The sequence below is a fragment of the Alphaproteobacteria bacterium genome (assembly GCA_004295055.1).
GTDB lineage: Bacteria > Pseudomonadota > Alphaproteobacteria > SHNJ01 > SHNJ01 > SHNJ01.
The window spans coordinates 1-57,671 of record SHNJ01000031.1 but is presented as its reverse complement, the minus strand read 5'-3'; the positions used below and the strand labels follow the sequence as shown (position 1 = coordinate 57,671).

General features: G+C 49.0%; 60 protein-coding genes and 1 tRNA gene. 17 read left to right on the top strand and 44 right to left on the bottom strand.

Annotated elements, in window-relative coordinates; translation table 11 throughout:
* Positions 1-74: 74 nt before the first annotated feature.
* The 25 genes from EYC62_07860 to EYC62_07740 all read right to left on the bottom strand — a co-directional run bounded on the left by EYC62_07860 (position 75) and on the right by EYC62_07740 (position 14,516).
* Positions 75-632 (bottom strand): 50S ribosomal protein L15, encoded by a 558-nt coding sequence (locus EYC62_07860; protein TAH32643.1) that lies wholly within the window; start codon positions 630-632, stop codon positions 75-77.
* Positions 633-667: 35 nt separating this feature from the next.
* Complete coding sequence (locus EYC62_07855; GenBank protein ID TAH32642.1) at positions 668-853, bottom strand: 50S ribosomal protein L30; 186 nt, start codon at positions 851-853, stop codon at positions 668-670.
* Positions 854-870: 17 nt separating this feature from the next.
* On the bottom strand, positions 871-1,524 hold the full coding sequence (locus tag EYC62_07850) for a 30S ribosomal protein S5 (GenBank protein ID TAH32641.1): 654 nt from the start codon (positions 1,522-1,524) through the stop codon (positions 871-873).
* Positions 1,525-1,540: 16 nt separating this feature from the next.
* Positions 1,541-1,903, bottom strand: coding sequence for a 50S ribosomal protein L18 (locus EYC62_07845; protein TAH32640.1), 363 nt, complete (start codon positions 1,901-1,903; stop codon positions 1,541-1,543).
* A 9-nt stretch (positions 1,904-1,912) separates the two neighbouring features.
* The gene (gene rplF, locus EYC62_07840) at positions 1,913-2,446 is read right to left on the bottom strand and encodes a 50S ribosomal protein L6 (protein ID TAH32639.1); all 534 of its coding nucleotides are present in this window, start codon (positions 2,444-2,446) and stop codon (positions 1,913-1,915) included.
* Positions 2,447-2,465: 19 nt separating this feature from the next.
* Positions 2,466-2,861, bottom strand: a complete 396-nt coding sequence (locus EYC62_07835) for a 30S ribosomal protein S8 (GenBank protein ID TAH32638.1) — start codon at positions 2,859-2,861, stop codon at positions 2,466-2,468.
* Between the two features lie 48 nt (positions 2,862-2,909).
* Positions 2,910-3,215: a 30S ribosomal protein S14 gene (locus EYC62_07830; GenBank protein TAH32637.1), complete on the bottom strand. Its 306-nt coding sequence runs from the start codon at positions 3,213-3,215 to the stop codon at positions 2,910-2,912.
* Positions 3,216-3,384: 169 nt separating this feature from the next.
* Complete coding sequence (locus EYC62_07825; protein ID TAH32636.1) at positions 3,385-3,948, bottom strand: 50S ribosomal protein L5; 564 nt, start codon at positions 3,946-3,948, stop codon at positions 3,385-3,387.
* Between the two features lie 6 nt (positions 3,949-3,954).
* Positions 3,955-4,299 carry a 50S ribosomal protein L24 gene (locus tag EYC62_07820; protein TAH32635.1) on the bottom strand — a complete coding sequence of 115 codons (345 nt, stop codon included), beginning with the start codon at positions 4,297-4,299 and terminating at the stop codon, positions 3,955-3,957.
* Between the two features lie 14 nt (positions 4,300-4,313).
* Positions 4,314-4,682, bottom strand: a complete 369-nt coding sequence (locus EYC62_07815) for a 50S ribosomal protein L14 (protein TAH32634.1) — start codon at positions 4,680-4,682, stop codon at positions 4,314-4,316.
* Between the two features lie 39 nt (positions 4,683-4,721).
* Positions 4,722-4,955: a 30S ribosomal protein S17 gene (gene rpsQ, locus EYC62_07810; protein ID TAH32633.1), complete on the bottom strand. Its 234-nt coding sequence runs from the start codon at positions 4,953-4,955 to the stop codon at positions 4,722-4,724.
* 10 nt (positions 4,956-4,965) lie between these two features.
* Positions 4,966-5,235: a 50S ribosomal protein L29 gene (locus tag EYC62_07805; protein ID TAH32632.1), complete on the bottom strand. Its 270-nt coding sequence runs from the start codon at positions 5,233-5,235 to the stop codon at positions 4,966-4,968.
* A gap of 17 nt (positions 5,236-5,252) precedes the next feature.
* On the bottom strand, positions 5,253-5,681 hold the full coding sequence (locus tag EYC62_07800; GenBank protein ID TAH32631.1) for a 50S ribosomal protein L16: 429 nt from the start codon (positions 5,679-5,681) through the stop codon (positions 5,253-5,255).
* A 25-nt stretch (positions 5,682-5,706) separates the two neighbouring features.
* Positions 5,707-6,390 (bottom strand): 30S ribosomal protein S3, encoded by a 684-nt coding sequence (locus EYC62_07795; GenBank protein TAH32630.1) that lies wholly within the window; start codon positions 6,388-6,390, stop codon positions 5,707-5,709.
* The gene (locus EYC62_07790; GenBank protein ID TAH32629.1) at positions 6,390-6,806 is read right to left on the bottom strand and encodes a 50S ribosomal protein L22; all 417 of its coding nucleotides are present in this window, start codon (positions 6,804-6,806) and stop codon (positions 6,390-6,392) included. The genes EYC62_07795 and EYC62_07790 overlap by 1 nt, the downstream gene beginning before the upstream one ends.
* An 11-nt stretch (positions 6,807-6,817) precedes the next feature.
* A complete protein-coding gene (locus EYC62_07785; protein TAH32628.1) occupies positions 6,818-7,105 on the bottom strand; it encodes a 30S ribosomal protein S19 in 288 nt (95 codons plus the stop codon).
* A gap of 22 nt (positions 7,106-7,127) precedes the next feature.
* The gene (locus EYC62_07780) at positions 7,128-7,958 is read right to left on the bottom strand and encodes a 50S ribosomal protein L2 (protein ID TAH32627.1); all 831 of its coding nucleotides are present in this window, start codon (positions 7,956-7,958) and stop codon (positions 7,128-7,130) included.
* A gap of 18 nt (positions 7,959-7,976) precedes the next feature.
* Complete coding sequence (locus tag EYC62_07775; GenBank protein ID TAH32626.1) at positions 7,977-8,318, bottom strand: 50S ribosomal protein L23; 342 nt, start codon at positions 8,316-8,318, stop codon at positions 7,977-7,979.
* Between the two features lie 2 nt (positions 8,319-8,320).
* Positions 8,321-9,013 (bottom strand): 50S ribosomal protein L4, encoded by a 693-nt coding sequence (locus EYC62_07770; protein TAH32625.1) that lies wholly within the window; start codon positions 9,011-9,013, stop codon positions 8,321-8,323.
* 16 nt (positions 9,014-9,029) lie between these two features.
* Positions 9,030-9,713 carry a 50S ribosomal protein L3 gene (locus EYC62_07765; GenBank protein ID TAH32624.1) on the bottom strand — a complete coding sequence of 228 codons (684 nt, stop codon included), beginning with the start codon at positions 9,711-9,713 and terminating at the stop codon, positions 9,030-9,032.
* A 137-nt stretch (positions 9,714-9,850) separates the two neighbouring features.
* Positions 9,851-10,171 carry a 30S ribosomal protein S10 gene (locus tag EYC62_07760; GenBank protein ID TAH32623.1) on the bottom strand — a complete coding sequence of 107 codons (321 nt, stop codon included), beginning with the start codon at positions 10,169-10,171 and terminating at the stop codon, positions 9,851-9,853.
* A 67-nt stretch (positions 10,172-10,238) separates the two neighbouring features.
* Complete coding sequence (gene tuf / locus EYC62_07755) at positions 10,239-11,450, bottom strand: elongation factor Tu (GenBank protein ID TAH32622.1); 1,212 nt, start codon at positions 11,448-11,450, stop codon at positions 10,239-10,241.
* A 53-nt stretch (positions 11,451-11,503) separates the two neighbouring features.
* Positions 11,504-13,588, bottom strand: coding sequence for an elongation factor G (fusA, locus tag EYC62_07750; protein TAH32621.1), 2,085 nt, complete (start codon positions 13,586-13,588; stop codon positions 11,504-11,506).
* 61 nt (positions 13,589-13,649) lie between these two features.
* The gene (locus tag EYC62_07745; GenBank protein ID TAH32620.1) at positions 13,650-14,126 is read right to left on the bottom strand and encodes a 30S ribosomal protein S7; all 477 of its coding nucleotides are present in this window, start codon (positions 14,124-14,126) and stop codon (positions 13,650-13,652) included.
* 18 nt (positions 14,127-14,144) lie between these two features.
* The gene (locus EYC62_07740) at positions 14,145-14,516 is read right to left on the bottom strand and encodes a 30S ribosomal protein S12 (GenBank protein ID TAH32619.1); all 372 of its coding nucleotides are present in this window, start codon (positions 14,514-14,516) and stop codon (positions 14,145-14,147) included.
* 647 nt (positions 14,517-15,163) lie between these two features.
* Here EYC62_07740 and EYC62_07735 point away from each other — a divergent pair.
* From EYC62_07735 to EYC62_07705, 7 genes are all read left to right on the top strand, one after another.
* Entirely contained in the window at positions 15,164-16,186 is a 1,023-nt protein-coding gene (locus tag EYC62_07735; GenBank protein ID TAH32618.1) for a UDP-3-O-acyl-N-acetylglucosamine deacetylase, read from the top strand.
* Positions 16,187-16,251: 65 nt separating this feature from the next.
* A complete protein-coding gene (locus EYC62_07730) occupies positions 16,252-17,079 on the top strand; it encodes an outer membrane protein assembly factor BamD (GenBank protein TAH32617.1) in 828 nt (275 codons plus the stop codon).
* Between the two features lie 206 nt (positions 17,080-17,285).
* Positions 17,286-18,950, top strand: a complete 1,665-nt coding sequence (gene recN / locus EYC62_07725; protein ID TAH32616.1) for a DNA repair protein RecN — start codon at positions 17,286-17,288, stop codon at positions 18,948-18,950.
* A 104-nt stretch (positions 18,951-19,054) separates the two neighbouring features.
* Complete coding sequence (locus tag EYC62_07720; protein ID TAH32615.1) at positions 19,055-19,312, top strand: type II toxin-antitoxin system RelB/DinJ family antitoxin; 258 nt, start codon at positions 19,055-19,057, stop codon at positions 19,310-19,312.
* Positions 19,313-19,582, top strand: a complete 270-nt coding sequence (locus EYC62_07715; GenBank protein TAH32614.1) for a type II toxin-antitoxin system YafQ family toxin — start codon at positions 19,313-19,315, stop codon at positions 19,580-19,582.
* A gap of 4 nt (positions 19,583-19,586) precedes the next feature.
* Complete coding sequence (ligA, locus tag EYC62_07710) at positions 19,587-21,686, top strand: NAD-dependent DNA ligase LigA (GenBank protein TAH32613.1); 2,100 nt, start codon at positions 19,587-19,589, stop codon at positions 21,684-21,686.
* Between the two features lie 16 nt (positions 21,687-21,702).
* Positions 21,703-22,155 (top strand): hypothetical protein, encoded by a 453-nt coding sequence (locus EYC62_07705; GenBank protein TAH32612.1) that lies wholly within the window; start codon positions 21,703-21,705, stop codon positions 22,153-22,155.
* Here EYC62_07705 and EYC62_07700 read toward each other — a convergent pair.
* On the bottom strand, positions 22,150-23,904 hold the full coding sequence (locus EYC62_07700; GenBank protein ID TAH32611.1) for an aminopeptidase P family protein: 1,755 nt from the start codon (positions 23,902-23,904) through the stop codon (positions 22,150-22,152). The genes EYC62_07705 and EYC62_07700 overlap by 6 nt on opposite strands.
* A gap of 8 nt (positions 23,905-23,912) precedes the next feature.
* Positions 23,913-24,788, bottom strand: coding sequence for a 50S ribosomal protein L11 methyltransferase (locus EYC62_07695; GenBank protein TAH32610.1), 876 nt, complete (start codon positions 24,786-24,788; stop codon positions 23,913-23,915).
* 208 nt (positions 24,789-24,996) lie between these two features.
* Between EYC62_07695 and EYC62_07690 the strand changes: the two genes are divergently transcribed.
* Positions 24,997-25,758 (top strand): hypothetical protein, encoded by a 762-nt coding sequence (locus EYC62_07690; GenBank protein ID TAH32609.1) that lies wholly within the window; start codon positions 24,997-24,999, stop codon positions 25,756-25,758.
* 10 nt (positions 25,759-25,768) lie between these two features.
* Here the strand turns inward: EYC62_07690 and EYC62_07685 are convergent, their stop codons facing one another.
* Together EYC62_07685 and EYC62_07680 are read right to left on the bottom strand one after the other, a co-directional pair.
* Positions 25,769-26,338 (bottom strand): hypothetical protein, encoded by a 570-nt coding sequence (locus EYC62_07685; protein TAH32608.1) that lies wholly within the window; start codon positions 26,336-26,338, stop codon positions 25,769-25,771.
* A gap of 146 nt (positions 26,339-26,484) precedes the next feature.
* Positions 26,485-28,719: a DNA helicase II gene (locus EYC62_07680; protein TAH32607.1), complete on the bottom strand. Its 2,235-nt coding sequence runs from the start codon at positions 28,717-28,719 to the stop codon at positions 26,485-26,487.
* Between the two features lie 90 nt (positions 28,720-28,809).
* On the opposite strand from EYC62_07680, the gene EYC62_07675 reads away from it, so the two are divergent.
* Positions 28,810-29,136 carry a hypothetical protein gene (locus EYC62_07675; protein TAH32606.1) on the top strand — a complete coding sequence of 109 codons (327 nt, stop codon included), beginning with the start codon at positions 28,810-28,812 and terminating at the stop codon, positions 29,134-29,136.
* A gap of 20 nt (positions 29,137-29,156) precedes the next feature.
* Here EYC62_07675 and EYC62_07670 read toward each other — a convergent pair whose 3' ends face one another.
* From EYC62_07670 to EYC62_07650, 5 genes are all read right to left on the bottom strand, one after another.
* Positions 29,157-29,711: a hypothetical protein gene (locus tag EYC62_07670; protein TAH32605.1), complete on the bottom strand. Its 555-nt coding sequence runs from the start codon at positions 29,709-29,711 to the stop codon at positions 29,157-29,159.
* A gap of 287 nt (positions 29,712-29,998) precedes the next feature.
* Positions 29,999-32,527 (bottom strand): hypothetical protein, encoded by a 2,529-nt coding sequence (locus tag EYC62_07665; protein ID TAH32604.1) that lies wholly within the window; start codon positions 32,525-32,527, stop codon positions 29,999-30,001.
* Between the two features lie 77 nt (positions 32,528-32,604).
* Positions 32,605-34,986 carry a 5-methyltetrahydropteroyltriglutamate--homocysteine S-methyltransferase gene (metE, locus tag EYC62_07660; protein TAH32603.1) on the bottom strand — a complete coding sequence of 794 codons (2,382 nt, stop codon included), beginning with the start codon at positions 34,984-34,986 and terminating at the stop codon, positions 32,605-32,607.
* Between the two features lie 48 nt (positions 34,987-35,034).
* Positions 35,035-36,030 carry a methylenetetrahydrofolate reductase [NAD(P)H] gene (gene metF / locus EYC62_07655; GenBank protein ID TAH32602.1) on the bottom strand — a complete coding sequence of 332 codons (996 nt, stop codon included), beginning with the start codon at positions 36,028-36,030 and terminating at the stop codon, positions 35,035-35,037.
* Positions 36,027-37,013 (bottom strand): metalloregulator ArsR/SmtB family transcription factor, encoded by a 987-nt coding sequence (locus EYC62_07650; protein TAH32601.1) that lies wholly within the window; start codon positions 37,011-37,013, stop codon positions 36,027-36,029. The genes metF and EYC62_07650 overlap by 4 nt, the downstream gene beginning before the upstream one ends.
* A gap of 313 nt (positions 37,014-37,326) precedes the next feature.
* Here EYC62_07650 and EYC62_07645 point away from each other — a divergent pair, with 313 nt between their 5' ends.
* A complete protein-coding gene (locus EYC62_07645) occupies positions 37,327-38,205 on the top strand; it encodes a VacJ family lipoprotein (protein TAH32600.1) in 879 nt (292 codons plus the stop codon).
* A 2-nt stretch (positions 38,206-38,207) separates the two neighbouring features.
* Positions 38,208-38,840, top strand: coding sequence for an ABC transporter substrate-binding protein (locus tag EYC62_07640; protein TAH32599.1), 633 nt, complete (start codon positions 38,208-38,210; stop codon positions 38,838-38,840).
* A 71-nt stretch (positions 38,841-38,911) separates the two neighbouring features.
* Here EYC62_07640 and EYC62_07635 read toward each other — a convergent pair whose 3' ends face one another.
* The 4 genes from EYC62_07635 to ettA form a co-directional block, all read right to left on the bottom strand.
* A complete protein-coding gene (locus EYC62_07635; protein ID TAH32598.1) occupies positions 38,912-39,289 on the bottom strand; it encodes an endonuclease domain-containing protein in 378 nt (125 codons plus the stop codon).
* A gap of 115 nt (positions 39,290-39,404) precedes the next feature.
* Positions 39,405-40,136 (bottom strand): DUF541 domain-containing protein, encoded by a 732-nt coding sequence (locus EYC62_07630; protein TAH32597.1) that lies wholly within the window; start codon positions 40,134-40,136, stop codon positions 39,405-39,407.
* Between the two features lie 99 nt (positions 40,137-40,235).
* Positions 40,236-42,599, bottom strand: coding sequence for a hypothetical protein (locus EYC62_07625; GenBank protein TAH32596.1), 2,364 nt, complete (start codon positions 42,597-42,599; stop codon positions 40,236-40,238).
* Between the two features lie 162 nt (positions 42,600-42,761).
* Positions 42,762-44,447 carry an energy-dependent translational throttle protein EttA gene (gene ettA / locus EYC62_07620; protein ID TAH32595.1) on the bottom strand — a complete coding sequence of 562 codons (1,686 nt, stop codon included), beginning with the start codon at positions 44,445-44,447 and terminating at the stop codon, positions 42,762-42,764.
* Positions 44,448-44,714: 267 nt separating this feature from the next.
* Between ettA and EYC62_07615 the strand changes: the two genes are divergently transcribed.
* The 3 genes from EYC62_07615 to EYC62_07605 all read left to right on the top strand — a co-directional run bounded on the left by EYC62_07615 (position 44,715) and on the right by EYC62_07605 (position 48,035).
* Complete coding sequence (locus EYC62_07615) at positions 44,715-44,924, top strand: hypothetical protein (GenBank protein TAH32594.1); 210 nt, start codon at positions 44,715-44,717, stop codon at positions 44,922-44,924.
* 297 nt (positions 44,925-45,221) lie between these two features.
* Positions 45,222-47,192, top strand: a complete 1,971-nt coding sequence (locus EYC62_07610; GenBank protein ID TAH32593.1) for a hypothetical protein — start codon at positions 45,222-45,224, stop codon at positions 47,190-47,192.
* A gap of 306 nt (positions 47,193-47,498) precedes the next feature.
* Positions 47,499-48,035, top strand: coding sequence for a hypothetical protein (locus EYC62_07605; GenBank protein ID TAH32592.1), 537 nt, complete (start codon positions 47,499-47,501; stop codon positions 48,033-48,035).
* A 221-nt stretch (positions 48,036-48,256) separates the two neighbouring features.
* On the opposite strand, the gene EYC62_07600 is transcribed toward EYC62_07605, so the two are convergent.
* Positions 48,257-48,332: transfer RNA gene (locus EYC62_07600), tRNA-Met, on the bottom strand.
* 135 nt (positions 48,333-48,467) lie between these two features.
* Here EYC62_07600 and EYC62_07595 point away from each other — a divergent pair.
* Positions 48,468-48,899, top strand: coding sequence for a hypothetical protein (locus EYC62_07595; GenBank protein ID TAH32591.1), 432 nt, complete (start codon positions 48,468-48,470; stop codon positions 48,897-48,899).
* Positions 48,900-49,120: 221 nt separating this feature from the next.
* Here EYC62_07595 and EYC62_07590 read toward each other — a convergent pair whose 3' ends face one another.
* The 3 genes from EYC62_07590 to rpoD all read right to left on the bottom strand — a co-directional run bounded on the left by EYC62_07590 (position 49,121) and on the right by rpoD (position 52,447).
* Complete coding sequence (locus EYC62_07590) at positions 49,121-49,831, bottom strand: hypothetical protein (protein TAH32590.1); 711 nt, start codon at positions 49,829-49,831, stop codon at positions 49,121-49,123.
* A gap of 162 nt (positions 49,832-49,993) precedes the next feature.
* Positions 49,994-50,413, bottom strand: a complete 420-nt coding sequence (locus EYC62_07585; GenBank protein ID TAH32589.1) for a YjbQ family protein — start codon at positions 50,411-50,413, stop codon at positions 49,994-49,996.
* Positions 50,414-50,422: 9 nt separating this feature from the next.
* Complete coding sequence (rpoD, locus tag EYC62_07580; protein ID TAH32588.1) at positions 50,423-52,447, bottom strand: RNA polymerase sigma factor RpoD; 2,025 nt, start codon at positions 52,445-52,447, stop codon at positions 50,423-50,425.
* Between the two features lie 332 nt (positions 52,448-52,779).
* On the opposite strand from rpoD, the gene EYC62_07575 reads away from it, so the two are divergent.
* Positions 52,780-53,301: a hypothetical protein gene (locus EYC62_07575; protein TAH32587.1), complete on the top strand. Its 522-nt coding sequence runs from the start codon at positions 52,780-52,782 to the stop codon at positions 53,299-53,301.
* Here EYC62_07575 and EYC62_07570 read toward each other — a convergent pair whose 3' ends face one another.
* Together EYC62_07570 and EYC62_07565 are read right to left on the bottom strand one after the other, a co-directional pair.
* Positions 53,302-55,155: a DNA primase gene (locus EYC62_07570; GenBank protein ID TAH32586.1), complete on the bottom strand. Its 1,854-nt coding sequence runs from the start codon at positions 55,153-55,155 to the stop codon at positions 53,302-53,304. It lies immediately after the preceding gene.
* Positions 55,155-55,616: a GatB/YqeY domain-containing protein gene (locus tag EYC62_07565; protein ID TAH32585.1), complete on the bottom strand. Its 462-nt coding sequence runs from the start codon at positions 55,614-55,616 to the stop codon at positions 55,155-55,157. The genes EYC62_07570 and EYC62_07565 overlap by 1 nt, the downstream gene beginning before the upstream one ends.
* A gap of 296 nt (positions 55,617-55,912) precedes the next feature.
* Here EYC62_07565 and EYC62_07560 point away from each other — a divergent pair.
* Positions 55,913-57,671 (top strand): hypothetical protein (locus EYC62_07560; GenBank protein ID TAH32584.1); only part of this gene is annotated, 1,759 nt, incomplete at its 3' end.

Below are 57,671 nucleotides of genomic sequence, written 5' to 3'. Positions count from 1 at the left end.
ATCCAATATAAACTAAATCTCGCTTTGCTCGATTAAGTTTATCTACCCTTCCCCACAAGGGGGAAGGGATTAATTTACTTCTTCGCGTTTGCGCGGGCTTCAAAAGCCTTTGCAGCGGTTTCTTTTGCTTTGGCGCGGCGAGCGGCAAAGCTGTTGCTTGGCTCTTCGCGTTTAGCGCGCAATTCGGTTACTTTTCCGCCAGCTTTTTCAACGGCGGCTTTTGCGCCGGCGGTTGCGGAATATACTTCGATATTCACGCCCGATTTCAACGCACCTTGGCCCAGCAAACGAATTCCACAACCGGTTTTGTTGATTACGCCCGCTTGTTTCAGCGATTCTGCCGTCAACGAAGCCCCAGCGGAAATTCTTCCGGCTTCCAATGCTTGTTGCAACAAACGCAAGGAAACTTCGACCAAATTCATCGAGTTTGGATTGTTGAAACCGCGTTTTGGCAAACGGCGGTGAATCGGCATCTGACCGCCTTCAAAGCCTTTCAGGCGAACACCGGTACGCGCGGTCTGGCCTTTGCCACCGCGGCCGCAAGTTTTACCCCGGCCCGAACCGATACCACGGCCCAAACGGCGAGAGCGTTTGTGAGAGCCTTCATTATCGCGAATTTCATTCAGTCTCATAACATCACCTTTATATCCATTCCACACGGGAATAATTAAGCAGCCTCTACGACCACCAAATGTTTAACTTTGTTGATCATGCCGCGCACCGAAGGAGTATCTTCAAGAACGCGCGTGCGATGACGTTTGTTCAAGCCAAGACCAATCAAGGTTTTTTCTTGAATTGCCTGGCGGCCGATCGGGCTGCCGATTTGCGTTACTTTGATTTGTTTCTTAGCCATGACTTAAAACCTTCTCGTTATGCCGATGCTTCCGTGTTACGGGCGCCTGGCAAAATTTCATTCACTTTTTTGTTGCGACGCGCCGCAATGGTGCGTGGCGAATTGGTTTGGGTCAATGCCGCCAAAGTCGCGCGAACCATGTTGTGCGGATTCGACGATCCCAACGATTTACCGACAAAGTCGGCAACGCCCAAGGCTTCGAACATCGCGCGCATCGGACCGCCGGCGATAATACCGGTACCGGCCGGCGCCGTGCGCAAATGCACTTTGCCCGCGCCGAATTTGCCGAACACATCATGATGAATGGTGCGGCCATCGCGCAATGGAATGCGAATCATGTTGCGGCGAGCTTGGTCAACCGCTTTACGCATCGCGTCTTGAACCTCTTTTGCTTTACCTTTGCCGTAACCGATGCGGCCTTTGCCGTCACCAACAACCACCAGGGCTGCGATCGAAAAGCGTTTACCGCCTTTTACGGTTTTAGAAACACGGCCGATATATACTGGCTTTTGAATTTCACCAGTATCTTCTTCACGGTTATTTTCGCGTTCGCGATTTTCCGTACGGCGTCCACGACCGCGACCACGGCCACGACCGCGTCCACGACCTTCTTCGTCTTCGGCGCCTGGGGCCAGTTGTTCTTTGTTTTCGGTTACTTCATTTTGAGTCATGATTCCCTAGTCCCTATTAGAATTGCAAGCCGGCTTCGCGCGCGCCTTCGGCACAGGATTTCACCCGGCCATGATAACGATATAAACCGCGGTCAAACACCACTTCGGTGATGCCGGCCTTTACGGCGCGCTGACCCAGCAATAAACCAACTTGTTTGGCCGAATCGACGTTACCGCCGGTTTTCAATTTGCCTTTCAAATCTTTGTCCAGGCTCGAAGCCGAAACCAAAGTTTGACCTTTGGTATCATCGATCACTTGCAAATAAATATGATTGCCGGAACGATGAACCGACAAGCGTAAACGGCCAGCGGATTTTTTTGCCAGACTGAAACGGTTGCGGGATTTGCGGCGCAAGGCCAATTTTTTCGATGCTAACATAATGACACCCTACTTCTTCTTGCCTTCTTTGCGTTCTACTTCCTGACCTTCATAATGCACGCCTTTGGCTTTGTACGGCTCTGGCGGTTTGGTCAGATGCAACAACGCAGCATATTGGCCAACGGCTTGTTTATCGGCGCCGCTGATTTCAATATCGGTTTGTTTGTCCACTTTTACGTTTACGCCGGTTGGCGGAGTGGAAATATCTTCATGGCTGTGGCCGACTTTCATCGACAAGGTTTTGCCTTTCATTTCGGCACGATAACCGACGCCTTGCAATTGCATTTTTTGCTTGAAGCCTTCGGTGACGCCTTTGACCATGCTGTTGGCGCGGGAACGGGTTGTGCCCCAATCCATGCGCGCTTGCTTGGTTTTATTGACTGGCGTGAAGGTTAAAACGTTACCTTCTTTTTTCACCGTAATTAATGGCGAAAAATTCATCGATAATTCGCCGCCCTTGCCTTTGATTTTCAAGGTGCGTTCATTTACCACGGCTTCGACGCCTGCTGGCAAAGTGATTGGTTTTTGACCGACGCGTGACATAATACTTACCCCTTATTCCCTAGAATACGCAGCACAATACTTCGCCGCCAACATTGGCCGCGCGCGCTTCGATATCCGACATCACGCCTTTTGGCGTCGATAGAATCGAAATACCCAAGCCATTGTAAACTGGTTTCAATGTCTTAATACCGCTGTAAATACGGCGGCCCGGCCGCGATACGCGGCGGATTTCTTTGATAACCGGTTGGCCGTCGGCATATTTCAACTCGATCTTGAGTTGTTTTTTGCCTTCCGCTTCCTCCAGTTTGAAGCCACGGATGTAACCTTCGCGTTGCATCACTTCGCAAACGTTTTTGCGTAAGTTGGATGCCGGGCACAGAATAGCCGATTGCTTGGCTTTCTGGCCGTTGCGAATCCGTGTTAGCATATCACTTAAAGGATCAATTAAAGCCATTGTCTTATCCTCGATTAATAAACCTAAACCCTAAACCTTTTTCCCAAATTACCAGCTGGATTTTGTCAAGCCAGGAATCAAACCATCTGCGCCGAACTGGCGGATCGCCAAACGCGACAAACCGAAGCGGCGGTATACCGCGCGCGAACGGCCAGAAAACCAGCAACGATTGCGCACGCGGATTTTCGATCCGTTACGCGGCAATGCCGACAGTTTCAATTGCGCTTCAAAACGTTCTTCGAACGGCAGGGATTTGTCCATCACGATCGCCTTTAATTTGGCGCGTTTTGGGGCCTGCTGCTTCGACATTTTGCGGCGTTTTTTGTTTCTGTAAATCGAACTGGTTTTTGCCATTTGTTAGTTCCTTATCTTTTTATCGTCTTTCTTTTAATGGGGTTTGGGGTTTGGGATTTGGGTTTTGGGGTTTGGGCGAATTTCATTGTCGATCCAAACCGTTTTCCCTAATCCTTCAATCCCATATAAATTACTACTTTCCTAAACCCATTACCCAATACCCAAAACCCTAATTAAAAAACGGCATGTTAAAAGCCTTCAGCAAAGCTTTGGCTTCTTTGTCCGTTTTCGCGGTGGTGCAAATTACGATATCCATACCTTGCACATGTTCCACTTTGTCGTAATTGATTTCCGGGAACACGAATTGCTCTTTCAGACCCAGCGAGTAATTGCCGCGTCCATCGAAGCTGCGTCCCGATACACCGCGGAAGTCGCGCACGCGCGGCAAAGCGATGTTGATCAAACGATCCAAAAATTCCCACATTTTTTCTTTGCGCAAAGTGACTTTGCAACCGATCGCCAGGTTTTGGCGCAATTTAAAGGTCGCAATCGATTTTTTCGATTTGGTCAAAATCGCTTTTTGGCCGGTGATCAATCCCAATTCTTCCGCGGCTTTCAACACGCGTTTTTGATCTTGGGTGCCTTCGCCGATGCCCATGTTAACCACGATTTTGGTCAATTTCGGCACTTGCATGATATTTTCATACCCAAATTCTTCCATCAATTTCTTGATGACCGCGCTTTGGTATTCCGATTTCAGCCTTGGGGCCGTTGCTGCGTTAGTCTTTGCCATGATTCACTATCCTGCCTTTGAAACGGTATCGATGGTTTCACCCGATTTTCTTGCGATACGGATTTTGCTGCCATCTTTTACTTGATAACCAACACGGGTTGCCTTGCCGGTTTTCGGATCAGCCAAAGCAACGTTGGAAATATGGATCGACAATTCTTTGTCGACGATGCCGCCAGCGCCAGCGGCGCTTGGGCGTTGGTGTTTTTTCACCACGTTCACGCCACGGACAACCAGACGGTTTTCTTCGCGCAAAACGCGCAATACTTCGCCTTTTTTGCCTTTGTCCTTGCCGGTCAAGACGATTACGTTATCGCCTTTTTTAATTTTTAATTTTTTTGCAATCGTTGTCATAGTTCCCCCAACCTCTATAGCACTTCCGGTGCCAACGAGATGATTTTCATGAAATTCTTAGAACGCAGTTCGCGAGTCACCGGTCCAAAGATACGGGTGCCGATCGGTTCGCCTTGGGCGGTGATCAACACGGCAGCGTTGGTGTCAAAACGAATCACCGAACCGTCAGCGCGTTTGATTGGCGCAGCGGTGCGAACGATTACGGCTTTGTGCACGTCGCCTTTGTTTACTTTGCCTTTTGGAATAGCATCGCGGATAGCAACCACGATTACATCGCCGACTTGGGCATAGCGGCGTTTGGAGCCACCCAATACTTTGATGCAGCGGACTTTGCGCGCACCCGAATTATCGGCGACTTCTAAATTGCTCATTTGTTGAATCATGACACTACCTCTATTTCACTATTCCTGCTGTTCGATCGCTTATGCAGCGGTCAATACTTCCCAGCGTTTGGTCGCCGACAATGGGCGGCATTCTTGAATGCGCACTTTGTCGCCAACGTTAAATTGGTTTTTCTCGTCATGCGCCGCATAATTTTTGGTCAGCGTGACGATTTTTTTGTATTTCGGGTGCGGTACGCGGCGGGTTACTTTCACCTTTACGGTTTTGCTGCCCGATTTGCTTACCACTTCACCTGTCAATATGCGTTTTGGCATAATTTACTCCTTAGCTCGCTTTTTTCTTGGCTGTCTTAGCCGCTGGTTTCTTTGCTTTGCCAGCTTTCGCGGCAGTCGCATAATTCAATCCCAAGGCGCGTTCACGCAAAGCGGTTTTGGCACGGGCCAATTCCTTGCGCACCAAACGCGGACGAGCCAAATTTTCCAGCTGGCCGCCGGTTTTTTGAAAACGCAAATTGAACGCTTCTTTCGACAGATCGGTAACGATCTGGTTCAATTCGTCATCCGACTTTGTTCTTACATCCGCAATTTTGCTCATAACTTCACCCAATTCCTCTAGCCGTGAATATCGGCTTCGCCGATCCGCACAACCATTTTCGTTTTGACCGACAATTTCGCCGACGCCAATTCAAATGCGCGTTTGGCAACTGCCGCTGGAACACCGTCCAATTCAATCAAGATGCGGCCCGGTTTAATACGGCACATCCAATATTCCGGGCTGCCTTTACCCGAACCCATACGCACCTCGGCTGGTTTGCGCGATACCGGAACGTCTGGGAAAATGCGCAACCACATTTTGCCTTGACGCTTGGTTTCACGCGCGCAAGCACGACGAGCGGCTTCGATTTCGCGGGCGTTCAAACGGCCCGGTTCAACCGATTTCAAACCATAAGCACCGTGTGCCAAGGTAAAGCCACCTTTAGCCATGCCTTTGACACGGCCTTTCATGGCTTTTCTGAATTTTGTTTTCTTCGGTGATAACATTGTCGTCTTCCTTTAATCCAAATGCCTAGGCGCTAGCCGGACGGTTTTCAGCATTCCGTTTTTCGGATGCCAGCGGATCGTTTTCCATGATCTCGCCTTTGAAAATCCAAACTTTTACGCCGCAAATTCCCATGGTGGTTTCTGCCTCGGCCCGTGCGAAATCGATATCCGCGCGCAATGTGTGCAAAGGCACACGGCCTTCACGATACCATTCCATACGCGCAATCTCTGCGCCGCCCAAACGGCCGGAGCAATTGATACGAATACCCAGCGCGCCCAAACGCATTGCGTTTTGTACGGCGCGTTTCATCGCACGGCGGAAAGCGATACGGCGTTCCAACTGTTGCGCGATCGATTCTGCCACCAATTTCGCATCGATTTCCGGTTTACGAATTTCAACCAGGTTGATGTTCACTTCGTCTTTGGTGATTTTTTTCAATTCTTTCTGCAGTGCCTCGATACCGGCGCCTTTTTTGCCGATAATCACGCCAGGACGGCCGCTGTAAATCGTAATGCGGACACGCTTGGTCAAACGTTCAATCACGACGCGGCTGATCGCGGCGGCATCGCCCAATTTTTCGACCACATAAGCGCGCAATGCAAAATCTTCTTCCAGCAAACCAGCATAAGATTTTGCGGCATACCAACGGGAATCATGGGCCCGATTGATGCCTAAACGCATGACGATTGGATTAGTCTTCTGTCCCATTATGCACTCTCTTTATTGGTTTGGGTTTTCGAAGCTTTCGCTTGTTTTTCTTGCTCTGCAACAACCACGGTTAAATGCGCAAAAGGCTTGATAACCGGACTGGCGCGGCCGCGGCCACGCGCATGGAAACGGCGCATCGCGAATGAAACGCCGACATAGGCTTCTTTTACGACCAAGCGGTCGATATCCAATTGCTGATTGTTTTCAGCATTGGCCACCGCCGATTGCAGGCATTTTTTCACGTCCACCGCGATACGCTTTGGCGAGAAGTTCAATTGCTGCAAGGCTGCGCCTACTTTTTTGCCGCGAATGGTTTGCGCCACCAAATTCAATTTACGCGGACTGACGCGCAAATTCTTGGAGATCGCTTTCGATTCGGTTGGGGCCAGGGCCCGTGCTTTTGCTTTTTTCGACATATTACTACCTATTACTCAGACGCTTTCGAAGCGGATTTATCCGCCGGCGTATGGCCGCTGAAATGACGGGTCATGGCGAATTCGCCAAACTTATGACCGACCATGTTTTCGGTGACCAACACCGGAATGAATTTGTTGCCGTTATGCACGCCGAAAGTCAGGCCGACGAATTGCGGCAGGATAGTCGAAGCGCGCGACCATGTTTTGATCACTTCTTTGCGGCCGGATGTTTTCGCTTTTTCCGCTTTCTTAAGCAGATATCCAGCGACAAACGGACCTTTCCAAACTGAACGTGCCACGATGTTTACTCCCTTTTCCTAACTACTGCGTTTCAATCTTGCTGTTGCGACGACGAATAATGAAACGATCCGTCGACTTGTTATGCCGGGTTTTCTTGCCTTTGCAGGAAATGCCCCATGGCGTAACCCAATGTTTGCCACCGTTGGTACGACCGCCGTGCGGGTGATCGACCGGGTTCATCGCAATACCGCGAACATGCGGACGATTGCCGAGCCAACGTTGACGGCCTGCTTTCGCGATAACCAAGTTTTTCTCATCCGGGTTCGAAACCGCGCCAACGGTTGCCATACAATCTGCAGTTACCAAACGCATTTCGCCAGAAGCCATACGCAACTGCGCCATACCTTGGTCACGGCCGATTAATTGAACGAAAGTACCGGCGGAACGAGCCATTTGGCCGCCTTTGCCCGGTTTCAATTCAATGTTATGCATGATCGTACCGATCGGCATATTCTTCATCGGCATCGCGTTGCCCGGTTTCGGATCGACGCGTTCACCGGCGATGACTTTGTCGCCAACTTGCAGGCGTTGCGGAGCCAAGATGTAGGCTTTGTCGCCATCGACATAATTGATCAAAGCGATGAAAGCGGTGCGGTTTGGATCGTACTCGATACGCTCTACCGTTGCTTCCACGTTGAATTTGCTGCGTTTGAAATCGATGATACGATAGGCTTGCTTATGACCGCCGCCGCGATGACGCGATGTAATACGGCCATTGTTGTTACGGCCGCCGGTCGAATGTTTGCCCGCAGTCAAAGTTTTTACTGGTTTGCCTTTCCACAGACCATCACGATCCAAATTGATCAGGTGACGTTGTGTCGGGGTAACCGGATTATATGTTTTTAATGCCATTGTCGCCTCTAAATTCCTTTAGATCCCTGTGGTGATGTCGATCGTCTGACCTTCGGCCAATGTAACAATCGCTTTTTTCTTGTCCGAACGTTCGCCAATGCGGCCACGGAAAAATTTCTGTTTGCCTTTCAATACCGAAGTATTGACGCCGGTCACTTTCACTTTGAACAATGTTTCAACCGCGGATTTGATTTCCGGTTTGGTTGCGCACATTGGCACAAAGAACGAAACTTGGTTAAATTCGCTGCCACGGGTCGCTTTTTCGGTGATTACCGGACGACGCAACATGCCCAGAGCTTTTTCACGGCTGATGGTCGGAGCGGCGGATTTTTTTGCAGTATTTTCTTTTTTTATCGCCATGATTATTCTCCCTTAGCCGTTTTTGCAGCTGCTTTTGCCTTAGGAGCTTTCGCTGCTTTGGCTTTTTTTGCGCCGCCCAGACGGGTATGCAAATGATCCACTGCGTCTTTGGTCAAAATCAAAGTGTCGCGGCGAATAATGTCGTACACATTGATGCCAACTTGCGGCAATGCATCGAAATTTTTCACGTTTGCGGCTGCCTTGGCGAAATTGTCATTCAATTTCTCGCCACCAATGAACAACGCGCTTTTCACGCCCAATTTATCGAAAAATTTCGATACCGAAGCGGTTTTCGCGTCTTTCAATTGATCGGTGTCAACCACAACCAACTTGCCTTCGGCTGCTTTGGCCGACAAAGCCATTTTCAAGCCCAAGGCGCGGAATTTTTTCGGCAAGTCGAAACCGTGCGAACGAACAACCGGACCGAAGATGGTTGCACCACCACGGAACTGAGGAGAACGCAACGAACCCTGACGAGCACGGCCAGTGCCTTTTTGCGCCCATGGTTTCGCCTTGCGGCCGGAAACATCGCCGATTTCCTTGGTTTTGTGGGTACCGGCTTGGCGTTTGGCCAATTGCCAGTTGACCACGCGGGCCATAATGTCTTTGCGCAACGGAGTCAGCGCGAAAACAGTATCTTTCAAATCGATCTGTCCGGCGGACTTGTTGTCTAATGTAGTTACATTTAATTGCATGACTTCACCCTAATCCTTACGCCGCAGCCGTTTTCAATGCAGCCGGTTTCGGCGCATCTTTCGGAGCTGCTTTTTTAATCGCATCGCGGATCAATACATAGCTGCCTTCGGCGCCAGGTACGCAACCTTTGACCATGATGATATTTTCACCGGCATCGGTATTGATCACTTTTAAATTTTCCGCTGTTACGCGCACGTCGCCCATGTGACCGGCCATGCGTTTGTTTTTAAATACGCGGCCTGGATCTTGGCGTTGACCGGTCGAACCGTGCGAGCGGTGACGAATCGACACACCGTGGGTTGCTTTCAAACCGGCGAAGTTGTGACGCTTCATCGGGCCTTGGAAACCACGACCGATCGAAATGCCGCACACATCGACAAATTGACCAACCACAAAATGCTCGGCCGATAATTTATCGCCGACATTCAACATATTTGCCGGATCGATGCGGAATTCGACCAATTTCGCTTTTGGTTCGGTTTTCGCAGCGGCAAATTGACCACGCAGGCTTTTGCTGACGTTTTTCACTTTACGGGTACCGATGCCCAATTGCACCGCGGTGTAGCCGTTTTTTTCGACCGAACGTTGACCGACAACTTCGCAATTGTCGACATGCAATACCGTGACCGGCACGTGTTGTCCGTCTTCGGTATACCAACGGGTCATCCCCAATTTCTTCGCAATTAAACCAGTACGCATTTTATTTAAGGTGTCGGGTGTTGGGTATCAGGTGTCAGGTTAAGAAATTACTTCTTATCCGCCTCCTGCCTTATATCAACATCCTTGTCCTTCTCCCTTTTTAAACCTGGCACCAGATACCTGATACCTGAAACCTATTAAGCAGCAGCCAATAATTTGATTTGCACGTCCACGCCGGCGGCCAAATCGAGCTTCATCAAAGCATCGATGGTTTGCGGCGTCGGTTCGACGATGTCCAAAACACGCAAATGAGTGCGGATTTCGAATTGATCGCGTGATTTTTTGTCGACGTGCGGCGAACGGTTCACCGTGAAACGTTCGATTCTGGTTGGCATTGGGATTGGACCACGCACCCGCGCGCCAGTTCTGTTGGCGGTGGTGACGATTTCGCGCACCGAGGCTTCGAGCCCACGATGATCGAACGACTTAATGCGGATACGTATATTTTGGTTTTCCATTTTCCCTTGCCTCTATTTTTTTCGTTTTCCGGATGCCCGTTGATGGGCATCCGGATAACAACCCTTACTACTCGATGATTTTTACAACGACGCCGGCGCCGACGGTTTTGCCGCCTTCACGGATCGCGAAACGTAAACCTTCATCCATTGCGATCGGAGTGATCAAGTGCACTTCCATCGAAATGTTATCGCCAGGCATCACCATCTCGGTACCAGCTGGCAACACAACCTGACCGGTCACGTCGGTGGTACGGAAATAGAACTGCGGACGATAGTTCGCGAAGAACGGAGTATGACGGCCGCCTTCTTCTTTGTTCAAGATGTACGCTTCAGCTTTGAACTTGGAGTGCGGGGTAATCGAACCTGGAGCAGCCAAAACTTGACCGCGTTCGACTTCCTCGCGCTTGGTACCACGGAGCAATACGCCCACGTTGTCGCCAGCTTGACCTTTGTCCAGCAATTTGCGGAACATTTCAACGCCGGTAACGGTGGTTTTAATGGTTGGACGCAAACCGATGATTTCGATCTCGTCGCCCACTTTTACGATACCGCGTTCTACACGACCGGTAACAACAGTACCGCGGCCGGAGATCGAGAATACGTCTTCAACAGGCATCAAGAAGGCTTTGTCGATGTCGCGTTGTGGCATTGGAATCCATTCATCCAAAGCTTTCAACAAATTGGTGATACCTTCGTTGGCTTTTGCATCGCCTGGGTTTTCCAGAGCGGCTTTCGCCTGACCGCGAACGATCGGGGTTTTGTCGCCTTCGAATTGATATTTGTTCAACAAATCGCGGATTTCCATTTCCACGAGATCCAACAATTCCGGATCGTCAACCAAGTCAACTTTGTTCAAGAACACGACGATTTTAGGAACGCCAACCTGACGCGCCAACAATACGTGTTCGCGGGTTTGCGGCATTGGGCCGTCAACCGCAGAAACAACCAGAATCGCGCCGTCCATCTGTGCAGCGCCGGTGATCATGTTTTTAACATAGTCGGCGTGGCCTGGGCAGTCTACGTGAGCGTAGTGGCGTTTTTCGGATTCGTATTCAACGTGGCTGGTTGCGATCGTAATGATCTTGGTCGAATCGCGACGTCCGTCTTTTTCCGAAGCTTTTGCAACTTGGTCATACGAGATCGCGCCGCCTTTCATAAAGCCGACAGCGTTCGATACAGCTGTCAAAGCCGCGGTGGTGGTGGTTTTACCGTGGTCGATGTGACCAATGGTACCGACGTTCACGTGCGGTTTTGCTCTGTTAAATGTTTCTTTCGTCATGGTCTACTCCTTCAAAAAATTTTTAACTCTGGTTACCCTACTACCTTTAAACCTTATGCATACTTCGCTTTAACTTCATCGGAAATTGCGGTCGGCACCATTTCATAGTGGTCGAAATGCATGCTGTACTGCGCGCGGCCCTGAGACATGGAACGCAACGTGTTGACATAACCGAACATCGACGCCAATGGCACCATCGCATTCACAACGCGAGCGTTGCCGCGTTGATCCATGCCGGTGATTTGGCCACGGCGGCTGTTCAAGTCGCCGATCACGTCGCCCATGTAATCTTCCGGTGTCACCACTTCGACGCGCATCACTGGTTCGAGCAGTTTTGGCGACGCAGCGGCAATACCTTCGCGGAAGGCTGCACGAGCGGCAATTTCGAACGCCAAAGCGGACGAGTCGACATCGTGGTAAGCACCATCGGTCAAGGTCGCTTTGAAATCAATCATTGGGAAGCCGGCGATAACACCGTTATCACGTGCGGATTCCAAACCTTTTTCAACGCCAGGGATATATTCGCGTGGAACAGAACCGCCGACGATTTTGGATTCGAATACGAAGCCGGAGCCAGGTGGCAATGGTTCGAATTCGATGATAACGCGCGCGTATTGACCCGAACCACCCGATTGTTTTTTGTGGGTGTAATCTTCGACGTATTTTTTCGAAATCGTTTCGCGGTACGCAACTTGCGGCGCGCCAACGTTTGCTTCGACTTTAAATTCGCGTTTCATCCGGTCGACGATAATTTCCAAGTGCAATTCGCCCATACCTTTAATAATGGTCTGGCCGGATTCCTGATCCGAAGTAACGCGGAACGAAGGATCTTCTTGCGCAAGCCTCGACAAAGCGACGCCCATTTTCTCTTGGTCGGCTTTGGATTTCGGTTCGACGGCAACTTCGATAACCGGTTCTGGGAAAATCATGCGTTCCAAGATGATCGGTTTGTCCGGGTTGCAAAGCGTGTCGCCGGTGGTGGTCGATTTTAAACCAGCCAAAGCGATAATATCGCCGGCGCGCGCTTCTTTGATATCTTCACGGGTGTTCGCGTGCATCAACAACATACGGCCAACGCGTTCACGTTGATCTTTGGTCGAATTCAAAGCGTACGAGCCACCTTCGAGAACGCCAGTGTAAACGCGCACGAATGTCAGCGAGCCTACGAACGGATCGTTCATAATTTTAAACGCTAGACCAGAGAATGGCGCTTCGTCCAAACGCTTTAGCACCAATTCATCTTCGGAATCCGGCAAGCTGCCTTTAACTTCGCCATTATTGATTTCAAGTGGCGATGGCAAGTAATCAACAATCGCATCCAACAGCTGTTGTACGCCTTTGTTTTTGAATGCCGCGCCGCAAATAACCGGAACGAAAGTAAAGGTGGTCGTGCCCTTGCGCAGACATTTTTTGATGGTTTCTTCGGATGGTTCTTCGCCATTCAAATATTTTTCCAAAGCAACATCGTCCATATCGATGATGCCTTCGATCATTTTCGCGCGCCATTCTTTGGCTTTCGCTTGCATGTCGGCCGGAATATCGGCGGTGTCGTATTTCGCACCCAGCGCGGTTTCTTTATCCCAGAACACATATTTCATTTTGATCAAATCGATCATGCCGTTGAAATCGTTTTCGATACCGACCGGCAATTGGGTAACGATTGGTTTTGCACCCAATTTGGTGGTGATTTCTTCGACGCAGCGATAGAAATCCGCGCCGATACGGTCCATTTTATTGACAAAGCAAATACGCGGAACATTATATTTGTCCGCTTGGCGCCATACGGTTTCGGATTGCGGTTCAACACCGGCAACCGAGTCGAATACGGTTACAGCGCCGTCCAGAACGCGCATGGAACGTTCGACTTCGATGGTGAAGTCAACGTGGCCAGGCGTATCGATGATGTTGATGCGATGGTCGCGCCAGAAGCAAGTGGTCGCCGCGGACGTAATCGTAATGCCGCGTTCTTGTTCCTGTTCCATCCAGTCCATCGTCGCGGTACCTTCGTGTACTTCGCCGATTTTATAGGATTTACCGGTATAATAGAGAATACGTTCCGTCGTCGTGGTTTTACCCGCGTCGATGTGCGCGCAAATTCCGATGTTTCTATATTTATCGTATGGTGTCGTTCTTGCCATTTTCTTCTCTAATTACCTTTTATATTTTCTCTAACTACCTAACTCAGCCTAAATATTCGTATTACGCGCCCCATTTCAAATGAGCGAAGGCACGGTTGGCTTCGGCCATTTTGTGGGTTTCTTCGCGTTTTTTCACGGCAGCGCCACGATTTTGCGCGGCATCCATGATTTCGTTTGCCAAACGGCTGTCCATGGTTTTATCGCCACGGCCACGAGCGGCAACGATAATCCAACGTTGACCCAAATCGATCGAACGATCAAAACGAACTTCGGTTGGAACCTGATAAGTTGCACCACCGACCCGACGGGATTTCAATTCCATGGTCGGACGGATGTTGTCGATCGCTTCGGCGAAAACTTCTTGCGGATTGCGTTTGGTTTTCGCGGCAACGATATCCAAGGCGCCATAAAAAATGGTTTCAGCTTGGGATTTTTTGCCTTGATACATCAAGCGATTGATAAAACGGGCATATTGCAGATTGCCGAATTTCGGATCCGGGGTAACTTCTCTGCGCTCTGCTTTTCTGCGACGGGACATATTCTTCTGCTCCTGATCTTACTTCGGACGTTTCGCGCCGTATTTCGAGCGCTGTTGTTTACGGTCTTTGACACCTTGAGTATCCAAGGAACCACGAACGATGTGATAACGCACGCCTGGCAAGTCTTTTACACGACCGCCGCGGATCAACACCACCGAGTGTTCTTGCAAATTGTGACCTTCGCCCGGAATGTACGCAGTGACTTCGTGACCGTTGGTCAAGCGAATACGCGCGACTTTACGCAAAGCGGAGTTCGGCTTTTTCGGTGTGGTGGTGTAAACGCGCGTGCAAACACCGCGTTTTTCCGGGCATGCTTCCAGCGCCGGAACGGTGTTGCGATAGCTTGGCACTTTGCGGCCTTTGCGTATCAGTTGGTTAATCGTTGGCATGTATCAAACCGCCTCTTGTTGTTTAAACAAAATTAAAAACCCTGCCCCATTACTGGAAGCTGCCAGAGACCAAATTTTTGAAGGAATCGCGGTAAGATAAATGGAACAGACAACGCGAGCACACGCAAAGCAACTTTGCGATTTAAAATCCTGCCCTAATGTCTGCATCGCTACCTTGGCGCTTCCTAAAGACCCGAGAGTCTTTGGACTCACCCTTTGCCGATGCAACAAACAATAATAATAACAAGGCCAAGTGCTACTTGTGGAAAACTGAGTAGTTCCCGGCGGGGTTATCTTTTTGTTTGAGAAATGCGTTTAATGCTTTGTTTTCAGTTAAAACGTAGCACTACCGCCATTTCCCGGTAAAGGTTGATGCGGGTTATACAGGTATCATGCACTACCCGTCAACCCCTATTTTAACGAATTCGTATAATTTTATTAGGTACTGGGAATTGTTTCGCCAGCACTATAAAAATTGGTTCATTTCTGTTATGTACACAATAGCCCTGTGGTTTTAGTGGTTGGTCTAAAACAAGAAACAATACTGTAACATACGGCAATAAACAGTGATTTGTTAATAATGGTTAATAGCCTTACATTATGGGCATCAAAGAATTTTCATTTTTCATAGGTAAAACAGGCCCATAATGCTGGATCAAATTAAAAATCAATCGGATCGCGCGACTACCTTAGTCGCATCGGGCCAAGTTGTCACCAAAGTCGGCCAGGCGCACAGCCTGTATCAACACAGCATTTCTATGCCAGTTACATGCAAAGGCGTTGGATTGCACAGCGGCAAGGCGACCTCGATGCGCTTGCTGCCGGCCCCTGTTGGCCATGGCATTGTGTTTGTACGCACCGACATCAATGGTACGGCCGAAAACCGCCGCATTCCCGCCACCTGGAACAACGTGAATTTCGCAACCTTATGTTCGCAAATCGCGAATCCAGCCGGACACAGCGTTTCGACTATTGAACATTTGATGGCTGCTCTCGCCGCGATGAACATTGATAATATTTTGATTGAAATCGACGGGCCAGAAGTTCCGATCATGGATGGCAGCAGCGCCCCATTCGTATTTTTGCTGGAATGCGCCGGCATTGCCGAGCAAGCTGCGCCGCGCCAATATATCGAAGTATTGAAGCCGATCACGGTTTCCGAAAGCAACGGTCACGGCCCTAAACACGCGATTCTGTCGCCAGCGCCGCAATTCAGCATGGATTGCATTATTGAATTCACCGATAAAACCATTGGCCGTCAGGAATATCAATTCACCTTGACGCAGGGCGGCTTCAAAAATGAAATTTCCCGCGCCAGAACATTCGGTTTTTACCACGAAGTCGAACAAATGCGCGCCGCCGGTTTCGGCCTTGGCGGTTCGCTGGAAAATTCCGTGGTCGTCGGCCCGGAAGGCGTCATGAATGAAGGCGGCCTTCGTTTCAAAAACGAATTTGTACGCCACAAAGTTTTGGATTTGATCGGCGACTTATATTTGGCCGGCAATCCATTATTGGCGCATGTCGAAGTTTACCGCAGCGGCCATGCGATGAATAACCAATTGCTGCGCGCCCTGTTCGCCGATACATCCGCCTGGCGCCTTTCCACGCCAGCCTTGACGCAGAATGCGGCCAACGATCCGATGGCTGAACCGGCGAAATTACGGGCTTAATCCGCCTTTTCCCCACCTTTAATTTGCTATAGTCAGGGCCATAAACCCCGACTATATTCTTATGCATGAAAAAATTATTCCTTTTATTCCTGCTCCTCGGATTTCTGACCGCTTGCAGCAGCAGTAGCGATAAAGCAAAAGAAGAAGCCGAATTCAAAGATACGCCTGTCGAAGAATTGTACAACAAGGCGCAAGATTTATTGGTCGCCGAAAAATACAAGGCCGCCGCCGACGCGTTTGACGAAGTCGAACGTCAACATCCTTATTCCCAGTGGGCGGCGAAGGCGCAATTAATGTCCGCCTATTCCTATTATCAGGCCGAACGGTATCAAGAAGCGGCCCTTGCCCTGGACCGGTTTATTCAATTGCATCCGGGCGACGAGAAAATCGGCTACGCCTATTATTTAAAAGCGATGGTTTCATACGATCAAATCAACGACATCGAACGCGACCAATCGATTACTCAAGAAGCGTTGGAAAGTTTGCGTGAAGTTATCCGCCGTTTTCCAAACACCGATTATGCCAAGGACGCAAAATTGAAAATCGATTTGACGCTGGATCATTTAGCGGCCAAAGAAATGCAAATCGGCCGGTTTTATCAAAAACGCCAGCTTTATACCGCTGCGATCAACCGGTTCCGCAACGTGGTGGATCAATATCAAACTACCGCGCACGTTCCCGAAGCTTTGCATCGCTTAGTCGAGTGTTACTATACTTTGGGCATTCGCGATCAAGCCGAAGCCAACGCCGCGGTGCTGGGCCACAATTATCCGGGCAGCGAATGGTATCAATATAGCTATAGCCTGCTGAAAAACGGCAAGATTGAACTGCCCAAGCCGACAGGCGATGAAAAATCATTTATTGGAAAAACGATCGGATCGATTTTTAATTAGGACTCTTTTATTGTTGTCATTCCCGCGATAATTTACTCTTTCCTTCCTCCCCCTTTGGGGGAGGGCAGGGAGGGGGTAAAGCGCGGTCTGTCATTGAAAAGCGAATCATGGAGCCTTACCCTCCCCCTACCCCCTCCCTAAGGGAGGGGAATTTTAGGTTTTCTCAAAGGGTAGAATTCCTGATAAAAACCCGGTAATAAGAAGTCATGCTTACCAACCTCTCCATCCGCGACGTGGTCGTGATCAAGGAACTGGATGTCGAATTTAAATCCGGCTTGACCGCATTGACCGGCGAAACCGGTTCGGGAAAATCGATTTTACTGGATGCGCTGGGCCTGGCGCTGGGCATGCGCGCGGACGCGTCACTGGTACGCCAAGGCGCGGACAAAGCCAGCGTAACCGCGCAATTCGAATTGCCAAAAAAATCCCCCATTCATACGATCTTACAAGACCAAGGATTGGAAAGCGGCACGGAATTGATTCTGCGCCGGATTTTAAATGCAGATGGAAAATCGCGCGCCTTTGCCAACGATCAACCGATCAGCGTGCAATTATTGAAACAAATCGGCGCGGAGTTGATCGAAATTCATGGCCAGTTTGATCAACATGGGTTGCTGGACCGCGCCACGCACCGTGCCACGTTGGATGATTTCGCAGGCCTCAACAAAGATCTGGATAAATTGAAAAATTTATACGGCGCCTGGAAACAGGCGGAAAAATCCTGGGCGCAAGCGGTCGCGGATCAACAAACCAAGCAAACCCAGGAACAATTTCTGCGCCACGCCATCAATGAACTGCGCGGATTCGAAGCCAAAAACGGCGAGGAAGAAGATCTGGCTGCGCGCCGCACCTTATTACAACACCGTGAAAAAATTATCGGCGCGATCGGCACGGCATTGGACGCCATCGAAGGCGAAAAAGGCGCAGACCGCCAGGTTTTAACCGCGCAAAAATCGCTGGGCCGCATCGCCGACAAGGCGCCCGATATTATGGAACCTATTTTGCAATCATTGGAACGCGCCAGTGTGGAATTGCAAGATGCGGGTGCCGCGCTTCGCAATGCCGTAGGCGACGATGGCGATGCACAGGCGCAATTAGAAACTTTGGAAGACCGTTTATTCGGCCTTCGCGAGTTATCGCGCAAATATAATGTGCCGTGCGATCAATTGCCGGAATTGCTGGCGCAAATGGAAAACGAAATCAATTTCATCGACAATGCCGATCAACATATCGCGGCGCTGTTCGATGCCGCGCAATCGGCAAAAAAATCCTATCACAAACTGGCGCTGGAAATTTCCGCCGCACGCAAAAAATCCGCGCAGAAACTGGATAAATCGGTCGCCGCGGAATTAGAACCGTTAAAATTGGGCCGGGCCACGTTCATTACAGAGCAATCCATCCTGCCCGACGATCAATGGGCCGATCATGGCATCGATACAATCGAATTTGCGGTCATCACCAATCCCGGCATGCCAGCAGGACCATTACATAAAATCGCATCGGGCGGCGAGTTATCGCGTTTTATGCTGGCAATCAAAGTCGTTCTATCCGAATCCGGCGCGGCCGCCAGCATGATTTTCGATGAAATCGATACGGGCGTTTCTGGCGGCGTTGCCGACGCGGTTGGATCGCGCTTGGAACGTCTCGCGCAAAAGGCGCAAATTTTATTGGTCACCCATTCGCCGCAAGTCGCATCCAAAGCGCAGCACCATTACCGCATTTCCAAAAGCACATCCAAAAATTCGACCAGCACCGAATTGAAAATCCTGTCGGCCGCCGAACGGCGCGAGGAGTTGGCCAAAATGCTGTCGGGTGCCTCGATCACCGACGAAGCCCGCGCGGCGGCCGGAAAATTGCTTGGTGCGGCGTAATAGTATATCTATTTGATATTGTTAAATATTATTATTGGCACGACTATTGACTACGTATTATATTTGATATACAATGTATATACATACAATATACAGGTGTAATCATGGCAAAAACTGAAATCATTAATACTCGCGTCGATCCAAAAATCAAGCGCGACGTCGCCAATATTCTAAAACCGCTGGGCATGACTACGACTGATGCAATTACTATGTTTCTGCATCAAGTTGTGATCCATGAAGGCCTGCCATTCGATGTGCGCCAGCCCAATAAAACTACGCAGCGCGCGCTTAAAAACGCAAGAGCCGGGAAAAATATGACCCATTACGAATCCCTCGACAAATTGCGCCACGAGTTTGAATAGATGCTACAATTATATCTTGAAGGGCAATTCAAGAAAGATTTAAAACTGGCCCGCAAACGACGCTGGAATCTGGATAGGCTTTGGTCTGTTGTCGAACTATTAATAGCAGAACAGAATTTACCTTTAAAATGCCGTCCACATAAACTTAGCGGTGATTGGGCCAATCATTGGGAATGCCATATCGCTTCAGACTGGTTGATGATATATATTATAGCCGGTAATCAATTACGTCTGGTCCGCACCGGCACCCATTCCGACTTGTTTGAATAATTTTATGGCTAAATCTCAATCGAAAAAAACGGCGGATAACGCATTAACCCCGATGGAAGCGCAAATTGAATTGTCGCAATTGGCGAAAGAAATCGCGCGGCATGATATTGCGTACCACCAGAAAGACAAACCGGAAATTACCGATGCGGAGTACGATCAATTGCGCGTGCGATTCGAAGAATTAGCCGGGCAATTTCCCGACATCGCCCAAAAATTTAAAACCCAGGAACAGGTAGGCGCCGCGCCATCGCGGGGATTTAAAAAAGTTACCCATGGCACGCCGATGTTGTCGCTGAATAACGCGTTTGACGATGCGGATATGCAGGATTTCGAAGACCGGATGCGCAATCATGTCCGCGAACTGGAAAATGCGGAAATATTATATATTGCAGAGCCGAAAATCGATGGTGTATCCGCCAGCCTGCGATATGAAAACGGACAATTGACGGTGGCGGCAACGCGTGGCGACGGTTTGATCGGCGAGGATATAACCGCCAATATCCGCACCATCCGCGAAATCCCGCAAAATTTGCGCGGGAACGATTTCCCGGATTCCATTGAAATTCGCGGCGAAGTCTATATGACCAAGCCGGATTTCCTGGCATTCAATGCGCGATTGGAAAAAGAAGGCGAAGAATTATTTGCCAATCCCCGCAACATGGCGGCGGGATCGTTGCGCCAGTTGGATCCAGCGATTACCGCCACGCGGCCATTGCATTTTTTCGCGTACAGCATCGGCGAAATGTCGAAAAATTATAAAATCGAAACCCAATCGGATTTGCTGAATAAATTAAAGGCGTGGGGATTTGCGGTGAACCCGCACGCCATATTCGGCCTGACATTGGCGCAATTGGCGCCGTATCATCAGGATATTTTATCGCGTCGCGCCAAGATTGAATATGATATGGACGGCGTTGTCGTTAAACTCGACCGCCGCGATTGGCAAGAACGGCTTGGTTTCGTCGGCCGCGCGCCGCGTTGGGCGGTTGCGTGGAAATTCCCGGCCGAACAGGCGCAAACAACGATTAATGATATTACAATTCAGGTTGGCCGCACCGGCGCACTGACCCCGGTTGCGGAGCTGAATCCGGTCAATGTCGGCGGCGTGCTGGTGGCGCGCGCGACCTTGCACAACGAAGACGAAATCGCGCGCAAGGATATTCGCATTGGCGATACCGTTATTATTCAACGTGCAGGCGATGTAATTCCCCAAGTGATAGAGGTGATTACCGATAAACGCGCCAAAAATTCCGCGCCATTCATATTCCCCGATCACTGCCCTGTTTGCGGCGCCAAGGCCGTGCGCGGCGAGGACGAAGCCGTGCGCCGCTGTACGGGCGGATTGACTTGCGAAGCGCAAGCGGTGGAGCGTTTGATTCATTTCGTGTCGAAAGGCGCGTTCGATATCGAAGGAATGGGCGGCAAAATCGTTGAAGAATTATATCAAGACAAAATCATTCAAACCCCAGCCGATATTTTCCGCCTGGAATCGCGCCAGAAAAAAGGCGGGATTGATTTAACCACCCGCGAAGGATGGGGCGAAAAGAAAATTGAAAATTTATTTGCCGCGATTGAATCTAAACGCGCGATTCCACTCGATCGGTTTATCTATGCCTTAGGCATTCGCCAAGTGGGCGAGCAAACCGCGAAATTACTGGCCCGTAATTATGAATCCGTGGATCACTGGGTGGATCGGATGAAACAAGCCGCCGAAGGCAACCAATCGGCGATAGAAGAATTGAACGGCATCGATCAAATCGGCGATTCCATGATCGCGGACATTATCGCATTTTTCGGTGAATCACATAACCGCGACGCCATCACCGATTTGCGTCGGTTTTTAGACATCACCGCCTTGCCCAAAGCCGCCAGCAATTCGCCCATTTCAGGAAAATCGGTGGTATTCACCGGCACATTGGAAAAAATGTCGCGTGGCGAGGCCAAGGCGCGCGCGGAATCATTGGGTGCAAAGGTGCAAAGCAGCGTGTCGAAAAAAACCGATTACGTCGTCGTCGGCGCGGATGCGGGATCCAAGGCCAAAGCCGCGCAAGAACTGGGTGTAAGGATTTTAAGCGAAGAAGAATGGCTGCGAATGATTCAATAGCCATAGAGGTGCAATAATGACACCGATTCATCTTGGGAATATATCGCCACTGATCAATTTTGGGAAATTTGCGATTGGTGCTTTGCTGATTTATGCGGTTTATCGCGGGGTTTGGCATTTAATTCGAAGAATACCAGGGGATCCACAATCGCAGATTAAATACCGCGCCGCCTTTCTCGCCGTTTTCTTCACGCCGGCTCTCCTGGTCGGCCATGGCGTTTTGCCGATTCCGGTTCTGGGTGTTTACACGGTTTTTTATTCGATTGTGTATTTGCCGTTTGAAGCAGCGCTACTCGTGGCCTATTTCCTTATATTTCAGGAGGTTTTGCGGCGCGGATGGACGGTATTGTGGATCGGAATTTTGATCGTGGTTGCCGATATCGCCACGTTTTGGCTGTTTGTGCCGTATCTCGATTTTGTAGATATGCTATCGACATCTGTAATGCCGGGGATCAGGCCGTATTTATAAAGCCACAGTCGCTTTTTTCAGCCAGGCGGCTTGTTTTTTATCCAGTTTTTTATGCAGTACGCGGTATACGCGCGCGTGGTAATCGTTCAGCCATTTGCGTTCCGATGACGATAACATTTTCGCATCAACCAATTTGCGATCGATCGGCGCAAGGGTCAATGTTTCGAATTCCAAAAATCCTTTTTTGCCCTTTGCCGCATTTACCATAATCAGATTTTCAATCCGTATGCCATATTCGCCGGTTTTGTAATATCCGGGTTCATTGGAAATCACCATGCCGGGGCGCAGCGCAACGCGGTTGGGAACTTTGCTGATACGTTGTGGGCCTTCATGCACACATAAATAACACCCAACGCCGTGGCCGGTGCCGTGATCGTAATCCAGACCCGCCTGCCACAAAAACTGCCGCGCAAGGGAATCGAGTTGCGATCCGCTGGTGCCTTCTGGGAATTGTGCTGTAGCCAATGCAATGTGTCCACGTAGCACGCGGGTAAAGCGATCGCGCTGTTCGGCGGTGACTTTGCCCAATGAAATGGTGCGGGTGATATCGGTGGTGCCATCCAGATACTGCGCGCCGGAATCCAGCAGCAGGATATTATTCGCGGACAATTTCGATTTGGTTTTGGGATCGGCGCGGTAATGCACGATTGCGCCATTCTTGCCGAATCCGGCAATCGTATCGAACGAATCGCCGCGATATAATCTATCGGCGCCGCGGAACTGCGCCAATTTTTCAGCCACTGAAATTTCATCGTGCTTTGCCGGATTTTGTCCATCCAGCCAATGCAGGAATTTCGCCATCGCAACGCCATCGCGTTTGTGCGCGGCGCGCATACCGGATTGTTCGGTTTTATTTTTACAAGCTTTTGGCAAAACGCAGGGATCTTCGGCGCGGTATAAATCGGCGCCGGATTCGCACAGGGTGGATTTAATTTGCAAATTGGCCGTTGCCGGATCAATCCATACTTTTTTGCCGCGCAAGGATTTAAAATCGGACAAGAAATCTTCTTCGCGCCTAACGGAAACAGTATTGCCCAGATATTTCCGAACCGTATTATCCAATTTTCTGCCGTTAATATACCAATCCAGCGTTTCATTGGCGTGCAAAACGGCAAAGGACAACGCCAAGGGATTGAACGGAATATCCGCCCCGCGAATATTCAACAGCCAGGCGATCGAATCGGGCTGCGTCAGAACAACGGCGGCGCAACCAGCGTCCTGCAATAATTCGGCAATTTGCGCGCGTTTTTGCGCGAAACTCAATCCCGCATATTTTTTATCCCAAATTTGCACCGGCATCACCGGCGGTTTGGGCCGCGCCGCCCAGATTTGATCGATTGGATTTTGCGCAACCGCCTCCAGCCCGATATTTTTATCTTTTAATGCGGCGCTATACCGATCCAGCTCCGGCATGGTGTGCAACGAAGGATCGTATCCGATCTTCGCCCCATTCGCCGCATTTTTAGCCAGCCAATCGGCGGGCGGCGATGCGATCAGATGGCAGATTTCAAATTGCTTGGCATCGACTTGTTTTTTTACCTGAATTGTATAGCGTCCATCGGCGAACACGGCGGCCTTGTTCCTAAGCACAATCGCCGCGCCAGCCGAACCGCTGAATCCGGTTAGAAATTCGAGACGTTTGGAACAATCCGGCAAATATTCATTTTGATATTCATCGCCATGCGGGACGATGAATCCATCCAAATCCATTTCGTGCAATTTTTGCCGTAACTTGTTCAGTAATTCCATGTTTCAATTTAGGCTTGGAAAACCAATGTGTGCCAGCCATCGCGGGTAATGCGGCCGCAGAATCGCATACTCTGTTGCCGGTAGGCCATCGCGACTTTTGGTTCCTGATTGGCCAAAAGGCCGGACAGCACCACAAAGCCGCCTTTTTTTACGGTGCCACGCATATCCCGCGCCATCAAGGATAGCGGTTTCGCGAGGATATTGGCCAAAACCAAATCGTACTGGCCCCGATTGCGCGCAATCGCCGGTTTGAAACCCTTGGACACGCCGGCCTGAATCCGGCCATGCAGTTTATTGCATCGCAAGTTGATTTTTGCCACCCGCGCCGCTTCGGGATCGATATCGACCGCCAAGTTGCGCGCCCATGGGAAAATCCGCGCGGCGGCCATTGCCAAAATCGCGGTGCCGCAACCCATATCGCAAATATTGGAAAATTTATGCGTCCGCGCCAGACGGTCGATCACGATCAAACAGCCCCAAGTACTGGAATGCTGGCCGGTGCCGAACGCGGTTGCGGCGTCGATTACAATCGGCTGGATTGAGGGCGGCAATTTTGGTTTGTCGCTGGGATGCACATAAAACCGTCCGGCGCGGATGGGCGCGAAAGATTCCTGATTTTTTTTGAGCCAGTCGGTTTGCGGCATTTTTTTCAAATTGATCGACCGCCATTTACATCCCACACCACGCAGCATTTTTTTAATCGTATTCAAATCCGGTTTAGCCGCGAAAATCGCATCCAATTGCCAACGCTGCGCGAATTCTTCGGCCGATGCGGTCTGCTGCCCCGGTTCTTCGAACCAAGTTACGGCGAGCGCCATATCCGCCAAAATTTCTTCGGCAATAAAGGCGTGCTGTTGATCGAGTTTGATGGAAAGTTGGTACATGAAACTGACTCAAAACAGAAATATATTTGTAACTAAATCTTAATTTTACTCTACGGAAAAAAGTGCCTAAAAGCAAACAGCTTTAAAAATAACATAGAGAGAGAAAATAAATGACACTAGCCGCCACTCCATTACTTGCACAGAAACCAAACAAGATTGGAACGCAACGGCCAGGCAATGGGGCGATATTGTAGGATTTGAGAAAGAAGTGATCTTACAACCGCCTTTAATCGCGGAAATTCGTGCCTTGCGAGCTATGGGATCGTTCTGCCCAACATTAGGCGCGGTCGATTTCGGTTGTGGATTTTTCACATTAGGTATCGCCATGTTGCGCGAAGGCATACCAACTGATGGTATCGATACTGCCGAAGCCATGGTGGCAGCATCCCGTTCAACCATTGCTCAGGCCGCCACCCATTTGCCATCAATTTCAGGATTCACACCACGAATTGTTCAAAGCCATTCGGAATTGCCGCGTGAAAAATACGGTTTGGGCTTATTAAGTTTTGTCCATCAATGCGCAGCAAATGTCGGAGAATTAAGAACATTACTTACCCAAGTTGGCAATCATTTACTGCATGGCGGCAATTTGCTCATGATTGGAGCACACCCGAACAAAGCAAATTTATCCGAACCACACGCATCATGCGAATATGATTGGCCAAAAGATCGGGATTTAGCAGATGGGGATGCTTATACAGGCCGCATTTTCAACGGTAAAGGCGAAAAAGTGGTTGATCTAGATGGGGAACGTTATTGGTCACTGGGCACCCTGCGTCAAATTTTAACAGAAGTTGGATTTTATCCAGAAAATCTGGTTCCTATTGACGATAAGCCATCCGCCGGCAGAAAAGCCAGCGTCACAGCACCATTTTTTATGCTGACGGCGATTAAACTGGATGGATCTGATCCGCGCGATCCACATAGTATGTTAAGACGATTGGAAGCGGAAGGCCGGCTAAGAAATTAAACTATCTTATTTATCGGCTGCCGCGCATCAAAGCCGTACGATTACGTAATTGCCCTGCACACAAAGTAGCCACATCTGCAGCAATCCATGCGGCCAGGACACATAAAAACGCTGCGGCGCCAAGTCGTTGCTCTGGCGGTTTTAGGTTTTCAACAGTGGCAACAAACATTGGCAATTTTGATATTAATGCCAATGCCCCCACTGTGCGTAACGGTTTTGCAAAAATTGCATCGCGTAATTTGATCACCGCTTTGCGATGTTCTTCTGAAGGCGTATATCCAGGGGCAAAAATGCCGAATAATTGACTGAATATATAAATACCCTTACCAATTTGATCCATTATTGAATCAGCGCCTTCTTTTGCCAAAACTTTGGTGCCAACCCACAATGTTCCCATTGCTGCTGTTCCACATCCCATAGCCAAACGTGCCAAAAATTTATCATTGCCAGCCACGGCAAATAATCCGGCCGCACCAAAAAATAAAGCGGCAGCGACAATATCGTATGCGTTCAAGGCAACTCCACCCCGGGCCAACAAAATACTATTACCCGCCAAATAAAGATCGCCCGCCAGTTTCATCGGGTCATCGCGCCACCGGCGGGTTAGTGCCGTGGTGGAAAGTAATTTATATCTCCAACTATTAGGGCCCATCTATAACCATATCCTGTAAAGAAACCTTTTACGGAATAGTTATATATAGGTCAAATGATAGTTTTGTTACAATTTTATACGGCAGTCACAAAGCTCTCGACCACTTTTTTGCGGCCGGCTTTTTCGAAATCGATTTCCAATTTGTCGTGATCGACGGCGACAATTTTGCCGTATCCGAATTTTTGGTGGAACACGCGTTTGCCAACCGAAAATCCGGATTCGGATTGCATGCTGGATTCGATCCGGCGCGGCGTGACATCGATCATACCCGCGCGGCCACCGCGATAGGAATCCCAATCGTAATCCCCTGCCCGGCCGCGCGGCGCATAACCGCCAAATCCGCCGCCATATTGCCGGGAAGATCCTTCGATGAAATCGATATGCTGCTGTGGAATTTCGCCGATGAAACGGCTTTGCATATTATTTTGCCATTGATTGTACACGCGGCGCGAATGGGCAAATGAGATGAACGCTTTTTTGCGCGCGCGCGTTAAACCAACATAAGCCAATCTGCGTTCTTCTTCCAATCCTGCCGCGCCGCCTTCATCCATGGATTTCTGGCTTGGAAAAATGCCTTCTTCCCAGCCGGGCAGAAACACATAATCGAATTCCAATCCTTTGGCGCCGTGCAGGGTCATCAACGATACCATTTCAACGGAATTATCGTCGTTATTATCCATCACCAAACTGACATGTTCCAAAAACCCGACCAGGTTTTCATATTCCGCCATCGCGTTGATCAATTCTTTTAAATTGTCCAGCCGTCCCGGCGCTTCGATCGATTTGTCGTTTTGCAACATCAATGTATACCCGGATTCTTCGAGCACAATTTGCGCCAATTCCGGATGCGGTTTGGCTTGCGCGTCTTTCGCCCAACGCATGATATTGGCGACAAATTCACGCAACCCCTTGCGGGCCGCGCCGCGAATTTCGTCCGTCTCGATCAATCGCAACGTCGATTCAAACAAGCTGATTCCATGCGCGCGGGCATATTGATGCAAAATCTGTACGCTGGCCTCGCCAATGCCCCGGCGCGGCGTATTCACTATCCGTTCAAACGCCAAATCGTCCGATGGCGATACGATCAGGCGCAAATACGCAATCGCATCGCGGATTTCGGCGCGTTCATAGAAACGCAATCCCCCCACAACCTTGTACGGAACGCCCAATTGGATCAATCGTTCCTCGAACTCGCGGGTTTGAAAACCGGCGCGAACCAGCACCGCCATTTGCGATAATGAAATTCCGGCGCGCTGGCCCGATTCGATTTCATCGCCGACAAAACGCGCCTCGTCCTCACCGTCATAACAACTGCGCACCTTGATCAAATCGCCGGCATCCGCATCGGTCCATAAAGTCTTGCCATGGCGTTCTTCGTTATTGGCAATCACCGCGCTGGCGGCAGCAAGAATATTTCCGGTAGACCGGTAATTTTGTTCCAGGCGGATAATTTTTGCGTCGGCAAAATCTTTGTCGAATTTCAGAATATTGCCAACTTCGGCGCCGCGCCAGGAATAAATCGATTGATCGTCATCGCCGACACAGCAAATATTCTGATGCAATTGCGCCAATAAACGCAGCCACAAATATTGCGCGACGTTGGTATCCTGATATTCATCGACCAGGATATAGCGGAACAGATTTTGATATTGCTGCAATACTGCGGGATGTTTTTGGAAAATTTGCAAATTGTACAATAATAAATCGCCGAAATCGGCGGCGTTCAGCGCAACCAACCGTTGCTGATAGGCGCGGTAAATTTGCGCCATTCTGCCGCCCGCCAAATCGCCGGCCTCGGCATTGGAAATTTTATCCGGCGTTAAGCCTTTGTCCTTCCAACGCTGAATGATCGCGATCAGCATTTTGGCTGGCGCGTTATCCTCGGCAATATTTTCGTCCTTGATTACCTGTTTCAACAGGCGCAATTGATCGTCCGCGTCCAGAATGGTGAAATTCTGCTTTAACCCAACCAGATCCGCATGACGGCGCAGAATTTTCGCGGCGAGAGAATGGAATGTGCCAAGCCAAAGTCCCTCGGCTTGTGGGCCGATCAAATGCGAAACACGTTCGGTCATTTCGCGCGCGGCCTTGTTGGTAAACGTCACCGCCAGAATATTGAACGATCGCGCCTTGCCCAGCGCCATAATATGCGCCAAACGAGTGGTTAAAACGCGGGTTTTACCGGTGCCTGCCCCCGCCAATACCAAGATAGGCCCATCCACCGCCTCTACCGCCGCGCGTTGCGAGGGGTTTAAAAGATCCAAATAAGGGGTATGGGGTACCGCGACCGCTAAATTGCTATGCATCATTGATTTCTAAGCTATTTTACGCCGGAAACAAAGCAAGAACTTTCCCCAGTAACCCTTGAAAAATGCCTGATTTTGCGATATATTATCCGCATGTTTGATTTCGTTACCTCTTGTTACCGCAATGTGGCCGCCGGCTTTGGCCCAAGGGCACCCGTTACCCTTCCTGCGAGGGTAGAGGCTACTTTTGCGTCTACGATGAATGAAAATGGAACAAAACAAGAGATGCCGGATTCACGGGCGGGTTTGCCTGCAAAGAGAGAATCTTCCAAACCGCCAGCGACTATTTACCCAGGAACATTTGAAACGGTTGAATTGGGCCAGCCTGCGCCAAAACCAGCCACTTATTGCCATATCATCCGAACGCCGCATGCCCGCCGCGCCGTATTCGAAGCCGCGCAAAACCGCCGCGTCGCTTAAAACCCCATCTATTTAAATAATTAGGCCGCCATACGCGTCGTGCGTTGCCGCGCCAGGTGAATGACATTCACTGCCAATTCCTTGTGAAAATGATCGCGGGATAACTCCCGGCGGCTAACGGCAACCTCGCGGCCATCCGCCAATCTTAAACGCCCCGTGTGCCAAGCCTCGCGGTGTTCTTCGCGTTGAAAACGCAATGGGCGGTCAACCTGGTCTGCGACAACAATCTGCTCGTATTCATAAGTTTGCACGGGGGCCGGGCCTTCGGTCAATTCGGCGGCGCGTTCGGCGGTGTAACGGCGACGGTAATTATTTATGGCGTACGGCCCTTGCTGTGGATCGGGACGATCCATGCGCTGCGCGCTGGTACTGGCGGCTGCGGCTGCCACGGCGGCGGGGTTGATGGGCGCAGACCGTTTTAACGGTTTGGATTCGGTTTCATCCATGGCCCGTGTTTGTTCAGGCAGGATAACCCGGAATCCAGGCCGGGAAGACGCGTAACGGCCCGTCTTGGGGTGCCAAAACACGCCAGATCGGGCAGAAGCAGCAGATTTAGGGGTAAACAGGGCAACCATGGGCCTTGATAATAGGCCATGGGTGGGGCGGTATCAAGCCGGGCTTAGCTAATTTTCTTAGCGTCTTCGACGGTGTTTCGTTCGTTATTGTCGTTGGCAACGTTCACTGGCTGGCTGACCTGTGGGGCGCGGAAAAAGCCCAAAGCCTTATCCGAAATCATCAACTGCAAGTCATACGAAGTAAAATTATCAATAACCATGCAAATTTCCTTATTTTATTAGTTAATAACTCCACCGTTGCTTGCATCCTATCACAAAATTTATCAATTCTCAATGAGTTCTTTTAATTAAGCTGCTCGGCTGTGTACATGCCTATCCAACAAAAATTGACATCCCAAGACCCTAAATACTGGGCTTTTCGTAAAATGATCCAATTCTCTTAATAAAGCTTGGGCTCTCGTAACCATAATATCAAAACGCTTGCTAGTGGACTCCAGTTCATAATGCACCGCAACAGTGTCCGACCGCTTAACTTCCAAATATGCCGAAGCCATGCGTAATTCTTTTTGTTTAGCCAGGGCTTCTTCTATTTCATCCGTAGGCTGCGGAGTTTCGCGCACAATGCTTTGGCACAATATTTTTTCGCGAGCCAAGCCTATTTCTAGAACACGCCGGATTTTTGCGTGCTGTGCCAAGATATTTTCCGGCGTCACACTATCAACCGAAACAATCGAACCTTGAAAAACCGCTCTGGCAGCAGGCGTATCCAATTCCCGCCTAATATCGGTTAGACTGACAGGGCGTTCCAGCCGCCCATTTATTGAGACGCTAAGGAATGGGGCATCATCTCCTTTGTTTATCTGTTCCAACATCAAATGCAGCAACAACATATCCATTGTCGTGAAGCCGTCTAGCCCTTTGGCACGATAGCCTGACAATGCGGCATGTAATTTCGGGCTAATCCCATTTTTTAAATCCACATATCCATACATGCAGACAGCAAGCCGCAACATAGTACGAATGGTGGCATCTCTTCTATAAATCATGTCTTTTGCGAAATCCGGTATTCTACCCGCATTTAAAACTATGCGGTTACCAGGCATATCTGTTAGTTTCCTTACCACTACACCGCCGTCTATGTTATGGCTGTTGTGTTGCCTCAGCATGCGACTTTCTACTTCTTTATCACATGAAAACAAAGTTTGTGCGCCTTGTCCTTTCAACCACTCCTTTGTGGCCTTTCCAACTTGAACCAATACATCGTTAATTTTTTCAATATCAGGAACAACGGCAAATTGCCGGAAACATGGATGATTAATGAAAGCATCTATTGCGGTCTGCATAGTGCAAGGTTTAGGCAAAGGACGCATTAAACGATGAACCAGCGGTTCTTCCGAAGGATGTAAACTTTGCTCCAGCGCCGCCGTAACGCCACATATATCGCTTATATTTACGCCGCTGTCCTTGCCCCACTTATAACATTCCCAATATAATCGAGCAACAGTTGTGACATCGGACTCCCATGTCGATTGTTGTATGGCGGAACGAGGAGTGTTTGGATTGAAAATCCCCGCTTGGCATAAATATATAAACTGCATCGCATTTATAACCGGCGCCGACCTTAGAGCTATGCCGCTGATCATTTGAAACACGCAACCTTCGCTAAGAATATGGCCTTGCTCCACGCGCCAGGAAAAAGGATCGAACATGTCCTGATCATTAGCCGCATACGGTTGCTGCCCGTTCGCTGCCCGGTAAGCTTCTATATGTTGCAACGCAACGTCCACAGCGCCACAAATATAAAGTCTTTTATCTCGTTCGATTTCAGCAGCCTTCGCTTCAATAGCGTGGTTTAAAGATTTAAGTTGTTTAATCCTGCTCACCAAGTTTATTTTCACCGCTTGTTTTTTGCGAACGCGATCCGCCAATTCTGACCTAATTTGAACGACCTTGGCATAATCCAGTAAATTCTGATCGCCAATTTTATGCGCCGGATTTTTATTGCGTGTAATCGTGGGGGTCATTAGCGGTGCAACGGATAATTGCGCAGACCGGACTGCGCGGCGAGATTCTAAATCGGTTTGACGTTTTAGGTCGGCGATCATTGCCTTTTGCACGGCGGCGATAGACGTATTGCCGGCTATTGCGCCTATGGTTTTTGGCAGTTTCTTTTGAATCAATCTTATAAACTTATTCCGCGATATATCGCCGCTCAAAATTTCTGGCATGCTGCCTGGCTTACTCAACAACCGTGCGTAAAGCGAATTTATCGCGCCTATATCAAATACCTTCTGGCCAGTCATAATTTGTATTAATACTTCAATTTCTGCCTGCGTAGGCTCAGAACCCAAAGGAGATTCAATAACTGTGTCACGCGGCAACAACACCTCATTATTTGGAAATGCCGTTGTTAGTTCGCTTGTTTGGGATTTATCAGTCAAAGAATTATGGCCAGCGCCGACGAACGTGCGATAATAAGCAAGAGTTTTTCGTGGAATCGAAAAAGCCTCTGCTAAAGCATCGGTTATAATGCTTTGTTCAATCAGCCTTGCCGCCAAGTTTGTAATAGAGTAGCGCCCTATTCCAGGCCGCCCATGCAATCGATGCCACGTCATCAAGGTCATGGGCTTGGTATTGACTGACGACATCCAAACCAAAGCTTGCGTTTTGGAGTTCCCGGTTATCGCAAAAGGACTTTGCGGCGCGCTGCATAATCTGGCAACCTGATCTTCTTGCACCAAATTGCGTTTTTTAGAATTGGAAAATATCTGCTGCAAGAGTTCTACAATCGCAGAATTGTCTACCACGGACTTTAAAAAAGCATGCGTAGCGGACAACCTTTCAGAATCGATTTTACCGGCATCGATCGACTGCAAAACAAGCGGTGGCATAATAGATCACTTAATACCACTCGTTTTAGTTTCTGTAAAGACATAATTTTATCTTTATAGAACTATCCCACCTTCGCCAATTTCAGCCGGGCCACCGTATCCGGCAAGCCAAGCTCGCGGCGCATGGCGCGGGCGCAGGCAACCATGTTGGCCAAAGCCGCTTCGGTTTCCGGCCAGCCGCGGGTTTTCAAGCCGCAGTCCGGATTGACCCAAACATTGTCGGGCGGCAATAAATCTTTTGCCTTGTGCAGCAGATCCAGCATCTCGTGCGCCGATGGCACGCGCGGCGAGTGAATGTCGTACAATCCCGGACCGATTTGGTTTGGATATTTGAAACTGACGAACGCGTTTAAAATTTCCATGGCACTGCGCGCGGTTTCAATCGAAATCACGTCGGCGTCCATCGCGGCGATCGAATCCATAATGTCGTTGAATTCGGAATAACACATGTGCGTGTGAATTTGGGTGTCGTCGCGAACGCCGCTTGCCGACAGACGGAAAGCTTTCACCGCCCAATCCAAATACGCATTCCAATCTTTGCGGTGAATTGGCAAGCCTTCGCGGATCGCGGGTTCGTCAATTTGAATCGCTTTGATACCGGCGGTTTCCAAATCCACCGCTTCGTCGCGGATCGCCAGCGCGATTTGTTTCGCGGTTTCGGAACGCGGCTGATCGTTGCGCACGAACGACCATTGCAAAATGGTGATCGGGCCAGTCAACATGCCTTTTACCGGACGATCGGTCAGCGATTGCGCATAAGAAGACCAGCGGACGGTCATCGGACCTTTGCGCGAAACGTCGCCGAAAATAATCGGCGGTTTTACGCAACGCGAACCATAAGATTGCACCCAGCCATTTTGCGAAAATGTAATGCCCTCCAATTGTTCGCCGAAATATTCGACCATGTCGTTACGCTCGAACTCGCCATGCACCAACACATCGATGCCTAGATTTTCTTGCAGGCGGATCGATTGCTTGATCTGGTCTTTCAGGAAAAATTCATAGGACGCTTTATCGCGCTTGCCGGATTTGAATTCGGCGCGCGCGGCGCGGACTTCCTTGGTTTGCGGAAATGAACCGATGGTGGTGGTTGGGAATGCCGGTATTTGCAACACTTTCGCTTGCGCTTCTTTGCGGGTTTTAAATACGCTGCCGCGTTTCATCATATCGTCGGTCACGGCATTGCTGCGTTTTTTGACATCCGCGTTGTGAATCAATTTGGAACTGGCGCGATCGGCGATCGATTTTTCATTCGCGGCTAATTCGGTTTTAACCGATGCCTCGCCATCGCGCAGCGCGCGCGCAATCACGCTGACTTCTTCCAATTTTTGTTTGGCATAAGCCATCCAGTTTTTAATTTTTTCGTCCAATTTGATTTCGCCGGCCAAATCGATTGGCGTATGCAGCAAGGAACAGCTTGGCGCGATTTGCACGCGGTCTTTGCCAACCGCATCGACCGCCGTTTTTAAAATCGCCAGCGACGATTTGAAATCGTTTTTCCAGATATTGCGCCCATCGACGATACCCAGCGATAAAACCAAATGCTTCGGCGCTTTGGCCAGAACATCTTTCAATTGTTGCGGCGCGCGGACCAGATCCACATGCAATCCGGCAACCGGCAATTGCAGGGCCGTTTCCAAATTTCCATCCAGACTTTCAAAATAAGTCGCCAGCATGATTTTCAATTTTGGCGCGGCGGCGGACAATGTTTCATACGCTTTCTGATAGGCGGCGCGTACTTTATCGTCCAAGTCCGTAACCAAACATGGTTCATCAATTTGCACCCACTCCGCACCTGCCGCAGCGAGGTTTTTCAACACCTGCGCATAGACCGGCAGCAAACGGTCCAGCAAATCGATCGGCGATCCGCCTTGCGGCATTTTACCTAACAATAAAAATGAAACTGGACCCAACAATACCGGTCTTGCTTTGATGCCCAAAGCCTTCGCTTCGTTGAATTCATCGACTACCTTGTTGGTAGACAAAGAAAATTTTTGTTCCACGTGGAACACTGGCACGATGTAGTGATAATTCGTATCGAACCATTTGGTCATGTCCAACGCCGCAACATCGAGTTCATTGCCGTGGTCATGATGATGGTGATGATGGCCGCAATCCGGGCCATGCACATGGCCTTGTTGGCCGCGCGCCATGGCAAAATAAGTCGCGAGCTTCACCGGTTTGCCATCCCATTTATACTGCGCCGGAATTGCGCCGGTCATGGCGATGGTATCGAGAACATGATCGTACAAAGTAAAATCGTTGCAAGGAATAATATCGATGCCGGAATCCTGTTGCAATTTCCAGTGGCGCTGGCGCAATTCTTTGGCAACGGATTGCAATTCGGTTTCGGATGTTTCGCCATGCCAGAAAGATTCCAGCGCGTTTTTCAATTCGCGGCGGAAACCGATGCGCGGAAAACCAAGATTTGCAGATGTAACCATGACGAGACTCCTTTTGTGCGGTAAATTCTTATAACAGTTTTAAATAGCTTATCCAATCGCACCGGCACGCGCCGGCGCAAGTTCGGTGGCCGATGATGCAGTTTCGCCGCCAGCGCGCAAGCCCAGCATATGACAAACGGCATAAACCAAATCGGCTTTATTTAGGGTATAGAAGTGGAAATGCCGCACGCCCATCGCATGCAGGACTTTGCATTGTTCGGCGGCGGTGATCGCGGAAACCAGTTTGCGCGTTTCCGGATCTTGATCGAGCGCTTTGAATGTGCTGTACATATGATCCGGAATTTTGGTGCCGCATTGCTGCGCAAACTTGATGACTTGCGAAAAATTATGGATCGGCAAAATTCCTGGAACGATCGGCTTGTCGATGCCGCGCGCACGCGCCTTTTCGACAAAGCGCAAAAACGTGACGGGCTCGAAAAAGAACTGGCTGATCGCGCGATCGGCGCCAGCATCGATTTTTTTCTTCAGCGCATCGATATCGGAATCCAATGACGGCGCATCGGGATGTTTTTCCGGATAAGCCGCGACAGAGATTTCAAAGTTATGCAGCTTCTTCAAGCCTTCGATTAAGAACGAAGTATATGGATACCCATCCGGGTGCGGCACATACGGCGCGCCGCCAGGCATATCGCCGCGCAGCGCGACGATATGGCGAATACCGTCGTTCCAAAACGCATCGGCCACCGCATTGATTTCCGACTTTGGCGCGCCAACACAAGTCAAATGCGCCGCAATCGGAATACCGGTCGCGCGTTGCATCGCCACGGCAGTTTCATGCGTTTTTGTTTTGGTTGTCCCGCCGGCACCATAAGTCACCGTCATAAATTTTGGCCGCAACGTGGCCAGCTTGGAACTTACTTCGCTAAGCGCCGCGTCGGCTTCGAGAGTTTTGGGCGGAAAGAATTCGAACGAAACTTGCAATCCGGATAAAGTCTGCGCGTTTAACGCTTCGTTGGCGCGCGCCGGATTGACGTTAAACAGCCTCGATAAATCGGTTAAGTGATCGACAATTTTCGTGTTCATGCGGCAAATTTTCTTTTCTTCGGTTTTTGTTGCCCGGCGCTTTTCAAACGCGCATTCAAAATCAAAACTTTCAATTGCTTGCTGGGTTCGGAAATAATGGTCGGCGCATCGGCGGCCAATCCCGCATCTTCGCACCATTGCTGCAATTCGCGTTCATTGAATCCCAGCCAGCGATGGCCAAAATCATCCTGCAATTTTCTCAAATCATGCGCGATAAAATCTACAATTACCAAGCGGCCATCCGGACGCAATACCCGCGCAGCCTCGGCAATGACTTCGGCTGGGCGTTCCGCATAATGCAGCACATGATGAATAGTGACGGCATCGAAAGATTCCGCATCCACCGGCAAATGGTACATATCGGCATGCTGCACCCGGCAATTTTGCAAATCCGCCAGCATCAGGTTCGCGCGCGCCAGCGACAACATATCGCGGGACAAATCGATTCCCATCGCGTGCGTTACGCGAGGGCCGAACAGCGATAACATATGTCCCATTCCCGTGCCGATATCGAGCAAATCTTCGATTTCATCTTCGGGGAGCAATTTTATCAAGGCCTGATCGATCAATTTCTCGGACGGATAGTACGGACGCAATTTGCGCAATTCTTCGCTATTTTGCGCTTCGAGCGGCGCCGCCAGTTTATGCCGTTTTTGTTTCAAGGATTCCAGTGCACGTGAATCTTGAACGGAAAATTGATACAGGCTTAACAGGCGCACTGCCAATTCCCGTCCTATGCTGGATGTGCCCGCGCGGTAAAAAGCAAATGTGCCTTCGCGCATCCTTTCCAACACGCCGGCCTCGCACATAATTTTTAAATGGCGTGAAATTCGCGGCTGGCTTTGGTTCAAAAGATCGGTCAAATCCGTTACCGACAAATCCGCGCGGGAGCAAAAAGCAAAAATCCGCAACCGGGTCGGTTCGGCCACCGCCCGCAACGCGCCCAATAATTCATCTTCGGAAAATGTAACGACCGGATCCATGTGCCAACTTTCTAATCTATTCTGGATACTTCGTATCCTATTGGAATCTATACTTTTTTCAGGGTACCATAAATATATAAAGATATCCTTATTTTTTTAGATTTTTTTTGATTTTTAGTTGCTTTACCTTGGCCCAGGGGTTAATGCCATGATTTCTTGAGACATTATTGCCACAAGAAATTATGCACATATATGATTAGGCGATAGCCAATTGAATAATTCCTTATATATGTGATAGGTGATTAAGATTTTCTCAATTGTTTTGCTTTATTAATGGGGGCTGGCGCGGCGCGCGCTTTTTCAGGGAATAATAATGATAAATCGTTTTTTGATCGTTTTGTGTTTACTTGCTTTGACCGCTTGCGCTTCCGCCAATCAACCCGGCGAAGAAAACGTCGTTCAAGATCCTTTGGAAGGATTGAACCGCGCCACTTTTGAATTCAACTATTTTATGGACGGTTTGTTGTTCAAACCGGTCGCATCCCTGTACCGCGACCTGCCACCGCCGCCGGTGCGCGAATCCATGGACAATTTCCTTTTGAATTTGCACTCGCCAGTTAATTTCTTCAATGGCGTATTGCAAGGCGACGTCGAGCATGCGGGCAATACTTTGTTCCGCTTTCTTGTGAATTCCACCTTGGGTGTTGCTGGTTTATTTGATGTTGCCAATAATTGGTTCAACGTCGCTTACCGCCAGGAAGATTTCGGACAAACCTTGGGTGTATGGGGCATGGGCGAAAATGCTTATGTCGTATTGCCAATTCTTGGCCCATCCAACACCCGCGATTCGATCGGCCGCGTGGCGGACTTCTTTATGGACCCGCTGCGCTATATATTGCTGGTGCATAACGACGAATCGGAACTATTCATGGGCCGCGCCGCCACGGATGGCATCAGCCAGCGCGCAAAAACCATCAGCGTTTTAGATGATATCGAAGCCGGATCGGTCGATTACTATTCCTCGATCCGCAGCCTATATAAGCAACGCCGGGATTATTTAATCGACAATCGCGAAGTTCGCGAAGGTCCGCCGCCGCTTGCCGATGACAAAGAAAAAACTAAATCTTCTTCTATAATCAATCCCAAGAAAGAAGATAAAAAAGTGAACCTGCAATTGACCAAAGATACAGAAACATCTTTGTTAAACGACCAGGATCTTCCTGCAACCTCTAAAACCGCGACGATTCAATAGCCATGCGTAAAATCACCCTGATCTGTTTAACCCTGTTGCTGTCCTTTGCGTTTATTCCGACTACTTCAGCGAGCGCTGGTGGCGCCGAAGGTTTTGTTAAAAATTTAAGCGATACCGCGATTTCCACATTAACCGGCAAAAACATGGATCAAACCGAACGGGACCGCCGGTTTCGTGTATTGTTAAATCAAAATTTCGATGTCCCGGGCATCGGCCGATTCGCATTGGGCCGGTATTGGAAATCCGCGTCAACCGACCAACAACAGGAATATTTGCGTTTATTCGAAAGCATGTTAACCCAGACCTATTCCGCAAGGTTTGCAAAATATTCCGGCCAAACCGTTAAAGTTAACGGATCCAAACAAGAAGTCGATTCGATCCTGGTTCAATCGCAAATGATCAATCCCGATGGATCGAAACCGGTATTGATCGACTGGCGTTTAAAACAAGCCGGCAATGGTTTTAAAATCATGGACTTGATTGTCGAAGGCGTCAGCATGAGCACCACGCAACGCAGCGAGTTTTCGAGCGTGATTGAACGTGGCGGCGGCGATATCGATGCCTTGATCAAAATCTTACGCAAAAAGACCCAAGGCCGCGCCGATAACGGCCAAGTCACAGCGCATACGGATTAAAAAAAATACACCAATAAGCTACCCTCCCCTTGAGGGAGGGTCAAAGTTGCAAAGCAACTTTGGGGTGGGGATTACTCTGTCAATATTCCCGCCGCTTTTTTGATATCGATCAGCACACCTTCGATATTCTTTTTAACGTCTTCATTGGTGAACCTAATCACGGTGCAGCCTAATTCGTTTAGGAATTTTTCTTTTTCAAGATCTTTTTCATAAATGATCGAAAATTCGTGCGATGCTCCGTCGATTTCAATAATCAGTTTTTTATCCGGACAATAAAAATCGGCGATATAAGAACCCAGAGGCTGCTGTCTGCGAAATTTTAGACCTTCCAATTGGCTGGATTTTAATTCTTGCCATAACAAAATCTCAGCCAATGTCATATCCTGGCGCAAGTTGTTGCCCAGTTTCCTCATCCATGGCTTTACATGAGTTTTTGCATATTTGATCATCAGCCGATCCCCACCCCAAAAATGCTATCGCATTTTTGACCCTCCCTCAAGGGGAGGGTAGCTAAGAAAAATTCGACTATCCTTACATTCGTTCGGGATGACAGTTTAGCAAGCACTACTGCAGCGCAAAGGTCGCATCGACCGTGATGTTGATGTCCTGCTTGCCGGCTTCGATGGTCGGGGCCTGCGCCATATCGGCCTTGGCCTCGGCGCGCATCATATTGTACATCGGCATTGGCGGTTGTTGCACCATGCCTTGTTGGGACAAAGATAGGACATTGCCCACCTTGCCGCCAAGCGCGCCGGCCATTTTTTCGGCATTCTTACGCGCGTCCAGCACCGCATCCGATAAACATTCTTGTGCCATCAAACGGTATTTTTCCGGGCTGACCACCAATTGCCAGGCGGCCACGTCTTTCATATTGGTGTCCGCCGCCACCGCCATTACATCCCCCATGCGGTCGATTTCCGATGTTTCGACGCGCAATCCGACACGCGCTTGATATCCGCGTAAAATTTGCTTGCCGTCATTCCAATCGTAAACCGGCTGCACATTATATTCCGATGTCGTCAGTTCGGCGTCTTTCAATTTCATTTTCTGTATCTGGGTGCGCGCGGATTCGTAATTGCGCACGGCTTCGTTCACTGCCGATTTCAAATCCTTCGCATTAGTCGCCACCGCCGTCATGTTTAAACTGGCTTTATCGGGAACCAATTCCCTGCGGCAACTTCCCTGCACCGCCACAGTGCGTATCAATTCATCGCCGCTTTTTTGCATGGTAAACGCATTCGCCGGATTTGATGCCAATAAACCAATGGTAACCATCAAGGCTGGAATATATTTCATGGAATTTTCTCCGTTACAATAAATAGGACGATGGAAGCAGGATAAATAAAAAAGCCGCCATTTTCATGGCGGCTTTTTAGCATATCCTGAATTAAATTGCTATGCGCTGCCACGTTGGCGGAAAGTTCCCTGCAATCCCATCAGTGCCAACTGCGAGTTTACTTGCGCCGCTGGAGCCATGGATATTCTTTTCCACTGCCTTTGCAGGAACCTGGCCGTATCGACATCGTCTCTGGTTGCCGGAACGAATTCAATCTTTTTCGTCGCAGAATCTTCAACCATAATATTGACCTTATCGCCATTGATGACCACTTTACCGTTAGCGGTATCGACTATGTTTTTGCCGCCATTTTGGGTAAAAGTAGCCGTGCTGTCCAATACAAGTATTGGCGCGCCGGTTCTATCCTGTAAAAGTTTATTGGCGGATAAATATGGAACCGGTTTTCTGTTCGTTATTCCATTGATATCTTCTTGAGTTGCATCGGCAATCGCCGTAACTGCCCCGGTTTGAAGATTAACGGTTGCAACTCTTTGCTTGCCGTCTTTTTGACTGTCCAACATAACGCGTTGTTCATCGGGAGTTTGCGAAATCAAAGTGACTTTTTTTACCGCCGCCATTTCGCGCGCTATATCGGCCGAAAATCCGGTATCCCCCCACCGGACATCGTTTTTACCATAATAGATGCCATAACGTTCGCCCTTAACGCCTTTTACAGGTTTGCCGTCCGGAGTAATACCATCCACCCATTGTAAACCGCCGCTTGGACTCGCTTCATAGGTCATAAATTTCATGCCTATTACTCTGTCTTTTGCATCCAAAACAGCTTCCAACGGCATATACCGTACCGATAACGTGGATTGTCCGGATGTAATGCTTGGCGCTTCCGCTACAGGGGTTTGTACCGCAGTTTTGTCCTCGGCTTTTGGAGCGGGAGCGGTTGTAGAAGCATCAGCTGCCTTTCCTTCTGCTGCTTTATCTGCGGCGGCTTTTACTGCGGCGGCATTTGCGGCGTCCTCTTTTTGCTTTCTTAGCCAGGCGGACTCCGCCGGTCCTTCTTGAGGCATTTTTTTAACAGCGCTTTTTTCACGGTCGCTTTGTTTTAAAAATACTTTGGCAGAACGATTGCCATCAATATCATTTTGCTTTAAGAGCTGGCCCAATCCCAAAAAACCAGACAAGAAAAGAGTTGCCCCCAAAGCAATTTTAAGCGCTTTATTCCCCGGACCGTTGGAATTTCTAGTTACGTTCAACCCCTCTCCAATCGCCCCGCCGACAGCGCCGATACCCAAACCGGCCACGCCGCCTATAAGCACGCTAGGCACTATGGCCGCGCCGCCTATAAACACGCTAGGCACTATGGCCGCAGCAACAAAAGGAATAAACGGTGTTACGATAGCGCCCAATAAACCGCAAGCCAATGCGGTTTTGGTGACGCCCCACACAGAGAATCCATGACGGGCGGGGGGTTTTGCAGCGAAAGATGAAGTGGCCCCTGTAGTTATTGTTGGAGTAGCGCCAACAGCATTTACTGCTGGAATCTGAACTGGAGCAGCCGGGTTTACTGCCGGAGTTGGTCCCGATGGTGCTGCTGGAGCTGGAGTTGCGTTAGTCGCTGGCGTAGCCGTATTAACCGCTGGCGCCGGAACGGCCGTATTTGAACCTGGCGCTGCGTTAGTTGTTGGGTTTACTGCCGGGGTTGCTACTGCTGGAGCTGGAGCTGGAGCTGGAGCTGGAGCTGCGTTGTTTACTGGTGCCGCCGCTACAGGAGCCGCCGGTTGCGCAGCATTGGAACCCAAATTGACCGTGTAAATGCCATTGGCATCCGGCGCATTTAAGGATGCAGCCGCAACGCCTTCTGGAAGAAAACTGCCCGCGATGAATACGGAAGGCAATTCATTGCCGGTTCTTGCACTTTGATTTTGCAGCGCAGAATTGGTTTCTAAATATAATGGCGGAATTTGCGTAACCGACGAAGGACCATATACAGTTTGCGTATGTTGTGCGCCGTCAGGAGTTACGAAACTAATCTGAGAAAGAGGTTGTTCCGTTGCATTTAACAACGATGGACTAGTCGTTACTGCAGCACTCTGTCTTTTTCCGCCGTTTCTGCGCGCTGCGGCCGCTTGCTCCGCAGGCATAGGTTTCCTCTTGCTGGGTATAGCAGTCGCTTGCCCCACGCTTGGTATTATTTGCGGATTACGTCCGACTTTTTCAGTTTTTGCTTTAGGGCTAGCGCTGGCTGTTTTGGAGGAAACAGCGGCCTTACCTTTGGATTCTTTTGTTGCTGCCGGTTTGGAAGTTTTTGGTTTCTCGGCGCGCGGCTTTGGCTGCGCTTCGACCGAAGCTTTTGGTGCTTTTGGCTTGGATTTTTTTGTCGTTGATTCTACCGTGACTTTTGCGCCCGGAATTTTAACTTCCACACGCGAATCTTTACCCTTAGCAGGTTTTTTAGTATCAGCCATTAATTATACTCCTCCAATAACTCTATGTACTCTATCATATATAGGGCACATGTCAATCCTAAAAAGATACAAAAATATCTAGTAAAGTCATATACTTATGTCGATACATATTCTCTACAGCATTAAAAAATGCTGAAAAAATAACGATTTAATGAAAATAGGTTAAGCCGCCTTGGTTAACGGGCGATATTTAATGCGTTTTGGCGTATTGGCATCCTCGCCCAAACGGCGCTTGCGGTCGGCCTCGTAATCCTGGTAATTGCCTTCGAACCATACCACCTGGCTATCGCCTTCGAATGCCAGAATGTGCGTGGCAAGACGATCCAAGAACCAGCGGTCGTGCGAGATGATTACGGCGCAACCTGGAAATTCGAATAAGCCTTCTTCCAGCGCGCGTAGCGTATCGACGTCCAAATCGTTGGTCGGCTCGTCAAGCAACAATAAATTCACGCCAGTTTTCAGCATTTTTGCCAAATGCACGCGGTTACGTTCCCCGCCCGACAATTGCCCGACGCGTTTCTGCTGGTCGCTACCACGGAAATTGAATTGCGCGCAGTACGCGCGGCTTTGCATTTTTTTGCGGCCCAAATCGATTTCATCGTCGCCGCCGGAAACTTCTTCCCAAACGGTTTTTTTATCTTCCAGCTTGTCGCGCGATTGATCGACATAACCTAATTTTACCGAATCGCCGATTTTAATCGTGCCGCCATCGGGATTTTCGGTTCCGGTAATCATGCGGAATAATGTGGTTTTACCCGCGCCGTTCGGCCCGATAATGCCAACGATGCCGCCGCGCGGCAGATTGAACGATAAATTGTCGAACAATAACCGGTCGCCGAACGATTTGCGCAAGTTATTCGCTTCGATAACGATGTTGCCCAATTCCGGCCCCGGCGGAATAACGATCTGCGCGGTATCGCCGATTTTCTCCTTGGATTTGGCCAGCAATTCATTATAGGCCTGAATACGCGCCTTGGATTTCGCCTGACGCGCCTTTGGCGAAGATTTGATCCACTCGCGCTCTTCGGCCAAGGCTTTTTGCCGCGCCGATTCTTCTTTTTCTTCCTGCGCCAGACGTTTTTGTTTCTGTTCCAGCCAGCTGGAATAATTGCCTTCGTACGGAATGCCCTGGCCGCGATCCAATTCCAGCATCCAGTTGGCGACGTTATCAAAGAAATAACGGTCGTGAGTAATGGTGACCACAGTACCTTTATATTCTTGCAAATGCCGTTCCAGCCACGCGACCGATTCCGCGTCCAAATGGTTGGTCGGTTCGTCCAGCAACAACAAATCCGGTTTTTGCAGCAATAATTTGCACAGCGCAACGCGGCGGATTTCGCCGCCAGACAATTTGGTCACGCCGGAATCGCCCGGCGGACAGCGCAAAGCCTCCAGCGCGATTTCAACCTGGCGTTCGATTTCCCACCCATCGACCGCGTCGATTTTTTCCTGCAATTCCGCTTGTTCCGCAAGCAGCGCGTTCATTTCATCGTCATTGGCGACTTCGCCGAATTTCATATTCACTTCTTCAAACCGTTTCAACAACGCGCGCGTTTCCGAGAGCGCTTCGATCACGTTTTCCATCACGGTTTTATTCTGATCCAGTTTTGGTTCCTGTGGCAGGTATCCAACCTTGGCGCCTTCGGCGGCATAGGCTTCGCCGGAAAATTCGGTGTCCCAACCCGCCATGATTTTCATCAAGGTCGATTTACCCGCGCCGTTCGGGCCGATCACGCCGATTTTCGCGCCCGGCAAAAACGACAGCCAAATATCCTTCAGCACTTCTTTGCCGCCGGGATACGCCTTGGTCATGCCCTTCATGGTGTAAACGAATTGGTACGATGCCATTAAATCCTCACTTTAATTAGCTGGGATTCATAGCAAAAATTAACAGGGATAGAAAGAGGAACAGGAAAACGCCGGTATAACAGGCATTTCTTTATTCAATTCCTTTTTATTTGGGCCGCTGCACCCCACATTTGGTGGATCGGCAAAATACCAAATAAAACATTATTAGTAATTTTATTTTAAAATAAATATAGACTTTGATTATAAATAGTGCTATTGAGAACACTCAACGATACAAAAAGACTCAACAACACAAGGAGAAACAATATGGGATACTATGGTGATATTGGGCGAGAAGCTGGCGAACGGGCAAAAGAAAGAATCTCAAAAGGTGAGAAACCTTCTACAGTTCATAAACAAGAATTAGGTGGGGCTGTGGCTAAAGCTGTGGTGGCGACTGGTATTACGATTGCTGCTCCAATAATTATTCCAGTTGTAGCGGGTAAGATTCTTTGGGATAAGTTAAGGGGCAAATAGCGTCAGAGTTAATTTTTCTGTTTGCGCCGCCGTTCGCTTCGGGGGATGTATTTCATATTGGTTGATCCAGCCCGGCTTCGCTAGGGCGCGGCAGTCTTCGCCCCTTTTGTATTGGCTTGCCGAGTCGTAGCCCCAAAGGGGCGAAGACTGATGGGCCGGAATCACCTGGGATAAAAGGCGCTCATAATTTTGTTTTAGTACTATTAAGTTAGTAAATACTTGAAGTTAAATGTGAATTATATTTCCTTTAAGAAAATATATTGCATCCTAAATGAATACACATTATAATTATATACCATGTCCGAACCCTCTGACCGCGTGCTAGCAAAAGCGCCAGTTTCTGGCTCTGCGCTCACCAACACTTTGTTGGGTAAAGGCGTTTTGGACGAATTGCGCCGCACACAACCGGATAAATATTTTGAGTTGCTTCGGCGCGCCACGAGTCCGCAAGCGGATCAATTTTTAGAAAAAGCGGAATGGGCTCTTTTAACCGCAGAATTGCTATCCGGCATGGGACAATTCACCGGAAAAAAATCTGACCACAATGATACCCCTAATTTAAAAAATATTGAATTGATGCAGCAAGCTTTGAAAATGCTGATCGATAGAGCGGCTTGGGATTTGATCGACACCGATACACCGCAAGTATGCAAAGCCATAGAGAGCATATTTCACGATTATTGCAAGGTTCCTCCTCTTCATTATTCCGAACTCGAGACAAAACGAATTCACGATACAGCGCTGCCGGCTCTGGCCGCTTTCATTAACAAAAAGCCCAAAGAAGGAATAGCCTTTGTCCGGCGCTTATTTAGTGGTGTTTTGAAAGAAAGATCCGATTTAATAAACGATGTGTTGCAACAAGCCGTTCAAAGTCATCCCGACACCATAGTACGCGAATTTGCAAAACCTGTTCGCATTTCCAACGGCGACCGGATAGAAAGATCGGATTCAGACACCATTGTTTTAGACGGGCTGGCTCGCATTGCTGTTTTTTACAGAATAACCCGGCCGCAATTGGCGCTAGACGCTGCGTGCGGCATCCTAAGCCGCAAAAATGAAGCATATGCGCCTATTAATACGGATGACCTTTCGATTCCCTTTCTAGACCCACTTACCAAATATCAAGGGGCGGCCAAAGCAACAATTGATGAATTATGCCTATCGCGCCCAGAATCAGTCATGCGCCAGCCTGATAGCAGCAATTACCTGAAAAAAGCCAAGGCTCAAGTTGCCGTTGATTTTATTCGCGCCAACCGGCCATTTGCGGCACAAGTTATGAAATGCTGGCTGGGTTATGCCATTGATCCTGAAAAAGCGCCGACTTATGTATTGCCCTCGTCCCTGTCACCCGAGTGGGATCACAGAAAGCGCATAGAATTTTGGGAAACCTTAAGATCAAAGCAGCGCAAAGGAACCAAGCGATTATTGGGAATTGCAAATGATTTAAATTTACCCGCCCCTCAATTTGCCGTTCGATGCGTGGATGTCCTATCCACATCAGGATGGACGGACGGTTTATATAATTTCAGCCGTGGTTCGCGTGATAATAGTGTGTTTGAAATTGGAGAGAATTTTTTTAGAAAAATGGCGGAGCTGGATCCAGAACTGACACTGGATATTATGGAGATTCATACGGCAACTGCCCCCAAATCGAATTGGAGATCATCCTATTGTGCCAACCAAAGATTGGGATGGGACGGATTTTGCGTAACACTGGCAACCCAAATCGCCGCTCATTACGAAAAAACAGATCCCGCTTTGGCGTTGCGGGCGACAAGATATGCTGTAAAAACAGCCGGAGAAGAATCGATTAGAGAATTGTCGGCCGTAGATATTGCATCCCTCTGCCGGAACTTTAAGAGAGTCACTCAAACGGATCCGGAGCTCGCCTTGCAAACCATCGAGCGGTGCAGCCCCCCTTCTTGGATATCAAGGATATCAAGGTACCATACCAATAATAGGTCCTATTGGTATGAATATTGTTATCGCGAAGCCATGAAAATGGCCCATCAACATACAAAAACCAATCCGGCAATAGCGGCCAAAGCGGCAAGCTATGTTCTAAATATCATGAATCGCGCCGGTGACGCCATTGAATACCATTCTATTAGGAATCATAGGTCTGCTCCGGCTGGAAGAATGGGATTACCAACTCATTTAGCAAAAATACATGAATCAACCAAACGCCGCAAACCTGCCATGATCAAAAGCCAAACGGGGCCAGTCCGCGCCATTACCCACGCCGCTAGAACACGCGGAGAAAAATAAAAGTCGCGTTCGCGTTGTGGATGTTAATTACGATATGCTGTTCGCGATTCCTTGAATCGCTCCGAGTTCCGGAATGCCTTGTAATCGAACCTGTGCACAGAGGTTCGAAACTTAACGATCTTACCAACTATAAGACCCCCATTGGGGGTCTTATAGTTGGTGGGCCGAAAGAAGCTTAAATAAAACGCTCTCAATTGTTTTGTTTCGATGGAAAAGCTAGGTTTTCTGCAAGCTTTCGATGAATTTGAAACAAAAATACCTTTGTAATTTTATTCCAACTTGACACTCTAATAATATTGTGCCAATATGGATACAGAAGAGGTAGTTATGGATAATATAAATTTAAGTATTGCTCAACAATTGTATGGGAAATTACTAGACGGTAGCGATAAGCACTCGAACGCTAGTTCTCTAGCTGCTGATCGCACATTAGAATCCATGGACAGATATTTAAAAAAGGCTGGGATGGGACGAGAAGCCCTGGATCCAACTAAACAATTAGATGAGATAAATCAAGGGATCGAATCTGTAAGAAAAGCCGCTGCCCTAACCCATGCACGCAAAGTATATGAACAAATGTTAAAAGGTTTTTCTACTGGCTCTAACACAGTTAAATTCCGCGCTCCAGCAGGCGCCACAGACTCTGTAACACTCATGGATTATGAATTGACAGTTGCCGGTGTAGGCCGAGAGGCACTAAGCCCTGGAATACCAGTTGCAGACATAAATAGATCGATTGAAGAAATTTTATCCAATCACCCACGAACAGGCGAAGGTTCTATTCTAGGAATTACGGCTCAAGATTGGGTAAGGGCAAGGGCTGGAGTTGCTGCAGGAAGATAAGAAGATAATCGGAAAATTCATTAAAGCGCGGGACAATATCTCGCGCTTTTATTTTTGTGGTGACACCCACCTGAGAAAAATACGCCAAATAGAGAGAATGATGCGCGGTTTTTCGATACATCAAATGGCTGCGCGGTTAAGTTGCGCCAGCGCTAAACCCCAAATTCCCAGCCTTTTTCTGCTATATCTCAAAAGCTGAGAAACGCATCCTAAAAAGAATATGGTGGGCCCGACAGGATTCGAACCTGTGACAACACCGTTATGAGCGGTGCGTTCTAACCGCTGAACTACAGGCCCAAGCCGAATTGATATAACACGGGCTGATGTCATCTGTAACCCATTTTTGCGAATCAGCCTTAGAAATTACAGGCTTGACGTACAAAATCCCATCCGCTACAAAATATTTCTTTAAAGAAAAATACGGTGGGTTTAATGAGCCTAGATACTTCTCCAGCCACAGATGCTGCACGCAGAATAAATCACCATTTGAGCCGCGGCGAATTATCCATCGCCGAAAGAATTTTATATGAAAATGCCGGTAAACCGGAACGGTTGTCTTGGCAAGCAATTGCCGCTGCGGCAATTATAGCCGGATTACCCCACACTGCCGCCTATTTGTACGATACGCTGTCTTGTGCCCCCGCGCAAATAAACAATGTCAATTCGTTGGTAGCGGTCGCGCAAGGCGAATTCGCCGATACGCCAATCGGAATTGTACTGGCCAACAAGCTTACTTATGGTGGCATCAAGGTTACCGATTCCGTTTTATCTGCGGTTGAGCAAGCTGGAAAAAGCCATACGCAAGTTGGTAAATTTCTGATCGAACATGCTGCGATTATCAAAGGTTGGGGTCGCGCCGCCTAATTCGTGTCACATAATTCCTTAGAAGAGGTAATTTTACCAAAAACTAAGGCGTTGGAGTTATTGTATCGAAACCAGCGTTTATAAAAACAACGCGCACAAAAACCCTTAATTAAACGCTATAAAATCAAAAACTGAAAATCACTAATCCCAATACCGAATTTAAAGCAGGTTGGCGTGCCATTAACACCTGGCCGAGCGGAACGGGTTTTGCGATAAAATTCTTATTTTGAATGAACTAAATTCGCTACGTGGTAAACCATAGTGGCTATCAAGGCTGCGTCCTTTTCATTGCGTTCAAAATTCCGCCCTTCCAAAGTCACGGGCTTATAAGCGGACGCGACATCTTGCATTTCCGGCCACAACATGCCGCCTTTTGGCCAGTGGCGCATTAAGGCATTTCCGGCGGCTTGTTCATCCGGGCCAGCCATCACCGTCAATCCGATTCTTGGCGATATTGATTGCATCCACGTATGGCCCGTTTTACCCAATAAAAACGGTTCAGCCCGAGTCACATGGTCCCGCGTTAGTGGAAAAGTGGGCACATCCGTACCACACGGAACATCGATTTGATTTTTTTCATCGCCCAATTGGGACGCAAGTTTTGCGGTCGCGTCGACGACTGGCGAAACCGCCACGACATGATCGACATAAGCCGGAGCCTCTACGCCAGCTTTGGCTAGCCATAATAAAGCTGGCCATACGGCCAAAGAACTAGCCACTAAAACTTTTTTGCCAGACGCAGCAAAATGCGGAATCGTATCGGCTATGTGACCCACCCATTCATCCACATGGCCGTGTACCGGATTTTGCCAATCAATAACATGAAAATTAATGCGATTGGCCCCGCATACCTGTCCGATCGCGTGAGCCTTATGTCCGCGCCCATGCGTTTGCAATCCGCCTAAAAAATAGACTGTTTTTGGTGTTCTCATCTCTCGCGCCCTTATTTATCGTGTCTATATTTATTATTTTGTTTATTATGTTAGTTATTAATTTTAACTTTTAAAACATATCGGCAAAAATCTGTCAATTATTATTTTTAAAATAATAGTTCAAATTTAAAATCGAATTTTTATTGCTTTAAGCCGCACAAATTACGCGCCAATAATTTTGACCAACACGCGTTTGTCGCGCTTGCCATCGAACTCGCCGTAAAAAATTTGTTCCCACGGGCCAAAATCCAATTCACCGTCTGTAATCGCCACCACCACCTCGCGGCCCATAACGGTGCGTTTTAAATGGGCATCGGCATTGTCTTCGCCCGTGTCATTGTGGCGATATTGGTCATATGGTTTTTCCGGCGCCAATTTTTCCAGCCATTTTTCAAAATCATGGTGCAATCCGCGTTCATCGTCATTGATAAAAACCGACGATGAAATATGCATCGAATTAACCAGGCACAAACCCTCGCTAATCCCGGATTCGGCGATACATTGTTCCACCTTCGGCGTGATGTTCACATACCCGCGCCGCGTTGGCAAATGCAGGATGATTTCTTTGCGATAGGATTTCATTCCGGCCGATTACGTATCCAAGAAACTGCGCAATTTACGGCTGCGCGATGGATGTTTCAATTTGCGCAATGCCTTTGCTTCGATCTGGCGAATACGTTCGCGGGTAACGGTGAATTGCGTTCCCACTTCTTCCAGCGTGTGATCGGTGTTCATGCCGATGCCGAATCGCATGCGCAGAACCCGTTCTTCGCGCGCGGTCAATGTGGCCAGAACGCGGGTGGTGGCGTCGCGCAAATTGGCGTTGATCGCGGCGTCGATTGGAATGACGGCCTGTTTGTCTTCGATAAAATCGCCCAATTGCGAATCTTCTTCGTCACCCACCGGTGTTTCCAACGAAATCGGTTCCTTGGCGATTTTCATCACCTTGCGCACTTTATCGAGCGGCATGTGCAATTTTGCGGCCAGCTCTTCGGGCGTCGGTTCGCGGCCCATTTCATTCAACATCTGGCGGCCGGTACGCACCAATTTATTGATGGTTTCGATCATATGCACCGGAATGCGGATGGTACGCGCCTGATCGGCGATCGAACGCGTGATTGCCTGGCGAATCCACCAGGTCGCATACGTTGAAAATTTATAACCGCGTTTATATTCGAATTTATCGACCGCTTTCATCAGGCCGATATTGCCCTCTTGAATCAGGTCGAGAAATTGCAAGCCGCGGTTGGTGTATTTTTTGGCAATCGAAATAACCAGGCGCAAGTTCGCTTCGATCATTTCTTTTTTCGCGCGGTTCGAATCGCGCTCGCCACGCTGTACCGATGCGACGATGCGTTTGAATTCGACGAGCGGTAACATCACCTGTTCGGCGATGACTTTAAATTCCTTGACGATATTGTCAATTTGCTCGCCGTGTTTTTCGGCGAATTTTGCCCAGCCCTTGCCGGTCATTTTGCCGAATTTTTTGGAACTTATTTTTTCCGGGTCTTGCGATTGATACCAGGAAATATATTCTTCGCGCTTGACGCCGCACGATTCGGCCCAACGCATCATTTGCAATTCGTACTGGCCGATTTTTTTATTGATATCGTACAATTGCAAAACCAATTGTTCGATGCGGCTTTGCGCCAGTTTCATGGCGACGATTTCCGCCATGATTTCGGCTTTTAATTTTTCGTAATTTTTCTCGGTGCGCGGATCGATTTTTCCGCCTTTGGCGGTCGCGTCGATCTTGCTTTGTTGCGAACCGCGGAATTTTTTATAAAGGCCCAGCACCTTATCCAGCGCTTCGCCGATAATCGGAATCAACGCCTGTTCCATCAACGACAGGCTTGGCGTTTCCTCTTCCGGCTGTTCCGGCTGCGCCTTTGCTTCTTCCGCGCTCTCTTCGCCTTCTTCGTCTGCGGCGGCTGGCGGGGCTTCTTCTTCCTCTTCGATCTCTTCTTCTTCCGCGCCATAAGACGTATCAAGGTCGATCAATTCGCGCAGCATAATTTTGTTTTGGTCCAATGCCCTGCGCCATTCCGCCAACGCTTTTTGCGTCAGTGGCGACTCGCACAGGCAGCCCAGCATCATCTCGCGGCCGGATTCGATCCGTTTGGCGATTTCAATCTCGCCTTCGCGCGATAACAATTCCACCTGGCCCATTTCACGCAAATACATGCGTACCGGGTCGTCGGTGCGGCCGGCTTCGTTGCTGACGTTGCCGCGCTGTTCGCCTTCTTCTTCGTCTTCTTCGTCCTCTTCCTCTTCCGGGCTGTCGAACCCTTCTTCATCGGAAGATTCTTCTCCGGATTTGGATTTTTTGCCTTTGGTTTTTTTGGCTGGCGTATCGACAATCACTTCGTCGACATCTTCGGCATCGGCGTCGACAATGTTGATGCCGATTTCAGAAAATGACGCGAGCGCGTCTTCGATTGCGTCGGCGCTTAATTTGCCGGCAGGCAAAGCCTGATTGATTTCATCATAAGTGACATAGCCGCGCGACTTACCCTTGGCGATCAGCTTTTTCATTCCCGAAGCCTGGCTTTTCAGCAATGGGGCGTCTTCGGTTTCTGGAGTTTCTTCTGATTCTGATTTGCTTTTTTTGTTCATGCCTGTTTTCACTGCCAAATTAGATTGCAACGCTACCCCCTACCCACACCCAAAATAAAAATCTGATATAAAAATAGTGTACTGCGCGGAACTATCCAGTGTCCGCGCGATCGTCTTTTCTAGGGGATTTCAATGGCTTATGCAAGCCGAATATCGCGCCCGGAACGGGGAAAAGTCATAAAATGCCATTTATTTCATGTGTTTAGGCGATTTTGCTTGTGCGTAAAGCCCATTTTATATATATCCCTGTTTCCGGTTTTACCGGCCAATTATAAAAAAATAATAACCGAACCGGGATTCCATTCATTTTACCAAGGCGCTTGCATCGATCGATGAATAAAATTTCTTTGCCCGATATTCCTGTGTTTTGCAGAACGCGCGACGATTTATTTTTGTTATATGCGCCGGAAGCAAAATATGAATCCAGATCAGCCGCCCTGGAAGATGGCCGCCTGAATTTAAGACGACGCATCATGGCTAGCATCGTGGATGAATATAACGGCCCATCCAAAAATCCTACATTTAAATTGCCGCCGGGAAAGTTATGGTCTTTATACGTCCGCACTTTATACACCCATAATTTTTTATCCGACGCTTTTAATGACGCCTTAAATCATAAATTAGCTGCTTTTATTTTAGAAATAGCGTTAGAGCGATATTTAGATCATATGCCTAAACCATCATCACCCACCGCTATCCAGCATGAACGCCATGTCCGCGGAGGCCAAACCCGCACCAGCACCGGCAGAAAAGTTTCCAACAGCACCGACGTATTGCGGTTTATGGAATTATTCAAGGGTTCTCCGGAAATTCTGGCGCTGGGCGTTTTACGAAAAAAGTGCAATTTGCGCTGATTATTTATTGCCGGCGCCCAGCAACGCATTTTGCAGATCTTGCTGCGCTTCCAAATCCTGCTGCAACTGGCGGGAATATTTTTCCCATGACGCTTCGTCAAATTCGCCTTCCGGCGGCGCGTGCATAGGCGCTTGATCCTGTTTGGTCCGGTGCGCCAGCAAAGATTGCCGCCAATGTTCGATTAAATATTGATTATCCTCCTGCAACCACCGGAACATATGGCGGGAACGTTCGCAAATATCCTCCACTTGATCGCGTTCGGCGGAATCGAATTGATGGAAACAGTCCGTCCATTCGCCAATATCGGCATGATGCGAAATATCGATCAACCGCATGCGCAATTTTTCCAGATCATGATCGGCGAAAGACAGCGTGCCTAAATCCTCGCAATGAACCGCCAATAATTTGGGGTACAGCAACAGCGCCGCCAACAAAGCTTCGGATTCGCGGCGTTCGACATCGCTGTTTTTGCGCAATTGGTGAATATTATGCGGCACCGGAATTGGATTGCGCGCAAATGCGCCTTTGATGATTTTTTTCGCTTTGACAAACCCGGACACTGGCGCGGATGAATTAGACGCTAATAACGGTTTCAATTGATCGTAAATATAGCGGCGGTAATCCTGGCGTAAATTTTCATCCCGCACCAAAGACAATTTTTGCGCGAGGCGTTTATACAAATCGCGTTCCGATTCCGGACTGTCCACCGGCTTTGCATGATATTCCACTTGGGCCAATTTTTCATGGAATGGAGCCGCGGCGGCGCATAAATCCATAAAAGCTTTTTGACCTTTGGCCTGCACATAGGTATCGGGATCGAATCCGGCCGGAATGGTAACAAAGCGCACTTCTTTGCCCACGCGCAACAGCGGCAGAATACGTTCGATGGATCTTTCCGCCGCGCGCAGCCCGGCAGCATCGCCATCAAAGCATAACAATATTCTGTCGGCATATCGCCACAATAATTCAACGTGCGATTCCGTCAACGCGGTGCCGAGCGTTGCAACCGCGTTGGTAATTCCCGCCTGATGCAAAGCGATTGTATCCATATATCCTTCAACCACAATGGCGGTCCGCGTTTTGCCCATTGCCGGCGTTGCGAACGGCAGTGCGTACACGGTGCGGCCTTTGTGAAACAATTCCGTTTCCGGCGAATTCAAATATTTCGGCTCGCCCTCGCCGAAAATACGTCCGCCAAACGCGATAGGCTCTTTTTTCAAATTATGAATCGGAAACATGATACGGCTGCGAAACCGGTCATACGGTTCGCGCGATTCCGCTTTGATCACCAATCCGGTTTCGGCGGCCAGATTAACATCTATCCCGGATTTAGACATCGCACGCCATAAACCATCGCGGTCATCCGGAACAAAACCGATTCCAAATTGCGCAATCGTTTGCGGCGACAATCCGCGTTTGGCCAAGTAATCGCGCGCGCCCTGCCCCAATTGGGAGTGATTCAGATTTTGCGTAAACCACATTTGCGCTTGCGCGGTTAAGGTCAATAAACGTTTGCGTTTTTCCAATTCCGCCGGATCTTCGGCGCGGCCTTGGGTTTTTGGCACTTCCAACCCTGCCCGTTCCGCCAATTGCGTTACCGCATCGACAAACGACAGGTTTTGCGATTGCATCAAAAATTTAATCGCATCGCCATGCGCTCCGCAACCGAAGCAATGATAAAATTGCTTTTCTTCCGATACGGTGAAGCTGGGCGTTTTTTCGGAATGAAACGGGCACAGTCCGGAAAATTCCCGCCCTTTGCGCGTCAATTTCACGCTGCGCCCAATAAGTTCCGCAATCGAGGTGCGGTTACGCAGCTCGTCTAAAAAATTTTGCGGAAAATTTCCGGCCATTATGCCGCCAAACTTTCTTTCACCCAGCCGCTGACCTTGGTCATATCAACCTGTCCGGCCAGGCGTTCTTTGACAACGCCCATGACCTTGCCCATATCCTTGGCCGAGCTGGCGCCGACTTCGGCGATGATCGCCTTGATTTTCGCCTTTGCTTCGGATTCGTCCAATTGCTTTGGCAAGAATTCTTCGATCATGGCGATTTCCAAATTTTCTTTATCCGCCAATTCCTGACGGCCGCCTTGAATAAAAGTTGTCGCGCTTTCCTTGCGCTGTTTTACCAGAGTTAGCAAAACCGCCATTGCCTCGGTATCGTTCAAGGCCGGTTTGCCCTTAATCTCGTTATCGATATCGCGTTTTTTAATTTCCGAGATCACCATGCGCAAAGTAGTGGTACGGTGTTCATTGCGCGCTTTCATGGATTCTTTTACAGCATTGCTGAGACGGGTCTTAATGTCGGACATAAGCCTACCTTCTTAATAATGATTAATGAATTTCTTCGTATTGGCGTAGCACACCTATATATACCACGCAATCCAGGGAAAATTCCTTGTTTGCTTATGCCAATACCTTGTTTTGGCTATTTATTAACAAAATTCCTTTAAATTATTGGGCAATGCGGGTTTATAAAACGTTATACGTCACGAAAATGTAATATAAACGTTGTATCCTAATCAGTAATATACCGGTGGTATATTATCACGCATTTGTGATTTTTAAGTATTTGATTTTAAATAATTTTATAAAAAGGGGAATTAAGATGGTCGCATTTCGTACCCTAAACCGCAGAAAATCCGCTGGTTTTGCTCTCGGATATGTGTTCGCCATTCTGGCCGTAACGGCAGGCGCCTTGGTCCTTAGCACCACCACCACGCAAAACGCCAGCCGGCAAGCCGCGACCATTAATAACCGGGCACAATTGACCTCGACCATCAATAGCCTGACAAATTCTATTTCGCGCGATGGCAGCATGCACACCGGCAACATCTTCCAAGTCAAACCCGCCAAAAAAGGAGATGGCCGTTTTATCGGTGATGCTGGCGCCGGTTATGTTCCTGGAAATTACGGATCGCAGTTCGATCCATTGGGCACGCCTATTAAATATTGCGTATGGCATAATGGACCAGGCACGATCGACCCGCCAATTGAAGGCGACGAAGTGGAACCACTTTACATCAACTCTAACTTTGCAACGCACACTGAAGTAGCAACCGCGCCGTCATTCGCTTTGATGGTTGCCGGTAAAAACGGCCAGTTTGAAACAAACTGCCGCGACATCACTGAGCTCGCAGGCAATCTAACCAGATTAAAAAGTGCCGATGCCATCAATGAAATGTTACAGCAAAATCGCAGCGACGACCGTATATTTGCCAAAACCGACGCTGACACTCGTGACGCCCAAGGCCAAGGCGCCGCAAACTTGGTTGCCGGCGTTCAAACTTGCGACGAAATACGCGAAAAATTGATTTATCGCCAAAACGATGAAGGCCAAGTCGAATTTGCCTGTGTACCGGAACACGATCCGCAAATGACCGCTGAAAACGTAGGCAATGGAACCGGCCGCATTTTTAAATATGAAAATGACGACGTTATGGACAATGTGGATGAGAGCGATGTTGGCGATATGCCAAAAGCGATGAAATTCCGTACTATAACCGCCAGCGGCGCTGCCCAAATTACCCAAAACGCAGACACCATCAATATTGACGTCAGCACCTCTTCGGCCAGTGCCGCCAACTCCGGCGCTAACGGTGCCAGAGTGTACAAAGACGGCACCACCAGCCCGTTTGTATTCCGCCGCATCATTTCGGCAAGCCCTGCCATTACTTTGACCGAAAATGACGGTCAGATTGTACTGGGTTTTGATGGATCTAGCAGTGGCGTTATTACCGGCGCGCAAAATATTGGTACAGGCCCTGGCGCAATTTTGAAAGAACCAGTCGGATCCACTTTAGGACTGCGCCGCATTAAATCGGCGGATACTAATTTAGATATCAGCACCGTTGCCGATGACGTCGTGATCAAAAATACCCTTCAAGTGCCGGTTAAAGGCGGCATCAACGTTGGCGGTGGTTTAATCGCTGGCGTGCCAAATACTCCGCCAGATACCACGAAAACAAAAAGCATTTACATCGGCATTGATGGCAATAAAAAAATGGTCTTCCGCCGTTTGCAAGCCGGCAATGGCGTAATCCTTAGCGATGGAGACGGCTGTACAGCCAACAACAACGGAAATCCCAGAAACGTGGATGCCATACCGGCCAATGGCGCGGCAGCAAATGCCTACGCCAATCCTAATGGCGGCGCTGGAAACATGGCTGCCCGCAACGGTGGCGGTGGCGCGCCAGCCAATCAGGCCATGGACGACGTGGTGGAAGCCAATGATGCCACCGATACCGGCAATGATGCCAGCAATATTACCGGTTGCGAAAAAGCAATCAAAATCAGCCTGGATTTAGGTTCTATTCATATCGATGAACATGATCCCGTGTTTTTATCATGGCGCAATAGCGTAATGC

Coding starts and splice junctions, on each gene's coding strand:
- EYC62_07605 (TAH32592.1), top strand. CDS start 47,499: ATGGATACAGAAGAGGTAGTTATGGATAATATAAATTTAAGTATTGCT.
- EYC62_07775 (TAH32626.1), bottom strand. CDS start 8,318: ATGGCGATAAAAAAAGAAAATACTGCAAAAAAATCCGCCGCTCCGACC.
- fusA (TAH32621.1), bottom strand. CDS start 13,588: ATGGCAAGAACGACACCATACGATAAATATAGAAACATCGGAATTTGC.
- tuf (TAH32622.1), bottom strand. CDS start 11,450: ATGACGAAAGAAACATTTAACAGAGCAAAACCGCACGTGAACGTCGGT.
- metF (TAH32602.1), bottom strand. CDS start 36,030: ATGAACACGAAAATTGTCGATCACTTAACCGATTTATCGAGGCTGTTT.
- EYC62_07625 (TAH32596.1), bottom strand. CDS start 42,599: ATGGCTGATACTAAAAAACCTGCTAAGGGTAAAGATTCGCGTGTGGAA.
- EYC62_07570 (TAH32586.1), bottom strand. CDS start 55,155: ATGGCCGGAAATTTTCCGCAAAATTTTTTAGACGAGCTGCGTAACCGC.
- EYC62_07590 (TAH32590.1), bottom strand. CDS start 49,831: ATGAGAACACCAAAAACAGTCTATTTTTTAGGCGGATTGCAAACGCAT.
- EYC62_07860 (TAH32643.1), bottom strand. CDS start 632: ATGAGACTGAATGAAATTCGCGATAATGAAGGCTCTCACAAACGCTCT.
- EYC62_07575 (TAH32587.1), top strand. CDS start 52,780: ATGAATAAAATTTCTTTGCCCGATATTCCTGTGTTTTGCAGAACGCGC.
- EYC62_07830 (TAH32637.1), bottom strand. CDS start 3,215: ATGGCAAAAACCAGTTCGATTTACAGAAACAAAAAACGCCGCAAAATG.
- EYC62_07715 (TAH32614.1), top strand. CDS start 19,313: ATGCTACAATTATATCTTGAAGGGCAATTCAAGAAAGATTTAAAACTG.
- EYC62_07565 (TAH32585.1), bottom strand. CDS start 55,616: ATGTCCGACATTAAGACCCGTCTCAGCAATGCTGTAAAAGAATCCATG.
- EYC62_07640 (TAH32599.1), top strand. CDS start 38,208: ATGCGTAAAATCACCCTGATCTGTTTAACCCTGTTGCTGTCCTTTGCG.
- EYC62_07685 (TAH32608.1), bottom strand. CDS start 26,338: ATGAAACTGGCGGGCGATCTTTATTTGGCGGGTAATAGTATTTTGTTG.
- EYC62_07585 (TAH32589.1), bottom strand. CDS start 50,413: ATGAAATCCTATCGCAAAGAAATCATCCTGCATTTGCCAACGCGGCGC.
- ligA (TAH32613.1), top strand. CDS start 19,587: ATGGCTAAATCTCAATCGAAAAAAACGGCGGATAACGCATTAACCCCG.
- EYC62_07610 (TAH32593.1), top strand. CDS start 45,222: ATGTCCGAACCCTCTGACCGCGTGCTAGCAAAAGCGCCAGTTTCTGGC.
- EYC62_07740 (TAH32619.1), bottom strand. CDS start 14,516: ATGCCAACGATTAACCAACTGATACGCAAAGGCCGCAAAGTGCCAAGC.
- EYC62_07795 (TAH32630.1), bottom strand. CDS start 6,390: ATGGGACAGAAGACTAATCCAATCGTCATGCGTTTAGGCATCAATCGG.
- EYC62_07800 (TAH32631.1), bottom strand. CDS start 5,681: ATGTTATCACCGAAGAAAACAAAATTCAGAAAAGCCATGAAAGGCCGT.
- EYC62_07760 (TAH32623.1), bottom strand. CDS start 10,171: ATGGAAAACCAAAATATACGTATCCGCATTAAGTCGTTCGATCATCGT.
- EYC62_07730 (TAH32617.1), top strand. CDS start 16,252: ATGAAAAAATTATTCCTTTTATTCCTGCTCCTCGGATTTCTGACCGCT.
- EYC62_07790 (TAH32629.1), bottom strand. CDS start 6,806: ATGTCGAAAAAAGCAAAAGCACGGGCCCTGGCCCCAACCGAATCGAAA.
- EYC62_07635 (TAH32598.1), bottom strand. CDS start 39,289: ATGATCAAATATGCAAAAACTCATGTAAAGCCATGGATGAGGAAACTG.
- EYC62_07675 (TAH32606.1), top strand. CDS start 28,810: ATGTTTGATTTCGTTACCTCTTGTTACCGCAATGTGGCCGCCGGCTTT.
- ettA (TAH32595.1), bottom strand. CDS start 44,447: ATGGCATCGTACCAATTCGTTTACACCATGAAGGGCATGACCAAGGCG.
- EYC62_07855 (TAH32642.1), bottom strand. CDS start 853: ATGGCTAAGAAACAAATCAAAGTAACGCAAATCGGCAGCCCGATCGGC.
- EYC62_07695 (TAH32610.1), bottom strand. CDS start 24,788: ATGTACCAACTTTCCATCAAACTCGATCAACAGCACGCCTTTATTGCC.
- EYC62_07700 (TAH32611.1), bottom strand. CDS start 23,904: ATGGAATTACTGAACAAGTTACGGCAAAAATTGCACGAAATGGATTTG.
- EYC62_07670 (TAH32605.1), bottom strand. CDS start 29,711: ATGGTTGCCCTGTTTACCCCTAAATCTGCTGCTTCTGCCCGATCTGGC.
- EYC62_07645 (TAH32600.1), top strand. CDS start 37,327: ATGATAAATCGTTTTTTGATCGTTTTGTGTTTACTTGCTTTGACCGCT.
- EYC62_07780 (TAH32627.1), bottom strand. CDS start 7,958: ATGGCATTAAAAACATATAATCCGGTTACCCCGACACAACGTCACCTG.
- EYC62_07770 (TAH32625.1), bottom strand. CDS start 9,013: ATGCAATTAAATGTAACTACATTAGACAACAAGTCCGCCGGACAGATC.
- EYC62_07680 (TAH32607.1), bottom strand. CDS start 28,719: ATGATGCATAGCAATTTAGCGGTCGCGGTACCCCATACCCCTTATTTG.
- EYC62_07850 (TAH32641.1), bottom strand. CDS start 1,524: ATGACTCAAAATGAAGTAACCGAAAACAAAGAACAACTGGCCCCAGGC.
- rpsQ (TAH32633.1), bottom strand. CDS start 4,955: ATGCCAAAACGCATATTGACAGGTGAAGTGGTAAGCAAATCGGGCAGC.
- EYC62_07615 (TAH32594.1), top strand. CDS start 44,715: ATGGGATACTATGGTGATATTGGGCGAGAAGCTGGCGAACGGGCAAAA.
- metE (TAH32603.1), bottom strand. CDS start 34,986: ATGGTTACATCTGCAAATCTTGGTTTTCCGCGCATCGGTTTCCGCCGC.
- EYC62_07745 (TAH32620.1), bottom strand. CDS start 14,126: ATGTCCCGTCGCAGAAAAGCAGAGCGCAGAGAAGTTACCCCGGATCCG.
- EYC62_07805 (TAH32632.1), bottom strand. CDS start 5,235: ATGAGCAAAATTGCGGATGTAAGAACAAAGTCGGATGACGAATTGAAC.
- recN (TAH32616.1), top strand. CDS start 17,286: ATGCTTACCAACCTCTCCATCCGCGACGTGGTCGTGATCAAGGAACTG.
- EYC62_07765 (TAH32624.1), bottom strand. CDS start 9,713: ATGCGTACTGGTTTAATTGCGAAGAAATTGGGGATGACCCGTTGGTAT.
- EYC62_07705 (TAH32612.1), top strand. CDS start 21,703: ATGACACCGATTCATCTTGGGAATATATCGCCACTGATCAATTTTGGG.
- EYC62_07720 (TAH32615.1), top strand. CDS start 19,055: ATGGCAAAAACTGAAATCATTAATACTCGCGTCGATCCAAAAATCAAG.
- EYC62_07835 (TAH32638.1), bottom strand. CDS start 2,861: ATGGCTTTAATTGATCCTTTAAGTGATATGCTAACACGGATTCGCAAC.
- EYC62_07650 (TAH32601.1), bottom strand. CDS start 37,013: ATGGATCCGGTCGTTACATTTTCCGAAGATGAATTATTGGGCGCGTTG.
- rplF (TAH32639.1), bottom strand. CDS start 2,446: ATGTCACGCGTCGGTCAAAAACCAATCACTTTGCCAGCAGGCGTCGAA.
- EYC62_07825 (TAH32636.1), bottom strand. CDS start 3,948: ATGGCAAAGACTAACGCAGCAACGGCCCCAAGGCTGAAATCGGAATAC.
- rpoD (TAH32588.1), bottom strand. CDS start 52,447: ATGAACAAAAAAAGCAAATCAGAATCAGAAGAAACTCCAGAAACCGAA.
- EYC62_07595 (TAH32591.1), top strand. CDS start 48,468: ATGAGCCTAGATACTTCTCCAGCCACAGATGCTGCACGCAGAATAAAT.
- EYC62_07735 (TAH32618.1), top strand. CDS start 15,164: ATGCTGGATCAAATTAAAAATCAATCGGATCGCGCGACTACCTTAGTC.
- EYC62_07820 (TAH32635.1), bottom strand. CDS start 4,299: ATGACAACGATTGCAAAAAAATTAAAAATTAAAAAAGGCGATAACGTA.
- EYC62_07815 (TAH32634.1), bottom strand. CDS start 4,682: ATGATTCAACAAATGAGCAATTTAGAAGTCGCCGATAATTCGGGTGCG.
- EYC62_07845 (TAH32640.1), bottom strand. CDS start 1,903: ATGTTAGCATCGAAAAAATTGGCCTTGCGCCGCAAATCCCGCAACCGT.
- EYC62_07630 (TAH32597.1), bottom strand. CDS start 40,136: ATGAAATATATTCCAGCCTTGATGGTTACCATTGGTTTATTGGCATCA.